Consider the following 56,793-nt stretch of genomic DNA (forward strand, 5'->3'; position numbering starts at 1 on the left):
CCTGGTTGGCCGAGCGTCTCGGCCCGATCGCGCGCCTGGCGCGCACCAAGATCCTGCCGGTCTCATTCGGCTTCCCGTTCGGCCTGTCACTGGTGGTGCCGCCCAACATCCCGCTGCCGTCGAAGATCGTCATGCAGGTGTTGCCGCCGATCGACATCGTCGCCGAGTTCGGCGAGGACCCCGACATCGACGAGGTCGACGCCCACGTCCGCCGGGTGATGCAGCGCGCCCTCGACGAGCTGGCCACCGAGCGCCGCCTCCCGATCCTCGGCTGAGACTTGTTTTGGACAGCCGTCTGGGGGATATGACGGACCTCGATGACTAGACGCCGTTTTCCGCTGCTGCGCGCGGCAGCCGAACTCGCCAATGCCGCCAACGGTGTGCAGCCGCTCGGGCGCGAGGGCTACATCACGCTGCCGGTGTTCGCATTCGGCTGGCCGACGACCGAGGCCGCGCCGCTGTACCTGACCGGTTCGGTGCTGGACGCCATACGGCGCGGCCTGCGTGGTGACTTCCGCGGTGCGCCCGGCCGTATCGCGTTGGCGCTCACCGCGATCGCATGGGCGTTGCTCGGCCTGATCATGTACCGCAACGTGACGTCGAAGCGCTATTTCGAGGAACCGCTGCGTGAGGCACTCGGCGACGACTACAAGCAGGTGGCCTCGTCGTCGCAGCCCGGCAGGCGGCGTCGGCTCGCAAACGTCGGCGTTCCCCCGAACGAACTGCTGCGCCGCCGCTACGTCGAGCGGGCCAACACCGTCCAGTACGGCCCGCACGGCCGGGTCAACCGCGCCGACATCTGGCGGCGTGCCGACCTGCCGCGCGACGGCAAGGCGCCGGTGCTGCTGCAGGTGCCGGGGGGTGCGTGGGCGATCGGCATGCGCAGGCCGCAGGCCTATCCCCTGCTCAGCTACATGGCCGAGCGGGGCTGGGTGTGCGTCTCGATCGACTACCGCGTCAGTCCGCGGCACACCTGGCCCGCGCACATCATCGACGTCAAACGGGCCCTGGCCTGGATCAAGGAGAACATCGCCGACTACGGCGGTGATCCCGACTTCGTCGCGATCACCGGCGGCTCGGCGGGAGGGCACCTGTCCTCGCTGACCGCGCTGACGCCGGATGATCCGCAGTGGCAGCCGGGCTTCGAGGACACCGACACGTCGGTGGCGGCCGCGGTCCCGATCTACGGACGCTACGACTGGGTGTCGGCACGAGGCTCCGGCCGTAAGGAGTTCATCGGTTTCCTGCAGAAGTTCGTCGTGAAAAAGCCCATCAGCGAGAACAAGCAGACCTATGTCGACGCCTCCCCGATCATGCGGGTGCGTCGCGACGCCCCACCGTTTTTCGTGCTTCACGGTCAGGACGACTCCATCATTCCGGTGCAGGAGGGACGCGATTTCGTCGAGGCGCTTCGCAAGGTGTCGACGTCCACCGTGGCCTACGCCGAAATCCCGCACGCCCAGCATGCATTCGACTTCTACGGGTCACCACGGGCGCACTACACGGCGCAGGCCGTCGAACGTTTCCTGTCCTGGGTGCACGCGCAGCGCCACGCGCCGAGCGGTCAACTGCCGCAGGCTGAATCCGCGGGTGCGTAGAAGTCTGAGCGGAAGCCGTCCTACTGCGCCATGGCGGACTCGACCACCGTCAGTTCACTCGAAAGCCCTGCGGCCCCGCGGATCTCGATGAATGCGGCGATCATCGCGTCGGTCAACTCGTGCGGGTCCTCGAGCGTCGCGCCGTCGGACAGCACCGAGATGTTGAGTTGGTCGACGTAGCTCCACACCGTGATGTTCAACCCGCTGCCGGTGGTCAGCGGTCCGACGGAGTAGATCTCGGTGACCAGCGCGCCGCCCACGCGACCGGGTTGCCGCGGACCGGGCACGTTGGAGATCGGCAGGTTCAACACTTTGTTCTGGCCGTCTTTTTCGGCCAGCCAGGAAAACAGCCGCTCGGCAGGGCGCGGCGGGAAGTACGCCGACCACCGGCTCACCAGCTCCGGGCCCATCAGGTGATGCGTTTCCTTGGCCTCCACCGCGGCGTCGTGCACCGCCTGGACCCGCTGCAGCGGATCCTCGAGCTGGATGGGGACCGTCATCATCACACCGGTGAAGTAGTTGCCAGAGATCCGATCCGGTGAGAAGTCGAAACTGACTGGGACGGAAGCCAACAGCGGATGGTCGGCCTGACCGTCGTACTTCAGGGAGAGTTCCCGCAACGCGCCCGCCGAGATCGCGAGCACCATGTCGTTGATGGTGACGCCCAGATGCTTGGCCGTCTCCTTGACGTCGGCGAGCGCCAGGGTGGCGGTGGCGAACTTGCGTTGCGCGTCGACGCGGTGATTCATGAACGACGGCGGCGGCGTGAACGGCCGGGTGAGTTCGGGTGAGAGTTTCTTCGCGCTCTTGCGCACGCGTTGCAGACCCTGCGCCGTATAGCGCATGACGCTCGGTAGCCGGCCGATTTGGCGCATGTGGTCGGCGAACGCGGTCCGCACCAACTCCGCCTTGCCCGGCGGCGGATCCGTTGCGTACGAGTCACGCTCGGCTTGCGGGCCTAGCTGCAGATCCATCCCGCGGGCCAAAAGATTCGCCGACGCGACCCCGTCGGCGAGGGCGTGGTGGATCTTGCCGAGCACCGCGATTCGTCCGTTGGCCAGACCCTCGATGAAATACATCTCCCACAGCGGCCTGCTGCGGTCCAGCGGCGTGCTGGCGATCTGGCCGATTGCTTCGTCGAGTTGCCTGCGACCGCCTGGGCTGTCCACCCGCCAGTGCCGCACGTGGTACTCGAGGTCGACTTCGCAGTTCTCCCGCCACATCGGGTGGTGGAACTTGAATGGGATGTCGACGAGCTCGTATCGGAACGGGTCGAGTTTGTAGAGCCGCCCGTGGATGACGCGGCGGAACTCCTCGATGCCGAAGGGACGGTCACCCAACTCGGAGAGGTCGATCACCGCCAGCTTGAGCGTGTGCATATGCACCGTCGGAGTTTCGCTGTACAGCAGGATCGCGTCCCAGCCGCTGAGCCTTCTCACGTCGCGACCCCTCCCTCCGGAGGAGCCTATATAACCTCTTTAGCCCCCACCAGCGTCCGGTTTCGGTGAATCTGGTTCAGGAACAATCCTATTGCCATCGCGGCCGAGCCGGTCCTGGCCCCGTCGGTCATGTCGAACGCGTGCCCGGCGCCGGGCAGTTCGACGTAACTGACCACCGACCGGGACACCGCGCGCAGCCGTTCGACGAACGAACGGGCCTGCGCCACCGGGATGACACTGTCGCCGGTGCCGTGGACGATCAGGAACGGCGGTGCCTCGGGATGCACCTGGGCGATCGGGGACGCCTTGCGGTAGACGTCCGGACGCTTGGTGAGTTTGTGTCCAACGACGACGCGCTCGAGGAAGTCCACGAAGCGCACCCGCTCGACGGTGGACTTGTCCTCCCAGTCGTAGCGACCGTAGATGCCCACCACCGCGTCCACCGACGTGTCGGAGCCTTCCGGCAGCTCGGCCTGCAGCTCCGGATCGTTGGCGGTGAGTCCTGCCAGCGCTGAGAGGTGACCGCCCGCCGACGTGCCCGCGACCGCCACGAAGTCACGGTCGCCGCCGAACTTGTCGACGTTGGCGCGGGCCCACGCAATGGCGGTCTTCACGTCGTGGATATGGGCCGGCCACCGGTGGTGCGGCGCCACCCGGTAGTCGATCGACAGGCACACCCAGCCCTTCTCGGCGAGGTGGGACATCAATGCGTACCCCTGCAGGATCCGGTTGCCGTGCACCCACGCCCCGCCCGGCACGAAGATCAGCACCGGCGCCGGCTCGGCGGGCAACTCCTTGGGCCGCCACACGTCGAGCAGTTGTGAAGACCGGGGCCCGTACTGCACCGAGGTGCGGTACACGCTGCGCCGATGCTCCCGCAGCTTCCACAACGGCGGCGCCGACTCCGGCGCAGGCCAGTCGACGGCGAGGTCCTTGGCGTTGACCACACCGCGCAGCGCGGCCTCGGTGACAGCGTTGGTGCTGTCGCGCTCGGACTGCCTTAACTCGGCATCGCCCGGGCTAAGCCACGATTTGACCGTCGAACCCAGGAAATCGGGCAGGTGACGGAAACCCCATACGCCGACCGCGGTCACAGTGCCCAACGGTTCCAGGTGCTTTCCGATGACGGGCAGCGAAGCCGCGGCCACGCTCGTCGCCAGCATGTAATCCGACGGGCCGGCGTTCAGCAACCATCGCGCACGTGTCCAGAACGTCGGACCTGGGTACCGGGCATCCGGTCGCACCGCCATTGCGCGACTGTACCGCGGGGCATGTTCGGCACATGTCATCTTTTCGAAGTGTCTACCGGAGACATTTCGGGATCTCGGTCGCCTATACCGTGACCTGCGCAGATGGTCTAGCGTGACTTGCCGACCGTCAACTTCGCAGAGGACTTTCACGTGAGTAAGTCAGCGCTCGCCATCACAGAAGAGCACGTCGACCTGGCCGATGCGGCAATCGGCCAGCTCAACCGTGTCAACAGCCGGGCGGCCGCCCGATCGACGCTTCAGGGCGGTTCGTCGCATCCCGCCGAGATCTGGTCGGCCTCGGCGGGCCTGGGATGGACCGGGCTGGCCATTGCCGAGGAACACGGCGGGTCCGGCTTCGGGCTCGCGGAGTTGGCGGTGGTGCTCGAAGCCCAGGGACGCGAACTGTGCCCTGGCCCGTTCCTGCCCACCGTGGCCGCGGCTGTGGTGATCGACCGGTGTGCCTCCGAAGCGGCTCGCGCACAACTGCTTCCGGGTCTCGCCGACGGCAGCACAGTCGGTGCACTCGCGGTCTCGGGCAATGTGACGGTCGGATCCGACCTGGTCGTGACCGGTGAGAGTCCCGCGGTGCTGGGTGCGCCGGACGCGAACCTGCTGGTCGTCGTCGCCGGTGAGGACGTCGTCGTCATCGATTCTGTCGCCGAGGGCGTCACGATCAGCCCGCTCGAATCGATGGACACCTCGCGCAGCCTCGGCTCGGTCGCGCTGAGCGGTGTGACGGTCACCGAGGAACGACTGCTTCGCGGTGCGGCACGCAAGGCGCACACGGTCTTTCGCATCCTCGCGTCGGCCGAGGCGGTCGGTGTCAGCTGGGCCAGCATGGAGATGGCCGTCGAATACGCCAAGGTCCGTGAGCAGTTCGGCCGAACGATCGGGACATTCCAGGCCGTCAAGCACCACGCGGCCAATATGCTCGTCGACGCTGAGGTGACGACCGCCGCGACGTGGGATGCCGCCCGCGCCGACGACCTGGACAGCGCGTCGTTCGCCGCCGCAGTCGCCGCATCGCACGCCATCCGAACACAGGTCTTCAACGCAGAGACCAACATTCAGCTACACGGCGGGATCGGCTTCACCTGGGAGCACGATGCCCACCTGTATCTGCGGCGCGCAAGGACGCTCGCGGCGTTGATGGCCGAGGCCGGCGATCCGCTGCTCGACGTCGTCGAAGCTCAGCGCAGTGGCCAGGCGCGCGGTGCGACGTTCACGCTGCCGCCGGAAGCCGAACAGTTCCGCGAGCAGGCGCGAGAGGCCGTCGCCACGCTGCATTCCCTGCCCGCCGACCAGCAGCGCGACTTCCTCGTCGACTCCGGCTACCTGGTGCCGCACTGGCCCAAACCGTGGGGACGCGCCGCCGACGTGCTCGAACAACTGGTCATCGAGGAGGAGTTCGCCGACGTCGAACGGCCCGACCTGGGCATCACCGGCTGGGTGACGCTGACCATCGCCCAGGCGGGCACCGACGACCAACGGGAACGCTGGGTCGAACCGGTGCTGCGCGGCGAGGTGATGTGGTGTCAGCTGTTCTCCGAACCCGGCGCGGGCTCGGATGCCGCGGCCGTGCGGACGTCGGCCAAGAAGGTCGACGGCGGCTGGCGGGTGACCGGCCAGAAGGTGTGGACCAGCCTGGCCCACCAGTGCCAGTGGGGCCTAGCCACTGTGCGCACCGACCCCGACGCCCCCAAGCACGCCGGCGTGACGATGATGGCCATCGACATGAAAGCGCCTGGGGTGACGGTCAATCCGCTTCGCGGGCTGACCGGCCACGCACATTTCAACGAGGTGTTCTTCGACGACGTCTTCGTCCCTGACGCCGACGTGGTCGGCGACGTGAACAAGGGTTGGCTGGTGGCCCGCGCGACGCTGGGCAACGAGCGCATCTCGATCGGCGGCGGTTCGGGCGGCACCACCGGGTTCACCGCCACCGATCTGGTGAAGCTGCTCGACAATGCGTCTCCCGAGAAGCGCACGACGTATCTGCGGCGGGCCGGCGAGGTGATCGCCGAGACGCACACGTTGCGGCTGTTGAACCTGCGGCGGGTGACCCGCGCGATCGCGGGTTCGGACCCCGGCCCGGAGGGCAACGTCACCAAACTCCTGGTGGCCGAATCGGGGCAGCGGATGACCGAATTGGCCATGGAGCTGGCCGGTTCCGCGGCCGTCGTCGGGCAGACCCCGACGCTGACGCTGGCTTACCTCGGCAACCGGGCCATGACGATCGCCGGAGGCACCTCGGAGATCACCCGCAATACGATCGCCGAGCGCATCCTCGGCCTACCGCGAGACCCGTTGCTGAAATAGTCAGGCCAGCAACGTGATTCCGCCGACAATCAGCGCGACAACCTTCACGGCCTCCAGGGCGACGTAGACGTAGTGGATGCGTGACCGCCCTGCCGGGGTCGTTCCCGCCGGCGCCGACAGGACGGCATCGGAGCGCCGGTTCAATGCGGGACGGACCGCGATCAACTGAACAGCCAACGCGACAATGGCTGCGCCGAGGGCGACGGTGGCACCGGTCGACGGTCGGTCCATCACGATGATGATCACCATGACCACAGCCAGCGCGGCCTCGATGCTGTTGAGCGCGCGGAACACCAACCGGCCGATGCCGAGTCCGATCTGTAGGGACACCCCCGGCGCCCGGAACTTCAGCGGGGCCTCGATGAACGAGATCGCGAGCACCATGCCGAGCCAGACGAACGCGAGCGCGGTTGCGATGGAGTGTGCAGCGGTCATGAGACTCTCCTTCTCGGTGTCAGATTCGCGATACAGAGACCGGGCTCGGCGAACGGGACCAGTGCTTCCACGGTGACCGGCGCATCCCAGGCCGCCAGCGCCCCTTGCATCAGACCGAGATGCACGGGACAGATGATGTCGCGGTGGGTGTCCGCCAGGTCGAGGAACGGGCAATTGTGCAATCCGATCTCATCAAGATCGTCGTTGCGCGAGCGCTTTTGCGGGGCGAATCCCATTTCGGCAAGGAGACTCGTGAGGCGCTCGAAGGCCTGATCCCGGTCCAGCGGCTGAACGGCGCCGTTGGTGGCAGCCTCTTTCTTCGCCCATGCTTGGCCGGCAGCGACCGCACGTCGTTGCGGGTCGTTCTGGCGCGCCAATGCATCGGCGAGCACCCCGGCCAGCACGCGGTAGTCGCGGGGGCCGTCCGGGTCCATACCCGTTGTCGCGCGGAACATCAGCGGGGGCCGGCCCGGTTTCGTGCGGCTGGGCTTGATCATCTCGACCCGGCCGCGCTCGAGCAAGGCCTCCAGATGGAAGCGCGCGGTGTTGGGATGGATCGACAACCGCGCGGCCACGTCGAGCACGCTCAAGGGCGTCCCCGCGGCCCGCAGCGCCGCCAGTACCTCATCGCGTCGTGTCATCGACCGGAAGGTCCTCAGTCGTGGCGGGTGATCGCCGCGCGCGGGCATTCGTCGACGGCCTTGGCCGCGTGCGCCTCGAACTCGGGCGGTACCGGGTCGGCGATCACCACCGCGTAATCGTCGTCGTCGAGTTCGAACACTTCGGGCGCATATTTCACGCAGAACGCATTGCCCTCACACCGATCGCGATCCACTACGACACGCATGACGCCTCCTTGACTTGATCAGCAGTTCAGTTCTCATCGGCCGGACCGGACATTGCGCCCACAACACTGGCGTGCCGGCAGACCCATCCCCCGGGAGCGCGGCCCGATTCGACGGACCGAGTCAACTCCGCGCGCATATGCGCGGTGAGATCAATGTCTATGTGCGGGTAGATAATTGGCTCTTCTTTAGAGTTGTGCTCGTGCAACTGATCCAGCAGTACGCCGCAGGCCGCCTCGATCCGGTCGGTGTCAGACGCTACGAGCAGGCCGTCCAATGTGTCCATGGTCCGCCACAATTGGCCGTGCTCACGCATCATCACGAAGATCGGCATCACCATCCCGGCCTCACGGATCGGCGGGAACACGATGACCTCTTCGAGGTAGATGTGGCGGCGCAGCTTGTCCAGCGCCCAGGTGAGCACTTCGGTTTCGAGGACGCCGGCCCGAAGCTTGCCCACGAAGTCCTCGATCGCGCGGTCGATCTCGCGGTGTTCATGCTCCAGTGCGACATAAGGGGCTGACTTGTGCGTCACGGCGTCTCCTACCACGAGCTGCCGTTAGTTTATACAAGTCTGTTTGTATAAACAATATGGGGCACCCCTCGGCTGCCGGTGACGTAATACTTGTCGGGTGCCGTTCACCGACTTCCATCCCGACCTGCGCCGCGCCGCCCGCCTCGCCCCCAAGCAGGTGATCACACCCGCGACGCTGCCGATCGTGCGCATGGTGACCCGGCGCATGTGGCGCAAAGTGCCCCGCGATGTCGAGGCGCTGACCCTGCCGTCGGGAGTCGACGTCTGGCTGTACCGGCCGCCTGGGGGCATGCGAAAGGGCCCCGCGCTGTTGTGGATTCACGGCGGGGGTTATCTCATCGGCCATCCGGGCCAGGACAACGAGCTGTGCCGCCGGTTCGCCCGGCGCCTGGGGGTCACGGTGGCCTCCGTCGACTATAGGTTGGCGCCCGAATACGCCTACCCGGCCGCGGTGGAGGACTGCTATTCGGCGCTGAAGTGGTTGGTGGCGCTGCCGTCGGTGGACTCAAGCCGTGTCGCGATCGGGGGTGCCAGCGCAGGCGGCGGTTTGGCGGCCCAGTTGGCGCTGCTGGCGCGCGACCGCGGAGAGGTCACCCCATCGGCCCAGCTGCTGGTGTATCCGATGCTCGACGACCGCACCGTGGACCGCCGCGAACTGGACAACCCCGGGATTCGACTGTGGAACAAGTCGAGCAACAAGTTCGGCTGGGCGGCCTACCTCGGTGACGCCGATCCCGCCGTGGCCGTGCCCGCGCGCAGAAACGACCTGGCCGGCTTGGCGCCCGCGTGGATCGGGGCCGGAACGCTGGACCTCTTCCACGACGAGGATCTCGAGTACGCCGAACGACTCAAGGCCGCCGGAGTGCCGTGCGACGTCGAGATCGTCGAGGGCGCGTTCCACGGATTCGACGGCATCGCGCCCAAAGCCTCTGTTTCACAACAGTTCTTCGACAGTCAGTGCGCGATGCTACAGCGGGCGTTGGCACCCGCGGCCGCCTGAGTCACCCGCGGTCGAACACCACCTCGCCCGCGATCACGGTGGCGGCGACCATGTCCGATGCCAATGTCTCGAGCACGTCGCGCGGCGACGGTTCCAGCACCACCAGATCGCCCGGTTGGCCGGGCGCGACGGTTCGGCGCTGCAGCGGGTCATGCCCGGTACCGAAGAACATGCCGAGCGCTTCCAGCGCGGTGATGCGTTCGTCCGCGCCGAGCACCGCGCCGCTGCCGGTCATCCGTCGCACCGCGGCACGCATCGTCGCCCACGGGTCGCCCTCGCCGAACGGCATGTCGGTCGACAGCACGAGCGGCACGCCCGCACGCAACAGCGAAGCGACGCGCCACAATTCATGGTGTTCGCCGACGGGCACGTCGTCGAGGTACTGATCGCCGCGCTCGGCGACGAAGTTCGGCTGCGTCACCACGGTCACGCCGCTCGCGGCGAGGGCGCCGATGCCGTCGTCGGGCACGACGGATGCGTGCTCGATGCGGTCCCCCGGAAGCGTTCCGGTCGCCTGGAGCGCGGAGAGCGTGACAACGAGTTGTGCGGCGGTCACACAGTGCACGGCGACCGGTGCGCCCTCGCCGTGCCGCTCGGAGATCCACGAGGTGAGACCGTCGAGGCTGAGGTCGGTATCGTGCAGAATCCGCTTGCCCGGTGCGAGGCACAGCACGCGCTGGCGCAGTTCCCCGTGGCGGTGGGCCTCCAAAAGCCGCACTATGTCGTCGATCTCGAGGTCGGGGGTGGCGTCGGTGACGCCCGTGACGCCAAGGCCGCTGAGCCGCTCGCTCACCTCACCCAGACCGCTCTCGTTGCGCTGCAGACTATCCGACCAGGAGCGGTCGGCACTGCGCAAGCGTCCGTCGGGGTGGTCGGCCATTCCCACACGGACCAGTCCCGCCGAATTCAGCGTCCACAGCACACCGCTGCGGTGCTGCACGCGGACCGGGACCGACGGCGCCACCTCGTCGAGAACGGTGCGGACCAGGTGACCCGCGACCGCCTCGTGATAGCCCACCGCCCTGACCCAGCCATCGGCACCGGGCTTCGCATCCGCCAACGCACGGGCCAGTTCCGCCCGGTTGCGCACCTCGGCAGGACCGACCCGCACCGAGCGTAAAGCCGCTGCGGCGGAACGCAGATGGACATGGTGATCGTGCAGCCCCGGTATGACGGTGCGACCGGCCGCGTCGTAGACCGGCTCGCCGCGAATAGGCTCCAGCTCCGGCTCGACGGCGACGATCTTTTCGGCCACCCGGATGTCGACGGAAGTGCCGTCGAGAAGCGTCGCACGCTGGATCAGCAAGACGCGGGCCGTCGCTGGTCGATCAGCTGCTCCACTTCCTCGTTGTCCGCCCCGAGCGGTTGCGCGGCTGCCGACAGTTGCGGCGCTGCGCCACAGGGTGATTGGTCGTCCCGCGGTAGCTGCGCATAGGTGGCGGCGACGGCGGCCATCGACATCTCGATCAGCTCCCCTCCCCCGCTGCGCAACGACTGCGCGACGGCCAGCGCCGCCTCGAGCCCGGTCAGCGGGTCGGCGATCGCATCGGCGCAGAACTCCGGCTCGTCGGGCTCACCACAGACCAGGCCGCCCGACACGGCGGCGTCGTCGCCGAACGCGACCCAGTTGTCACGGTCACCGTCGGTGCCGTGGCCGGTGACCCGTAGCCACACCCGGCCTTCACGCGGCGCCACGTCAGTCGGGGAGAGCCCGCGACGAGCCAACGCCGCGGGCCGCGACGACTCGATCACGACGTCGGCGGCGGCCAGCAGCGCCCGCAAACCGGACGGTTCGTCGAAATCGACACTGTAGGAGAGTTTTCCGGCGTTAATCCAGTCGAAGAACGCTTGCGGTCCGTGACGGGCGCCGTCGGGTCGGGCGGCGCTCTCCACCTTGACCACGGTCGCACCCGCCGACGAGAGCAACCGCCCACACAGCGGCCCGGCCCACATCGCGGACAGGTCCGCGACCAGGAGGTCAGCAGGGCCTCGCGTCGCGGTGGCCGCACCGAACGGGTACACCCGCGGGGCCTCGGGCGGGGTCTCGGCGAGGCCCGCCGCCGGCAGGCCGAGCAACCGGGCGCGCTCGGTCATGTCGGCGCAGTCGTTCTCGGCGACCCAGTCCTGGACCGCCTGCCATGGATCGTCGACCTCGTCGGCCGATATCAGCGCGGGAACCGCGGCGATGTCGTCGGGCCTCGCCAACGTGAGGGCACACCAACTGTCATGGCTGCGCATCAGGCGCGTCGCGCCGCCCGCCGACACCTGACCGGCAGGCGAAAGGCCCAGCAGCGCAGCACGCCCGCCGATCAGCTCGGCGGCGTCGACCTCGACGCCGGTGAAGGTTGCGAAGGCGTCGGCTACCCGTCCGGCCCGGTCGAGCACGGCGGTGGGGACAGCCAACATCGTCGACGTCACGCTCCCCATTGTCGCCAACTTCACAACCGGGTGCCGCCGGGGGTGGGCGCGGCTCAGAATTGCAGCGCGGTGAAGCGCCAATCGAGCACGTTGCGATCCTGGTCATCGACCGCATACACCACCGACCGCACCGTCAGCACGCCACCGCGACCGTCCGCAAGCGGCTCGGCCTTCTCGATGTGCACCTCGCTGTAGAGCGTGTCCCCTTCGTACACCGGCCCGGTGTGATCGCAGGACTGCCAGCCGAGGACGGTGACAAGGTTGGGCAACAGCCGCGTCACCTGAGCCAGCGCCAGCCCGATCGTGTGGCCTCCGTAGACCAGCCGACGGTTGTTGACCCGCCAGTCGTGGTGTGTCGCAGCGATGTTCAACGTCAGTCGAGCCAGCTCGGGTGCGCTGCTCACCACGTCGCCGGTGCTGTGCAACACCGCCCCCGCGAATCCGGGATCGAAGTGGGCCCCAGGTACCTTCGCGCGGTAGGCCTCGGCGTCCCAGTCCGAGGTCGGATCGGGTACGGGCGGGGTCTCAGCGCCGATCGTCGACAGGTCGTCGGCGTGCCCCGTCTCGCCGGCACCGTCGCGCAGCGGCAGCATCGCGCAGCGGTGAAAATCGAGCACCAAGCGGCCGAGCTCGTCGACGGTCGTCATCCGCAGCGCGGCCAATCCGGTCCGCGCCCGGCCCGGCTTGACGGAGTTCTCCTTGAGTCCGACCACTTCGGTGCGGGTGAACAGGGTGTCGCCGATGACGGGGAACCGGTGAAAGACCAAGCCGCGGTAGAACAAATTGGCCTTCACCCGCTGGGTGACGAGCGTGGTCTGGCCGATCGCGACGTCACAGACCAGCGCCGGATGCGCCAGCGGACCGGCCGCACCGGTGACCGCCGTCGCCAACTCGCCGTCGAGCGCCAGCCGCAGACGATCGCCGACGATCGACTGATGCACCGCGGCCGCACCCGACGTCAACGTCATCGGCGGCGCGGTGTCGAAAACCTGCCCCACGTGCAGGTCGTCGAAGTACGGGCCGCTCACGGGAGCCCACTCTGGCATTGGGCCGCACAAAGTGTCAATATGGCCGTACATGAATGAGGAAGAGACGATGCTGGTCGCCACCGTGCGGGCCTTCATCGACCGCGAGGTCAAACCGCGAGTGCGCGACATCGAACACGCCAACGAATATCCCGAGGCGTGGATCGAGCAGATGAAGCAGATCGGCATCTACGGTTTGGCCATCCCGGAGGAATACGGCGGTTCGCCGGTGTCGATGCCCTGCTACGTCGAGGTGACCCAGGAGCTGTCCCGCGGCTGGATGAGCCTGGCCGGGGCGATGGGCGGACACACCGTCGTCGCCAAGCTGTTGGTGTTGTTCGGCACCGAGGAGCAGAAGCGCCGCTATCTGCCCCCGATGGCGACCGGCGAGATCCGCGCCACGATGGCGCTGACCGAACCTGGCGGCGGGTCCGATCTGCAGAACATGGCCACCACGGCGCTGCCGTCCGAAGGCGACGGCCTGACCATCAACGGATCGAAGACCTGGATTTCGAACGCGCGCAGATCCGGGCTGATCGCGCTGTTGTGCAAGACCGATCCGACGGCCACTCCGCGCCACAAGGGAATCTCGGTGGTTCTCGTCGAACAGGGCATGACGGGGTTGTCGGTGTCTCGGGACCTGCCCAAGCTCGGGTACAAGGGCGTCGAATCGTGTGAGCTGATTTTCGAGGACTGCCGGGTTCCGGCGTCGGCGATCCTCGGCGGAGAGCCGGGTAAGGGCTTCGCCCAGATGATGAAAGGCCTTGAGACGGGCCGTATTCAGGTCGCGTCACGGGCGCTCGGCGTGGCGACGGCCGCGTTGGAGGATGCGCTGCGGTACGCCCAGGAGCGCGAGAGCTTCGGGCAACCCATCTGGAAGCACCAGTCCATCGGCAACTATCTGGCCGACATGGCCACCAAGCTCACCGCCGCCCGCCAGCTGACGCGGTATGCCGCCGAGCGCTACGACAGCGGCGAACGCTGCGATATGGAGGCGGGGATGGCCAAGCTGTTCGCCTCCGAGGTCGCGATGGAGATCGCGCTCAACGCGGTCCGCATTCACGGCGGTTACGGCTATTCCACGGAGTACGACGTCGAAAGGTACTTCCGCGACGCGCCGCTGATGATCGTCGGCGAGGGCACCAACGAGATCCAGCGCAACGTCATCGCCTCGCAGTTGGTGGCACGAGGCGGCCTGTAGGCGATGAGGCCCGCGCCGGCGTACCAGACCCTGCGCGACCAGTTGCGCGAGCAGATCGCGGCCGGCCGCTACCGCGACGGAGCGCGGTTGCCGACGGAGTCGGAACTCGTTGCTGCTCATGGTCTGTCGAGACAGACTGTGCGCCGCGCGTTTCAGGACCTGGTGGCCGATGGTGTCGTGTACCGGGTGCCGGGTCGCGGGACGTACGCAAGCGGTTCGGGACGGCGCTACCTGCGCCAGTTCGGCTCGATCGAGGACCTGATGAGCCTGTCCGACGACACCACAATGGAGGTGCTCGGCGGACTGCGGCGTCGCGTGGACGTCGAGGCCGCCAGCAGGCTGCGACTCGACGACGACATCGTGTACACGGTGGTGTTCCGGCGGCTGCACGGCACCGACCCCAGGGTGCCGTTCGTACTGACCACGGTGCATCTGGCGCCGACAGTGGCAGCGGCGGTGGCGGACTCGCCGGAGTTGGCCGACGGGGCAGCCGGGACGCAGACCGTCATCGGACTGCTCGAGCCGCATCTGAGTGCACCGATCGTCGAAGCCGCACAGTCGATCACGGTCGCACCCGCCGATGCCGAGGTGGCAGACGCCGTCCTCTGCGAACCGGGGCATCCGATGTTGCGCGTCGACCGGTTGTACTCAGACGCGCAAGGCCGACCGATCGAGTTGTCGGTCAGCCATTTCCTGCCCGAGCAGTACACCTACCGGGTGACGTTGCGCCGCTCGGGCTAGTCAGCGATCTCGTCGACGAGCCCCCACCGCAACGCCGTCGGCGGATCGATGGTTCGGCCCGACAACACCAGATACGCTGTGCGCCAACGGCCGATCCGGCGAGTGATACTCACCGTTCCGCCTGCGCCGGGGATCAGCCCGAGGCTGAGTTCCGGCAACCCGAAAACGGCGCTCGGGCTCGACTCGATGTGGCCACAGAACGCCGCCATCTCCAATCCGCTGCCGAGCACCTGACCGTGGACTCGCGCGCGGCAGCGGTTGCCGAGCCGGTCGGTCAGCTCGGCCAGCACCAGCGCGGGGCTGTAGCGGGTGCGGGCGAAGTGTGCGTTCGCGGGATCGAGGAAGCTCCCGAACTCGGCGAGATCCCCACCGCTGCAGAACGACGGTCCGTTGCCGGACAGGACCACCTCGGTGACCGACGGGTCGACGCGCGCCACCTCGAGTGCCTCCAGCAGCGCGCCACGGGCGTCGGTGGAGAACGCGTTGTGCCGCCGCACCCGGTTGAACCGCACATAGACGGTGTCGTCGATGCGTTCGGCCACAACGGGATCGGGGATCTCGGGGACCTGCGAGGGTCCGCGCTCGTCGAGCCAACGCGCGAACTCCGGCCCTGCCTGCAGCGTGGAGTATGCCAGCGACTCGGTGATGACGCCGCCGAACGCGGGGGCGGCCGGGTCGACGGCACGAAGGACGTCGTCGCAGATGCCCGCGGCGTGCGGCCACTGGGCGCACCGCTCTGTCACTTCGGCGAGGGTGTCGGCCACGGAGGCCACGGTGACGACCCGGCTGTCGTCGGAGTCGTATTCCGACAAGGTGAATGTGGCGTCGTCAGTTGGCGTTTCGATCGCCACGACGATGCCCGACGGCAACTCGACGTGTGTCACGAGTACTTCTTGACCAGCTCCTGCTTGAGCATCTTGCCGGTCTCCGTACGTGGCAGTTGGGCCTCGAACGAGATGGACCGCGGACATTTGTAGTGCGCCAGGCGTTCACGCAGCCACTCGAGCAGTTCCTCGGCGAACTCGTCGGTCGCGTCGGCGGGCTCGACGGTCTGCACCACACCCTTGACACGCTGGCCCATCTCTTCGTCGTCAACCCCGAAAACCGCCGCGTCCAACACCTTCGGATGGGTGATCAACAGGTTCTCGGCCTCCTGCGGGTAGATGTTCACCCCGCCGGAGATGATCATGTGGTGCTTGCGGTCGGTGAGGAACATGTAGCCGTCCTCGTCGAGATAGCCCACGTCACCGACCGTCACCCACCCGTGCTTCTCACGCGACTCGGCCGTCTTCACCGGATCGTTGTGATAGACGAAACTCATTGGGCCCATGTCGAAATAGATCTGACCGGGCTCTCCCGGCGGCAGTTCCTCGCCGTCCTCACCGAGCACATGCGCCTCACCCAGCAGCGGCTTGCCCACCGAGCCCGGGTGGTTGAGCCAGTCCTCGGCGGTGATGAAGGTGATACCCGCGCCCTCGGAGGAGGAATAGTACTCATCGATGACCGGACCCCACCAGTCGATCATCTGCTTCTTGATGTCGACCGGACAGGGCGCGGCGGCATGTACGACTCTGCGGATGGACGAGAGGTCATACGAATCACGGATTTCGGCCGGCAGTTTGAGCATGCGAACGAACATGGCGGGCACGAACTGCCCGCTGGTGACCCCGTACTTCTGGATGGCTATCAGCGCCTCCTCGGGCTCGAACTTCCGCATGATCACCGTGGTAGCGCCCATGGCCTGCGCGGACATCGTCCACATACACGGCGCGGTGTGATACAGCGGCGCCGGGCTGAGATACACCGAATCACTGTCCATCTGGATGGCCATCAACAGGGCGGACAGCATATTGCCGGCCTGCGAGGGGGAGACATGGGGCAGCTCGCGCCGAATCCCCTTGGGGCGTCCGGTGGTTCCCGACGAGTACTGCAGCAGGTCACCCTCGATCTCGTCGGGGATGGGGGTTTCCGGGTGATCGGCGACGCATTCCGGATAGCGCTGCCAGCCGTCGAGGTTGTCGTCGGCGATGAGCAGCAGCTCCGGTAGTCCGTTGGGCAGGTGCTCTTCCAGCTCCTCGCACACCTTGAGCATCGCCTGCGATCCGATGACTGCCTTGGCGCCACTGTTGTCGACGATGTAGGCCGCCTCGACTGCGGTCAGGTGCGTGTTGATCACCGCGTAGTACAGACCGCTGCGCCGGGCCGCCCACATGACGACGTGCAGATGTTCGTTGTTCTCCATCAGGACAGCGACGGTGTCCCCTTCCACCAGCCCCGACTGCCGGAAGTGGTGGGCCAACCGGTTGGCGCGCGCCTCGAGCTCACCGAACGTCACCGTGGTGCCACTGGGATGCATGATGACGGCGGGTTTGTCGGGCGTCGCCTCGGCATGTTCGCGGATCTGCATGGGCTGACTCTACGATGCGCCGAGTTGACAGGTGTCAAGTGGTCGATTCTGCCCTTTCCCGCCCTGACCGACTTAGCATGAATCCGCAGGCTATGGGGGTGCGGCGGTGACCGGATGAATGGCGGGCTCCAAGCGGCACCCTCCGGCGTTGTCACCTTCCTGTTCACCGACATCGAAGGGTCGACCCGACGTTGGGAAGCCGACGCCGATGCGATGCGGCGCGCCCTGGCCTCCCACGACGACACGATGCGTCATGCGGTGGAGGTGCACGACGGCTGGTTGTTCAAGCACACGGGCGACGGCATCTGTGCGGCGTTCTCCTCGCCACGTCAAGCGGTGGATGCGGCCGTCGATGCTCAACGGTCGCTGCACCTGCCGGTGCGGATGGGCATCGCAACGGGCGAAGCCGAATGTCGGGAGGGCGACTATTTTGGCGCGGTGTGCAACCGCACCGCGCGCCTGATGGCGGTCGGCCACGGCGGACAGCTCCTGATCGACCGGACGACGGCCGATCTCGTCTCCGGAGTCGACCTCGTCGCCCTCGGTCCACGGCGGCTACGCGACATCGCCAGGCCCGTCGACGTCTTCCAGGTCGTGGCAGAAGGACTGCGGTCGGAATTCCCGCCGCTGCGCACGCTCGACATCGCCTCGGGCAACCTGCGGCTTCCGACCACGAGCCTCATCGGACGGGAAGCCGAACTCGGCGAGCTGGAGGCGATCGTACGCAAGCACCGCATCATCACGCTGACCGGCGTTGGCGGAGTGGGCAAGACACGTCTTGCCTTGGAGGTTGCCTCACGGCTCGCGTCCGAGTTCGCCGACGGGGTCTTTGTCATCGAGCTCGCACCGGTGGGCGATCCCAACGCGATACCCGAAGCAGCGGCCGCCGCGTTGGGCGTCAGTCAGCAACCGGGTCTCACCGTGGCGCAAAGTCTCGCCACCGCGTTGGAAGGCCGGCGCCGCTTGCTCGTGTTCGACAACTGCGAACACGTTCTCGACACCGCTGCCGAAATAATCGAACTGATCTGCGCCACCTCGTCGACCGTGAAGATCCTCGCCACCAGTCGAGAAGGACTGCGCCTGGCGGATGAGCAACTCTGGCCTGTGCCGTCGCTCGACATCGACTCCAGTGCCGTCGCGCTCTTCACCGAACGAGCTCAAGCCGTCACGCCCGAAGTGGAGATTCCAGTGCCCGTCGTCGAAGAGATCGCGAAGCGACTCGACGGGATCCCGCTGGCCATCGAACTAGCGGCTTCCCGTATGCAGTCGATGACCGTGTACGAACTTAACGACCGTCTCGACGACAGATTCCGCCTGCTCGTGGGGTCCCGCCGAGGGCTGGAACGCCACCAGACGCTTCGCCACGCGGTGCAGTGGTCATACGACCTGTTGGCTGATATCGAAAAGCGGTTACTGATGCGGTGTTCCGTATTCGCCGGCACATTCGACCTCGCTGGCGCGAGCGCGGTGATGGGCGACGACGACGACCTTGCGACTCTCGACATACTCGATGCGTTGGTGCGCAAATCACTTGTGGTGGCCGACCGAACGACGAGCCGAACCCGCTTCTCGATGTTGGAGACAATCCGGCAGTTCAGCGAGGAGCAGTTGGTCGCTGCCGGCGACGCCGGTGAAGTGCGGGCGGCTCACGCCCGCTACTTCGCCAGGTGCGGAGAGGCCATGCTCACACTGTGGGATGGTCCGCGTCAGTCAGAGACGTACGACTGGTTCAATCGAGAACTGGCGAATCTGCGCACCGCGTTTCGGCGGGCGCTGGACGGTGACGCTCTGGATGATGCAACGGCGATCGCTTTCCACGCCGGGGTATTCGGGTTGTGGCTGCAAAATTTCGAACCGGTCGGATGGGTCGAGGAAGTGTTGCCCGCCGCACAAGCCGCTGAGCACCGACGCCTGGCCCAGCTGTATACGATTGCGGTGAACTGCTATTCGATCGGGCGGAGCAGCGATTCCCTACGGTATGTCGACGCCGCTCAGCACGCCATCGACAACGGCCGGTATGACGACGTCCCGTACGGATTGACGGCGTCGGTCGGCGGTGCCTACATCGCGACCGGACAACCGCAGCGGTGGGTCGAGTTCTGCCGGCGCGTCCTCTTCAAAGAACGCGATCCCCTACTCTACGTCCGAACGTGTCTGGCAATCGCCCTCACGGTCAGTGGAGAGGTCGACGAAGCTCGAGCGGTCGCCGAAAGCTTGCGCAACGTCGACGCCGAGACAGCGAATCCAGCTGTGGCAAGCTGGGCCTTGTTCGGCTACGGCTTCAGCCATCTCGACGCCGACGGCACCGACACATACCTAGCGCTCCGCCGCGGCGTTGATCTCGCGCGAGAAAGCGGCAACCGTCTGGTCGAGTCGCTGCTTGCGTCGAGCATGTCCAAAGTCGCTGCCGACCACGGGGATCCCGCCGAGGCCTTCGAGTTCTTCTCCCTGGCCATCCGCAACTTCTTCGATTCGGGTAGCTACCCGGTGATGCATACGCCGCTCGCCGTCCTGGCCACCTATTTCGACAAACTGGGTTTTTATACGCAGGCGGCGACGCTCATCGGTTTCGCTGACAATCCGTTCGCAAGGGCCTCCACTGTTGCCATGGAGGAAGCCATCGCTCACCTTCGTGCAGTATTGGGCGATAAGCGATTCGACGAGTTGGCCGAAGCCGGAGCCGCTATGACGAACGCCGCGATGGCGAGGTACGCCCTCGACCAGATCGAGGCAGCGCGCGCGAAACTGTCTGACGCTTAGGTCCCGGCGAGCAATTTCTCGCGAGTGCTACTCGGCTTCGGCCAACCGGTGCTTGAGCGCGTCGAACTCGTCCTTGATGCCGGTGGGCAGCTTCTCGCCGACGAACTCGAACCACTCCTCGATGAGTGGCAGCTCCTGGCGCCACTCGTCGACGTTCACCTCCAGCGCGGCGTCCACATCGGCGGCGTCGACATCCAGACCCGACAGGTCGAGATCCTCGGCCGTGGGCACGATGCCGATCGGCGTGGTGCGGCCGCCTGCCTTCTGCTCGATGCGGTCGATGATCCACTTCATCACGCGGCTGTTCTCGCCGAAGCCCGGCCATAGGAAACGGCCGTCGTCGCCGCGGCGGAACCAGTTGACGAAGAAGATCTTCGGCATCTTCGACTCGTCGGACTGCTTGCCGATGTCGATCCAGTGCGCGAAGTAGTCGCCGACGTTGTAGCCCAGGAACGGCAGCATGGCCATCGGGTCGCGGCGGACGGTGCCGACCTTGCCCTCGGCGGCGGCAGTCTGCTCGGAACCGAGCGTGGCACCGATGAACACGCCGTGCTGCCAGTCGCGGGCCTGCGTCACCAGCGGCACCGTGGTCTTGCGACGGCCGCCGAACAGGATCGCCGAGATCGGCACACCCTGCGGGTCATCCCATTCCGGCGCCAGCGTCGGGCACTGCGAGATCGGGGTGCAGTAGCGCGAGTTCGGATGCGCGGCTTTGTCCGGCGACCCCGGTTCCCAATCGCGACCCTTCCAGTCGATCAGGTGCTGCGGGTCGCCCTCGAGGCCTTCCCACCACACGTCGTTGTCGTCGGTCAGCGCGACGTTGGTGAACACGGTGTTGCCGGCCTCGATGGTCTTCATCGCGTTCGGGTTGGAGTCCCAGTTCGTGCCGGGCGCGACGCCGAAGAAGCCGAACTCGGGGTTGACCGCGTACAGGCGGCCGTCCTTGCCGAACCGCATCCAGGCGATGTCGTCACCGACGGTCTCGGCCCGCCAACCCGGCAGCGTGGGCTGCAGCATCGCGAGGTTGGTCTTACCGCACGCCGACGGGAAGGCCGCGGCGACGAAGTACGCCTTGTTCTCCGGTGAAATCAGCTTGAGGATCAGCATGTGCTCGGCGAGCCAGCCCTCGTCGTGGGCGATCGCCGAGGCGATCCGCAGCGCGTAGCACTTCTTGCCCAGCAGCGCGTTGCCGCCGTAACCCGAACCGTAGCTCCAGATCTCGCGGGTCTCCGGGAAGTGGGTGATGTACTTCGTGTCGTTGCACGGCCACGGCACGTCCTTCTGCCCCGGCTCCAGCGGCGCGCCGATCGAATGCAGCGCCTTGACGAAGAAGCCGTCGTCGCCGATCTTGTCCAGCGCGGCCTTACCCATCCGGGTCATCGTGCGCATCGACACCACGACGTACTCGGAGTCGGTGATCTCGACGCCCAGCTTGGGGTCTTCGGCACCGAGCGGACCCATGCAGAACGGGATGACGTACATGGTGCGGCCACGCATGCAGCCGCGGTACAGATCGGTCATGATGCCGCGCATCTCGGCGGGGTCTTTCCAGTTGTTGGTAGGACCGGCGTCGATTTCGCGCTCAGTGCAGATGAAGGTCCGCGATTCAACGCGGGCCACGTCGGACGGGTCGGACAGCGCGAGGTACGAGTTCGGCTTCTTCTTGTCGTCAAGCCTCTTGAAGGTGCCCGCCGCCACCAACTGATCGCACAGTCGGGCGTTCTCTTCGTCAGAGCCGTCGGTGAAAACCACGCGGTCGGGCTGCGTCAGCTCGGCGACCTCTTGAACCCAAGCGAGCAGACCCTTGTGCTTCGTCGGTGCGGTGTCCAAACCCGGGATGGTCGCTGCGGTCATGAAAATCTCCTGTGTCTGTTGCTGCCAGGCCCCAAGGCTCCGTATGCGCCACCCAGACAGGGACAGGCGGCGCTGCGGTCTCCCTATACCGAGGTTATCGCGGGTGGGAAGCCCGCGGTGAATCGGGAGTGTGTCCGATCACTCACAGGAACGATTCAGAAGCCTGTTTCACAGGCGTTTTGCGCCCCGGGCGCCGTGAGTTGACGTGTGTCAACCGTATAAATCGGTATCCCCGATCCGTAGGGGCCGTCCGCCGAGCTCCTCGCCGGATCCGCACGCCCGTACAAATCGGCGCGAACGGCGTCGAGTGCCCGCTGCAGCGACGGCAGCCTGCGGTCACGCTCGGCGGCGGCCCGTGCGGTCTCGAGCGCGTGCTGGCGCAGTTCGGCGTCGATCGCGGCGATCCGTTTCGCTGCGGTGGCGGCCTCGCGTTCGTCCCGGGTGGCCAGCTCCGATGCCAGCGCGCTCTCGGCGGCCAGCACCCGCGTCGCCACACGTTCGTCGAGCGCCGCCTTGATCGTGCCGGTGACGTCGGTGAGCCAGCGGTCCAGTACCGCCCGGTCCTGCAGCACCCCGCGGATGCCGACCACCCACACGGTCAGCACCAGCCCCACCAGACCACCGGCCACCAGACCGGCAACGGTCAGACCGGGGGCCAGGCCGGTGAACAGTCGGGTGACCGCCAGCGCCACCCCCAGACCGAAGCCGGCGCCGAGGATCATCGTCAGCTGCGTCTCCAGCCGCCGCGACGTCAACCGCGGCGGGGCGATCTCCGGGACCGCCGGCGCGTCGGACACCGCCGGAGCCGTCAATCCGACCTGGGCCGCCACGTCGGCCAGCTGCGCGGTGACGCCCTGCTCAACCTCTCCGACGACCACGCCGAGACGTTCCCGCACCCGCGATTCGAAGTCCGCGAGTGCCCTGCGGCCCAGCGCGGACGCGTCCTCGGCGAGTTCGGCCCGCACCGACGTGCAGCGGTTACGCGCCAGGTACCCCAACTGGACACGGGCCTGCTGGATCTGGGTGCGCAGGGCGATGCTGCGTTCGGATTTCGCGACGCGCCGATTGCGCACGATGTCGTCGCGACTCTGGTGCAGCGCCGCGACGCGGGCGCGTCGATGGGCGCCCTCGCCGTCGGTGCGGTATTGGCTTATCACCGACTCGAGCCGAGTCTCCCACGCCCGCAGGCGGTTCCGTCGCGCCAGCTCGGGGTCGGTCAGCCGCTGCCGGAGCAGGCCCAGGAGTTCGTCGACGCGCGGCTCCCCCAGATCGGGTGCGGCCGCCGCCCCCGCCCACGGCACGGGGGCGTAGCGCGGCGACCGGTCGGCCAGCATCGCGCGATCAGCAGCCAGCACCTCGCGCCAGTTGCGGTGCGTGTCGATCTTCGACACCACACCGACCACCAGATCGGTATGGCGTGAGACCAAATCGATGAGCTCACAGTCGGATTCGGTCAGCGGCGAGACCGCCGACACGACGAACACCACGGCGGCGGGCGCTTCGGACTGGGTGAGATCATCCGCCTCGACAAAGGTGTGCTCGGGCATCCGCTCCCGAAGCGCCGCGGCCACGCTGGTGCTGCCTGCCAGCCAGGGACCCGTCACCAGCACGACGTCGCGGGCGCGCACCGCAGGCGGGGCGAGTCTGGGTTCGATGTCGGCGACCACCGCATCGGCCGCCGCGAGTTGATCGGTGCTCGTAACGTCCGCCGTCATCGCGACCGCCCGAGCAGGCGAAGCGAACCGCGGCTGATGTCGGCGGCGCAGGTCCGGTGCAACGCGTTGACGGGACCGTTGCCGTACCGCCGCCACTGGGCGGCGCGGCGCAGATGAGCGTCCGCGTCGTCGCCCCGGTCGACTCGCGCGCCCGCGGCCTCGACGACGTCCACCGCCGCCGTCATCGCCGCGAGGACGGCGTCGTCGGCCGCCAACAGGTCACCTAACCGTGGATCGTCCGATTGCGTTGCCAGCGCGCGTAACTGGGCCACCGCGGTATGCAGCTTCCGGTACCGCAGCGGTGCACCCGCCGCATCGATGTGCTCGATGACCCGGTCGAGCTGGCTGAGCTTGCGCAGGTGGTTCGGCAGCGAATCGACGCTCGCGCCCCGGTCCAGCGCGAGCACCGCGTGGGCGATGCCGAACCGGTCCAGCGTGCCCAGCAGCCGCTCGCGTACCTCGTGCGGCAGCGGATGGGGCGCCTCCACGAACGCGTCGGTCGACGACACGTCGGCAGGCTCGGCGAGCAGAGTCCGCAGCGCATCGAGCAGTTCGCCGGTCAGATTCACGTCGGTGAGCAGCGCGACCATCGGCACCGTCGGCAGCCCGGTCAAGGCCCGACACCGCGCGGCCCGGTGATACGCCTGCGCCATCGGCCCCGCCCCGCCGAAGCCAGTGAGGTCGGCCTTGTTGAGGACGACGACGGCGGGCCTGCCGGACCCGTCGAGAAGCGCCCGGTCCTCGGGTTTGAGGGCTTCGGCGATCACAAGCACGTCGACGTCGGCGACACCGTCGGGTGAGACCCCGACCCCCGCGGCAGTCAACGCCGCCGCCACCGTCGCGCGGCCGACACCCTCGCGACCCCGCACCGCGACCCGCGTCGGCGCGCACAGGCGCCGGACGATCGCCGTCAGCCGCGGATCGCGGCGCTCTTCACAGATTTGCAGCAGCGCGTCGACGAAAATCTGGTGACCTTCCCCTTGTCGTGGGCGCGGCGACCTCACCCCGGGTCCGCCTCCGACGATCGTGACACCTCACACAGCGTCGTGGGAGCGGCCGTGCCTGCTCCTGGGGATAGCCGCCGATACCAGCCGAAGGCAACTGTTGGGTATCAATCTGTACCACGATGCGGGTACTCCACTGTCGATGAGCGACCATGGACGAATGCAGCTGCCCGGGCCCGACGTCGCCGAGGGGTCGACTTCGGGACCCGAGGCTTCCCGTCCACCGGCCGGCCAGCAGCACCGCTATCCCCGCGTCACCAGCTTCCGCACGCGGCGTACCACACTGTCTGCCGCGCAGCAGGCCACGTGGAATCGGCTGTGGCCCGAGATCGGCATGCAGGCGCGCGACGGCGATGTCCCCGCTCCGTTGGTGGACACCGACTCGTGGTTCGGGCGCTCGGCGCCTGTGGTGGTGGAGATCGGCTGCGGGGCCGGAACCTCGACGCTGGCGATGGCCAAGGCCGAGCCTGATCTCGACGTCGTCGCGGTCGAGGTGTACCGCCGGGGACTGGCCCAGCTGCTGTCCGGCATCGAACGCGAGGGAGTGCCCAACATCCGGCTCGTGCGCGGCGACGGCGTCGACGTGCTGCAGCACATGTTCGGACCCGGTTCACTGACCGGTGTGCGGGTCTTCTTCCCCGATCCGTGGCCCAAGGCGCGCCACCACAAGCGTCGGCTGCTGCAGCCGGCCACCGTCGCGTTGATCGCCGACCGGCTGCGCCCCGGCGGCGTCCTCCACGCGGCGACGGACCACGCCGGGTACGCCGAGCAGATCGCCGAGGTCGGCGACGCGGAGCCGCGGCTGCGCCGGGTGAGCCCGTCCGACGCGCTTCCGATCTCCGTCGAACGACCGGTCACCAAATACGAAGGCAAGGCGCAGCACGCCGGCAGCGCAGTCGCCGAACTGCTGTGGGAGAGAACGTGATGTGGGGGTACCGCCCGCTTGCGGGTAACGCCTACGGGGAGAGCAGACGATCATGAGCCTCACCGAGGACATCGGTCAGATCGAGGATGTGGCGCCACCCGAGACGCCGACCCCGGCCGAGGCGACGGCCCGCGTACTGCTGGTCTGGGACGCGCCGAACCTCGACATGGGGCTCGGCTCGATCCTGGGCGGCAGGCCGACGGCCGCGCACCGGCCGCGCTTCGACGCGCTGGGCCGCTGGCTGCTGACGCGCACCGCCGAGCTGTCCGCCGGGCGTCCCGAGGTTTCACTGGAGCCGGAGGCCACGGTCTTCACCAACATCGCACCCGGCAGCGCCGACGTCGTCCGGCCGTGGGTGGAGGCGCTGCGCAACGTGGGGTTCGCGGTCTTCGCCAAGCCGAAGATCGACGAGGACAGCGACGTCGACAGCGACATGCTGGACCACATCGCGCTGCGCCGCGGCGAGGGTCTGGCCGGTCTGCTGCTGGCTTCGGCCGACGGGCAGGCCTTCAAACAACCGCTGGAAGAAATCGCCCGTGACGGCATCCCCGTCCAGGTGCTCGGATTTCGCGAACATGCGAGCTGGGCGCTAGCGTCGGATACCTTGGAGTTCGTCGACCTGGAGGACATCCCTGGTGTTTTCCGGGAGCCGCTACCGCGAATCGGCCTCGATTCGCTGCCCGAGCAGGGGGCATGGTTGCAGCCGTTCCGGCCGCTGTCCTCGCTATTGACCTCGCGGGTCAACAACTGAACCGCTCAGGGGTCGCCATCGACTTCGAGAAAATCGAGTAAGGAGCTTACGTGTTCGCCTGGTGGGGTCGAACGGTGTACCGATATCGATACATCGTCATCGGCGTCATGGTCGCGCTCTGCCTCGGTGGCGGCATCTTCGGGATCAGTCTCGGCAATCACGTCACCCAGAGCGGCTTCTACGACGAAGGCAGCCAGTCGGTCCACGCATCGGTGGTGGCCGACGAGGCCTTCGGTCGCGACCGGACCAGCCACGTGGTGGCGATCCTCACCCCGCCCGACGGGGAAAAGGTCGACAACCCGCAGTGGCAGCGTGACGTCGTCGGCGAACTCGACACCTTCGTTAAGGACCATCCCGACCAGGTGGTGAGCTGGGTCGGCTGGCTGCGGGCGCCCGACGCCGCGAACGCGACCGTCCAGCAGATGAAGACCAGCGATCTGTCGAAGACATTCGTGAGCATCCCCCTGCAGGGCAACACCGACGACGAGATCCTGAAGAACTACCAGGCCGTCGAATCGGACCTGCAGCAGCTCAACGACGGCCGCATCGAGTTGGCCGGCCTGAACCCGCTGGCCAGTGAACTGACCGGCAGCATCGGCGAGGACCAGCGGCGCGCCGAGGTCGCGGCCATCCCGCTGGTCTGTGTGGTGCTGTTCTTCGTCTTCGGTGGCGTCGTCGCCGCCGCCCTTCCCGGCCTCATCGGCGGTCTGACGATCGCCGGCGCGCTGGGCATCATGCGCCTGCTCGCGGAGTTCATGCCGGTGCACTTCTTCGCCCAGCCAGTGGTGACGCTGATGGGCCTCGGTATCGCGGTGGACTACGGCCTCTTCATGGTGAGCCGGTTCCGTGAGGAGATCGCCGAGGGCTACGACACCGAGGCGGCGGTCCGCCGCACCGTGATGACGTCGGGCCGCACGATCATGTTCTCGGCGGTCATCCTGGTGGCGTCGTCGGTGCCGCTGCTGCTGTTCCCGCAGGGGTTCCTGAAGTCGATCACCTACGCGATCATCGCCTCGGTCATGCTGGCCGCGATCCTGTCGGTGACGGTGCTGGCCGCCGCGCTGGCCCTGCTCGGGCCCAACGTCGACGCGCTCGGGGTGCGCACGCTGCTGCGGTTCACCAAACCCTATCCGGCCCCGTCGCCCTCGGAGACCACCGACCGCACCAACCCGCTGGCGATCGCTTCGATCCCGCTCGGTGTGCTCGTACCGTTCGCCGCGATTCCCGTCGGGCACATCGCCAGAGCGCAGATCCGACGGACCTATGACAAGGGCGCCAACTACGCCCTGATCGGCCTGGTGCTGGGCTATGTCGGTTCGTTCGCCTGGATTTTCGTCGGCCTGTTCTCCGCGAAGGACACCCTCGGCACGGGAATCTTCTGGCTGTTGATGGCCATCGCCGTGTTCGTGGCGGGCACCATCCTGGTGCTGTCGGCGGCGAGCATGAGCCCGCTGGTCCGCAAGCCGACGGTGTGGTGGCTGAACTGGCTGGCGGAGAAGACCCAGAAGACCAAGACCCGCGCCGAGGTCGAGAAGGGTTTCTGGGGCAAGCTGGTCAACCGGGTGATGAAGCGGCCGATCGCGTTCGCCGCACCCATCGTCATCGTGATGATCCTGATGATCATCCCGCTGGGTCAGCTCTCGCTCGGCGGCATCAGCGAGAAGTATCTGCCGCCGGACAACGCCGTGCGCCAGGCGCAGGAGGCGTTCGACAGGTCGTTCCCCGGTTTCCGCACCGAACCCCTGACGCTGGTGATCGAGAACGACGACGGCGAACCGGTCACCGATCAGCAGGTCGCCGAGATCCGCAGCAAGGCGTTGACGATCCCGGGGTTCATCCAACCCGAGGACGACCCGACCAAGATGTGGCAGCCGCGTCCGTATCAGGACGGCGGCTCGCAGGACCCCTCGGTCCGGGTGATCCAGAACGGCCTGGTGAACCGTAACGACGCGGCGAAGAAGGTCGAGGAACTCCGCGCCATCGTGCCCCCGCGCGGGTTGTCGATCTCGGTCGGTGGCACCCCGGCGTTGGAACAGGACAGCATTCACAGCCTGTTCGACAAGCTCCCGCTGATGGTGACCATCCTCATCGTCACGACGACGATCCTGATGTTCCTGGCGTTCGGATCAGTGGTGTTGCCGATCAAGGCCGCGGTGATGAGCGCGCTCACGTTGGGTTCGACGATGGGCGTGTTGACGTGGATGTTCGTCGTGGGTCACGGCTCCGGGCTGATGAACTACACGCCGCAGCCGCTGATGGCGCCGATGATCGGGTTGATCATCGCGGTCATCTGGGGTCTGTCGACCGACTACGAGGTCTTCCTGGTGTCGCGCATGGTCGAGGCCCGGGAGCGCGGTCTGTCCACCGCCGAAGCCATCCGCGTCGGCACCGCGACCACCGGCCGGTTGATCACCGGTGCGGCGTTGGTGCTCGCTGTGGTCGCAGGGGCGTTCGTGTTCTCCGATCTGGTGATGATGAAGTACCTGGCGTTCGGGTTGCTGATCGCGCTGCTGCTCGACGCCACCATCGTCCGAATGTTCCTGGTGCCGGCCGTGATGAAGCTTCTCGGCGACGACTGCTGGTGGGCGCCGCGGTGGATGAAGCGCATCCAGGAGCGCCTCGGCCTCGGTGAGACCGAGCTGCCCGATGAACGCAAGCGTCCAGCGGTGCGCGAGACCGCCGAGGACCCCGATGCGCTGGTCGGTGCCGGCGCACCGGTGCCGCCTCGGCCGCGCCCGCCGCACGATCCGACGCACCCCGCCGTCTCGGGCCCGCGTCCCGGCGCGACCCGCGCGGTGCCGCAGCGGGTCCCGTCGGCCACCGGCACGACACGCATCCCCAGCACGACCACGCCACCCGCCGCACCGGCCGACGAACCGCAGACCACACGGTTGTCGATCGCGAAGAACGCCGTTCGCAACGCGGTGAGCAACGCCGCGGCGACGGCGCGACAGGCCGCCCGGCCACCGGCGCCGCCCGCCCCGCCCGCACCCGCTCCGGCGGCTCCGCGTCCGGGTGGGGGCCGCCCGCCGCGGGAGGAACGCGAAATCGAGTCGTGGCTGGGCGAACTGCGCGGCACCGGCACACCGCCCACCCCGCCGGCGCCCGCCCCGCAACGGCCGTCGGCCGAACCCACCAGGGCGATGCCGACCGCGCCGGAAGGCCGGGGACAGCGCCCGCGAGTGGCGCCTCCGACACCCGGCAACGAGCCGACCACGGCGATCCCGACACCGCGGTCACAACCGACCGACCCCGAGCCCACGCAGGACCCCGACGCGACGACCGCCATCCCCACCCCGGGCAAGCAGGGCGACGACGCCGAAGCGGCGACCGAGAAGCTCAACACCCGCGAGGATGACGAGCGTCAGCGCCGCGGCGGCGGCGTCAGCGCACAGGACCTGCTGCGGCGCGAAGGCCGGCTGTAGGACGCTTCGTCGCGAAAGTTCAGTCGACGTCGTCGCTTTCGGCCTTGACCAACGGACCCTCGTCGGCTTCGAGGGCTTCCGTCTCGGCGTCGGGATCCCGCGCCGTCAGCACCCGCACGGCGCTGTTGAGGAACGCCAACACCGGCACCGCCAGAAGCGCGCCCACGATTCCGGCCAGCACACCGCCGCCCGCGATCACCAACACGATCGCGAGCGGATGAATGGACACGGCGCGGCCCATCACCAACGGCTGCAGTACGTGGCCTTCCAGCTGCTGTACCGCGATGACCAAACCGAGCGTGATCAGCGCGTAGATGAAACCTTTGGCGATCAGCGCGACGACCACCGCGAGCGCACCGGCGATCACGGCGCCGACCAGCGGGATGAACGCGCCGAGGAACACCAGCGAGGCCAGCGGCAACGCCAGCGGCACACCCATGATCGCCAGGCCAGTGCCGATGCCGACGGCGTCGACGAGCGCGACCAGGAAGGTGGCACGCACGTATCCGATCAACGAATGGAAACCGGCCTTGCCCGCCTCACGCACCCGGTCACGGACGTGGACCGGGAAGATCTGGGTGACGAACGCGAAGATGTTGCGGCCGCCCTGCAGCAGGAAGATCAGCGTGAACAACACCAGCACGGCACCGGTCACGATCTCGGTGACCGTGCCCGCCGTTGACAGCGCGCCCGTCGTCACCCGTTCCTGGTTGTTCTGAAGGGCCTCGATCGCGGCGTTGCCCGCGTTGTCGATCTGATCCCGGCTCAGATGTAGCGGGCCGTCGATCAACCAGTTGCGCATACCGTCGATGCTGCGGCTGACCTGCTGGGTCAGCTCGGGAGCGCCCTCGATGAACTGGGTGACGACGAACGACATGATCCCGCCGACCACGGCGAACCCGCTGAGCAACATCAGCGCCACCGCCCCGGCCCGGGGCGCCCCACGCCGGTCGAGGAAGTCCACCGCCGGCATCAGCAGGGCCGCCAGGATCGTCGCCAGCGCGACCGGTACGACGATGATCTCCAGCCGCTTGAACACCCACAGCAGGGCGACGACGGCGGCGAGGATGACGAGCAGCCGCCACGACCAGGCTGCCCCTTTGCGAACGAGAGGTGAGACGGACTCGTCATCAACAGATGGGGCCCCAGGCATCCCGATAGCGTAACGGCCTGCCACTTGCAGCGACGGATCTCTCGAAACCGCAGCACCACGCCTTACCCTTACTCCGTGGCACACGACGCGCCTGCGAGTGCAGCCCACAGCCAAGGGCGCACCCTCCGCGGCAAGTACTGGTGGCTGCGGTGGGCCGTCCTCGCCGTGGCGGTCGTCGTGCTCAGCGTCGAACTCGGATTGGTGTGGGATCAGCTCGCCAAGGCGTGGCACAGCCTCTATACCGCACAGTGGTGGTGGGTGCTGGTGGCGGTGGGTACCGCGCTGGCGTCGATGCACTTCTTCGGCGACATCCAGCGCAAGCTGTTGCGATCCGCGGGAGTGCCTGTGCGCCAATGGCGTTCGCAGGCCGCGTTCTATGCGGGCAACTCCCTGAGCACGACGCTTCCCGGCGGACCGGTTTTGTCGGCGACGTTCATCTACCGCCAGCAGCGGCTCTGGGGCGCAACGCCGGTGATCGCCTCCTGGCAGCTGGTGATGTCGGGCGCGCTGCAGGTGATCAGCCTGGCGTTGCTGGGGTTGGGCAGCGCGTTCTTTCTCGGCGCCAAGCACAACCCGTTCTCGCTGATCTTCACGCTGGCCGGGTTCATCATGCTGATCGTGCTGGCGCAGGCGGTGGCCTCGCGACCCGATCTGCTCGACGGCATCGGGGTGCGGGTGCTGTCGTGGGTGAACTACGTGCGCGCCAAACCCGCCCACAACGGGCTGACCAAATGGCGTGAGACCCTGGCTCAGCTCGAGTCGGTCAAGCTGAGCAGGCGCCAGCTCGGCGTCGCGTCCACCTGGTCGATGTTCACCCTGATCACCGGCGTGGGCACGCTGCTGTTCGCCTGTTACGCGGCCGGCGGGCGCCCGTCGTTACTCGGGGTCATCGTGGCCTACGTCGCCGCCCGCGCGGTCGGCTCGATCCCCCTCATGCCCGGCGGGTTGCTGGTGGTCGAGGCGGTGCTGGTGCCTGGCCTGGTGTCGAGCGGAATGACACTGGCCTCAGCGATCTCGGCGATGCTGATCTACCGGCTCATCAGCTGGATCTTCATCGCCGCGATCGGATGGGTGGTGTTCTTCTTCATGTTCCGCACCGACACCGACGTCGACCCCGACGCATGCGACCGGCAGTAGCCGCTCTCGGCGTCGCGGCGCTGATCGCCGCTTGTTCGCAGGGCACCGACCCTCCCGCCGCGACGTCGCCCGCCGAATCGTCGCCCCAGACCACGACGGCATCGACGGCGCCGGGACCGCTGCGAGGTCCCGCCCCGTCGGTGGCCACCCCGATCGTCGGCGACGCCATCAGCCAGCCCGTGCCGGTACTCGCCACCGACGGCAGGAAACATCTGGTCTACGAGGTCAGCCTGACCAACACGCTGCCGCACCCGGTGACCCTGAAGTCGATCACCGTGCTGGACCGCGATGTCGCCCTGCTCGACCTCGAAGGCGACCAATTGGCGCAATGGACCCGGATCATCGGAACACCAAGCCCCACAACGGCAATCGGTCCCGCACAGACGGCGGTGGTCTGGTTCGACGTCGCGCTCGACGAGGACGTGCAGACGCCGAGTCGGTTGACACACGCCGTCGCGCTGTCGAATCCCGACCCGCAGGATCCACTGTTTCCCGCCGACCAGACCGTCGACATCGCCCCTGTCGAAGTTCAACCCCGCGAACCCGTCGTCCTCCGGCCCCCGTTGAGAGGAGCCGGTTGGGTCGACGCAGGCGGATGCTGCGGCACCAGCGCCCACCGCACGGCGCTCAACCCGATCAACGGCCGCCTATGGGCCGCAGAACGATTCGCGATCGACTACGTCCAGCTCGACCCCGACGGACGCCTGATCACCGGCGACCCGTCGAAGCCCGAGAGCTTCGCCTTCTTCGGCGCCGACATCCACGCAGTCCGTGACGGGCGGGTGGTCTCGGTGCTCGACGGCCTGCCCGAGCAGGTGCCCGGCCGCAACCCGACCGGACTACCGCTGAACCAGTACGCCGGCAACCACGTCGTACAAGACCTCGGCGACGGGAACTACGCGCTGTACGCGCATATCAAGACCGGGACCGTCGCGGTCAAACCCGGTGACCGACTGACTGCGGGACAGGTACTCGGAGAGGTCGGCAACACCGGCAATTCCACGGCGCCACACCTGCACTTCCACGTCATGAGCTCACCGGACCCGTTGGGCTCCAACGGATTGCCGTTCGTGTTCGACGACTTCCGGGTCGATGCGCGAATGGTCGACGATGACGACGTCAACGGACCCCTTTTTGAGGGTGAAGCCGCGAAGCTTCAGCCCGGCTTCACCGCTCGTGACGAAAAGAACGCCATGCCATTGGAACTGGACGTGATGACCTATGCCGATCGATAGCTCCGAACAGACCCGGACCGCCCTGACGGCGCTGGCCACCGACGTCGCCTGCCTGATCGTGTTCGCCGCGATCGGACGGCGCAGCCACGACGAGGGTCTGAATCTCGTCGGCATCGCCGAGACCGCGTGGCCGTTCGTCTCGGGCGCCCTCGCCGGCTGGGTGCTGTCGCTGGGGTGGCGACGGCCGTATTCGCTGATCCCGACGGGTCTTGCGGTATGGGTGGGCACCATCGTGGTGGGCATGCTGCTGCGTAAGCTGACGTCTGCCGGTGTGGCGCCGAGTTTCATTGTGGTGGCCTCGATCTCGACCGCCGTGCTGTTACTCGGCTGGCGCGCGGCCATTCACGTCATGATTCGCCGCTGACACCGCCCTGGTCGCGCGCAGACCCCGGGCCCCGGCCGCGGGAGAAACGGCCGAGGACGGCCCGGGGGTCAGGCGGACGCCGGCCTAGCTGTCGGCGAGACCGTCACCGTTGGTGTCGCCGCAGCGGTTCTTGATGTCGACCAGCGGCTGGCGGATCCCCGTCAGGTCGGCCTTGATCTGAGGATTGGCGTTCAAGTACTCCTGCACCTTGCCCCGGACCTCTTCGCGCGGCAGGCCCTCGAGGCTGGTGAAGAACCAGTTGACGTCCGGATGGGTGAACAGGTACGCCGACGTCGACGCCGAGACGCCGGAGGCCACACCGGCGAGATCGGCCGCGGTGCAGTTGGGCGGCTCCGCGGCAGCGAGCGGCGTCGCACCGAGGAACATCGCACCGGCGATCGCGCCGGTGCCGACCGCGCCAGCAACCGCACGACGCGCAGAACGGGCCGAGAGAAACATGGGTGAGCTCCTTCATCGGAAGTGGGGTGGCCGTAACCATGGTGGTTAGCGACGTCTACCAACTGGGACCAACGAAGAAAAGCTAAGCAGAATGTCCGCAGACTTTCTTGCCTTGCGGTCAACGAGTCGCCGAAAACTCGAAATCCGCAGCTGAAAGTGCCCGCGGCGGGTGGCTATGCGTCGTTTCGGGTCAGGGCAGGCCCGCGATGGCCGACGACGGTGCGTGCGAGTTGCCCTGCGAAACCGGTGACGCCCCATGCGGTTGGGCCGTGGCCCCCGGCGCGGTCAGCGGCGGCGTCTTCGCGGTCGGCGCCCCCGCCGGCAAACCCGCCGGAAGACCTGCGCCTTGCTGCTGCGCGGCCTGCATCAGCCCCATCACCTGGGGCAGCGTGAGCGGAAGTTTGCACTTACCCGACAGGCTGGCCAGCGGCTGCTGCAGCTGCTGCAAGTCCTCGGCGACCTCGGGGTTGGCGTCGAAGTACGCCTTCAGCGCGCCCAGCGACTGCGGCCCGGCCTGCTGTTTGGAGATCGTCGTCAACGCCTGGTTGGTCTGCGGATGCGCGTCGAGGTAGTCACCGGTCGAGGTGGCGACGTCGCCGATCGTCCTGGCGACCTCGCTGGCCGCGCACGGGTCCTTGGCGGCGGTCGCCGACGGAGCAGACGACAGGGCCGGCAAAACCAGCGCGGCCGACACGGCCCCGCCCGCGACGGAGGCAGCGACGATGCCAACGGCGCGGCGACGCATCAGCCCGGTGGTCGTTTTCATGACAACTCCTAACGATTCGCAGACGATCTCGACAGGTCCGCAAATGCTCTCGCGATGGACGGCAATCAGTCCCCGACGCCGAAAACGGCCGAGCCACATCCTGCCACCGGTCGCCTCACCCCCGCCAATCCAGCGGGGCCAACGGCCTCGATGCGCACGGGTGGCGTAACGCCGTTCGGCTTGGTCGCGAGAACGAATTGGGACATCGTGAGGCGTTGCTGCGGATCGCTCAGGCAGTATGGGAGCAGGCCGAAGCGACCGGCACCTTACCGCAGGTTGTTGTACGCTTCGGCTACGAAACGCCGGGGAGAAAGCGGGGGATCCAATCCAGCAATTCATGTTGCGCTTGAGTAGCAAACTGCGCAGATATCGCTGGGCGGTTTTCGCCGTATGGGTGCTCTTGCTCGTCCCGTCGATCTGGCTGGCGCTCAACCAGTCGAGCCACCTCACCGGTGGCGGCTTCGAGGTCGAAGGATCCCAGTCGCTGCGCGTGCAGCGCGAACTCGAAGAGCACTTCCCCGACCAGGGCGCCTCACCGCTGGCGCTGGTCGCCGCACCGCGCGCAGATGCCTCGTACGAGGACATGAACGCCGCCGTCGCACACCTGGAACGCCTGGCCGCCGAGGTGCCCAGCGTGAAGATCGCTCCGAACCCGCAACAGCCCCCGCCGCAGCCCGATCGGCCCTACGTCATCACGCTGCAGCTGGACTTCGACAACACCGGCGCGGTCGACGTCGCCAAACAATTGCGTCAGAAGGTCGGGATCGACGGCGAGGACCCCGGCGAGATCGAGAACGGCAGGGTCAAGCTGTACGTCATCGGCCAGGGCGCTCTGGGCGCGGCCGCGACACAGGCCACCAAACACGACATCGCCCAGGCGGAGCGGTGGAACCTGCCGATCGTCCTGATCGTCCTGCTCGCGGTGTTCGGGTCGCTGGCCGCCGCGGCCGTGCCGCTGGTGCTCGGCGTCTGCACCGTCGCGGTGACGATGGGGCTCGTCTACCTGCTGTCGATGTTCACCACGATGTCGGTGTTCGTGACGTCGACGGTGTCGATGTTCGGCATCGCGCTGGCGATCGACTACTCGCTGTTCATCCTCATGCGTTACCGGGAGGAGCTGCGCGCCGGGCGCGAGCCGGATCAGGCAGTCGACGCCGCGATGGCCACATCGGGGCTTGCGGTGACGCTCTCCGGGCTGACGGTCATCGCGTCGGTCACCGGCATCTACCTCATCCAGACGCCCGTGCTGGTCTCGATGGCCACCGGCGCCATCCTCGCGGTCGCGGTGGCCGTGCTCACCTCCACGACGCTGACGCCGGCAGTGCTCGCGACATTCGGCCGGTCTGCTGCGCGACGCTCGTCGTACCTGCATTGGTCGAGACGCCCCGAAGCCACCCAGTCACGGTTCTGGACGCGGTGGACCGGTTGGGTGATGCGCAGGCCGTGGCTGTCGGCGATGGCCGCCGCCGCGCTGCTGATCGCGCTGGCCGCGCCCGCGTTCTCGATGATGCTCGGCAATAGCATGCAGCGTCAGTTCGAGCCGACCCACGAGATCCGCGGCGGCGTCAACGCCGCGGCCGAGGCACTCGGCCCCGGAGCCCTGGGCCCGGTCCGGGTGCTGGTGGCCTTCCCCGACGGCAACGCCGCTTCGGCACCCGCCAAGGAACCGCTGCTCGACGCGATTCGCCAGCGCATGGCGCAGGGCCCGAACGTGGTGTCGGTGAGCCCGCCGTCGTTCGGCGAGGACTACCGGCACGCGCTGCTGTCGGCGGTGCTGTCGGTCGACCCCGAGGACATGGGCGCGCGCGAGACGATCGACTGGATGCGCGCGGAGTTGCCGTCGACGCCCGGCACCGAGAATGTGCGGATCGACGTCGGCGGTCCGACCGCGCTGATCAAGGATTTCGACGACCGGGTCTCCGTCACTCAGCCCCTCGTGTTCCTCTTCGTGGCGTTGATCGCATTCCTGATGCTGCTCATCGCGATCCGCTCGGTGGTCCTGGCGCTCAAGGGCGTCCTGATGACCGTGCTGTCGGTGGCCGCCGCCTACGGCAGCCTGGTGGCGGTGTTCCAGTGGGGCTGGCTCGAAGACCTGGGTTTCGACCGGATTTCGTCGCTGGACAGCACGATCCCGCCGCTGGTCCTGGCGATGACGTTCGGCCTGTCCATGGATTACGAGATCTTCCTGCTCACCCGCATCCGTGAGCGCTTCCTGCTGACCCGCAACACGCGCGACGCGGTGGCCTACGGCGTGAGCACCAGCGCTCGGACCATCACCAGCGCCGCGCTCATCATGATCGCGGTGTTCATCGGGTTCGCGTTCGCGGGCATGCCGCTGGTCGCTCAGCTGGGGGTGGCCTGCGCGGTGGCGATCGCGGTGGACGCGACGGTCGTTCGGCTGGTCCTGGTACCGGCTCTGATGGCCATGTTCGACGAGTGGAACTGGTGGCTGCCGCACTGGCTGGCCCGCATCCTGCCGTCGGTGGATTTCGAGAAGCCCCTGCCCAAGGTGGACACCCCCGATCTGATCATCATCCCCGACGACCTCTCGTCGCTGGGACCGAAGGGCTCCGAGCTACGCACCGTCGTCAAGTCGGCGGCGAAGTTGAAAACCCTTGTACCGCAAGCTGTCACGGTCGCCGATCCGCTGGCGTTCAGCGGCTGCAGCCCGGACGCGCCGACCACGAAGATGCGCAGCATCGGTCGGCTCAACGCCGGGCACCGCAGCGGCGGCGGAGGTACCGCGTTGGCCACCGCCCCGCCCCCGGTGCATCCGGTGACGATGTGGCGGGGCCGGTTGGCGGTGGCCCTGGACGCGCTGGAGACCGCATCGGAGTGCGAGCACGCCACGATGGAGCGGCGCAGCCCGATGGAAACCACCAACGTCCAACTGCCGACCGGCGACCGGCTGCAGATCCCGACGGGCGCGGAGACGCTGCGGCTGAAGGGTTACCTCATCATGTGCCGCAACACCACACGCGACTACGCGGAATTCGCCGATCTGGTCGAGTGCATGGACGCGCGCACGGCGGCGGAAGTGTTGAGCACAATGGACCGGTACTACTCTGGTTCACAGTCAAGAAAGCAGTGGGTGGCGACTCAGCTGGTGCGCCGACTGGCCGACCCTGCGCCTTCGGACGAGCACGACACCCGGATGTCCGGTCCGGAGGCGGAGGCCGAGTGGGCAAAAGTTCGAGAGCGCTGCCTTTCGGTGGCGGTCGCGATGCTGGAGGAGGCGAGGTGACGGTGACTCCCGACATCCGGGATACCCGCCGCCGAGAGGCTGTCTCCGCGGAGCAGAGCACGAGGCCGCCCGCGACGCAGTCCGTCGACGAGCGCCCGGTCGAATTCTGGCCGACCGCGGCCATCCGCGCGGCCCTGGAGACCGATGACCTCGCCGTCTGGCAACGCATCGTCGCGGCGATCAAGCGGGACCCGTTCGGCCGTACCGCGCGTCAGGTCGAGGAAGTCCTCGAGACCGCGCGGCCATACGGCGTGTCCAAGGCGTTGGCCGAGGTGCTCACCCGCACGCGCGAACATCTGGAGGCCAACGAGCGCGCGGAGGTGGCCCGTCACATCCAGGCACTGTTGGAGCACTCCGGGCTGGGACATCAGGAGTTCGCATCGCGGATCGGCGTGCCCCCCGATGAGTTCGCGTCCTTCCTCAGCGGCCAGACGAGCCCGTCGGCGGCGTTGATGGTGCGGATGAAGCGGCTGTCCGAGCGGTTCGCCCGGATGCGTTCGAGCCGACCCAACGGTTGACGGACCCGTTGGGTATACGCCGGGAATGGACCTCGAACAGATTCTGCGGGAGACCCGCACGGTGGCGATCGTCGGCGCGTCGCCGAACCCCGACCGAGCCAGCCACGAGATCTGGACCTACCTCAAGGCGACCACCGACTACGACCTGTTTCTGGTCAATCCGACCGTCAGCGACATCGAGGGCACCCCGGTCTACCCGTCGCTGGCCGATCTGCCGGTCGTGCCCGACCTCGTCGACGTGTTCCGCAGGCGTGAACACCTGCCAGAGGTGCTGCAGGACACCATCGCCGTCGGGGCCAAGGTGCTGTGGCTGCAACTCGGCCTGTGGGACGAGCAGGTGGCCCGTGACGGCGAGGCGGCCGGATTACAGGTCGTGATGGACCGCTGCATCAAGGTCGACCACGCCCGGCTGCTCCGCTAGCCCCTTCACCGCACGTGGATCGGCGACACGTTGTCGACCAACCACCGGCCGTCGGTCTTGGACAACGTGACCCGCAGCGCCAGCACCGCGGTGTCCGCCGGTTTCCCCGGCGAACTCTGCGTGGCGTGCAATATCACCGCGACGCTGGCGGCGTTCGGGCCGATCGCCTCGACGCCCGCCGAGACGGTACTGGCCTGGGCCGACACATTGCGGTTCGCCAAATCCTTTGCCACCGTGGCGAACTCATTCTTGAATGCATCAGCGCGTTCCGGAGACATCATGGCCGCCGCCCGGTCGATCGACGCCGTCGGACTCTGCGGGGTGAACGTCGCCGACGCTTCGGCCACACTGCTGGCGATGCCGACGACCTCGGTGCTGTCGTTGCGCAGCGCGCGATCGGGCACCGTCCACTTCAGATAGCCGACGAGCACCGCGGCCACCACCGCCGCCGTCGCGACAGCGACCACTGCCAGCCGCAGGCCAGGACCATCGTCGTCGGTGCCGACCGTCACCGCGTCGCGGCGCGCCAGCACCACGTTGACCACCACGCCTTGGACGATCAACAAGCACAGCACCGAGCAGACCGAAACCCACCACAGCGGCCACGCCAGCGCGATGCCGATGTACACCAGCGCCGCGATCGCGGCCAGCGGAGGCGCCACGTCGAACGCGGCGACCCGCAAGACGTTCCTCATCGGATCGGCTCCAAGCGCGAGACCATCAGCGTGCCGTCCACATCGGAGACGTCGAGCCGCAGATTCCAGCGCACCGTCCTGGGCTCTTCCCCGCCCACGTTCTCGCTGACCGATGTCGCCACCACCATGACGGTGTCGGTGCGCGACGCGAACTCCGAGATCTCGGGTTGGGGTCGGCGCGGCGGCGCCCCGTCCGGGCCGGGCGGCGGGTGATAGATCGACTCGACGGCAACCGAGTCGATCTGCCCGCTGGTGCGCGACTGCAGGGTCTGCACGAGCCTGCGGTACGGCTCGACGGCCGCGTCGAAGTCCGCGTTCAGTTGGCCGACGGTGCCTTCGTGCAGCCGGACCATGTCGGCCTGCACGGTGTCCTTGTTCATGTTGATCAGCACGTTGGTCCAGTCGACCGCGGTCTGCATGACGCGGGCGCGGTAACGCAACTCGTCAGTGTGGTCGTGGTGCTGGGTCCAGATCAGGGCGGCCAGCGCGACCGCCACCACCGCGACCAGTCCCAGTACCGCCGATGCGATGCCGTACTTGGTGAAGACGGAACCGTCCTCGACTGCGGTGGGCTCGTCCTCGGGCATGCGCGTGAGGGTACCGGTCTGTGGGCCGGACGCCGGTGAGCGGTCAATGTCACACCCGCCGGGTGCTGGAGATTCGAGAAGACGGGTATGCAGGCTTGCGACCGGTGAAGTGAAAGGGATGCGTGGCCCACTATCTGATTGCCGCCAGCCCGATCCCCGGGCATGTCATGCCACTGCTGCACGTCGGCGCCGACCTGCGAGAGCGCGGTCACCGCGTGACCGTGCTGACGGGCGCCGAATACGAAGGTGCGGTCCTCGAGCGGGGGCTGGGGGTGCTGGAGCTGCCCGATGCGGCTCGGCCGAAGCGAGATGACAGCGGCTTGTGTGGTCTACCCGGGTTGCTCGACCGCTGGTATCGAGGGCGCGCCGAGATGCGCTCGGTGTTCATCGAGCCACTGGCTGCGCAGTATTGGTCGTTGCGTAAGACGCTTCAGCGCGACGACTTCGACGCGGTGCTGTGCGATGTCGCCTTCACCGGCGCCCTGCCGCTGTTGACCGGCCACCGGCCGCGGCCGTGGATTCTCGTGTGCGGGGTCGGCCCGTTGACCCTGTCGAGCGCAGACGCTCCACCGTTCGGGACCGCGTGGGCGCCGCGTTCGAACACCAACTACGAACCGATGACCTGGGTGACGCACCGGGTGCTGTTCGGCGACGTCCGTGCCGACTTGAACGCCGCGCTCGCCGCCGTCGGCGCTCCGCCGTCTCCGGTGTTCCTGACGGACTGGCCTGTGCTCGCCGACCGGCTTCTGCAGTTCACGGTGCCGTCGCTGGAGTATCCCCGCAGCGATCTGCCCGCGAACGTCTCCTACACCGGCCCGGTGATACCGAAACCCGCCGCTCAGAAGCGGGGACTGCCGTGGGATCCGGCCGGCGAATCGCGCACGGTCGTCCATGTCAGCCAGGGCACGTGGGACAACGACGACCTCGACGCGCTCGTCGTGCCCACGGTCGAGGCGCTCGCCGACCGCGAAGATCTGCTGGTGGTGGCGACGACCGGGCGCGACGGGCGCACGACGCTTCCCTGCCCCGTGCCCGCCAACGCGCGGATCACCGACTTCCTGCCCTATGCCGAACTCCTGCCGCACGTCGACGTGATGATCACCAACGGGGGATACGGTGGCGTGCATCAGGCGCTCTCGCACGGCATCCCGCTGATCGTCGCGGGCGGTTCGGCCGACAAACCGGAGGTCGCCGCCCGCGTGGGCTACGCGCGGGCCGGCATCAACCTGGGCACCTCACGGCCCGGCCGCGCCGAGATCGTCGGCGCGCTCGACGCGGTCCTCGGCACCGGCGCCTACCGCGCCGCGGCGCGCCGGTTGAGCCGCGAGATCCGCGGGGAGAACGCCTTCGACCGCATCGCCGAAGCGCTGGCGGGTCTGGCGGTGCCGCAGCGGCCAGGGGAGCCGGCCGCGCGTTCTGGCACCCTGGTGGGGTGACGGTAGAAGCAATCAGATCCGGCATCGACCTCAGCTACGTCGACGCCGACGCCCGCCCCCAAGACGATCTGTTCGGCCACGTGAACGGCCGCTGGCTGACCGAGTACGAGATGCCCGGCGACCGAGCCACCGACGGTGCGTTCCGCTTGCTGTACGACCGCGCCGAGGAACACGTGCGTGATTTGATCACCGAGGCGGCGGCGTCGAACGCGGAGACGGGCACCGACCAGCAGCGCATCGGCGATCTGTACGCCAGCTTCATGGACGAGCAGGCCGTCGCCGCGCGGGGTGTGCAACCGCTGCTCGAGGAATTGGCGGCGATCGACGCTGCCGACTCCCCCGAGGCGCTGGCGCGCGTGCTCGGCGCGTTGCAGCGCACCGGAATCGGCGGCGGAACCGGCGTCTACGTCGATACCGACTCCAAGGACTCGACCCGCTACCTGCTGCACCTGACCCAGTCGGGCCTGGGCCTGCCCGACGAGTCGTACTACCGCGACGAACAGCACGCCGAAATCCTCGCCGCATATCCGCAGCACATCACGGTGATGTTCGAGTTGGTGTACGGCGCAGGCGATCACGCCGAAACCGCCGCACGGATCGTGGCGTTGGAGACCAAGCTGGCCGCCGCGCATTGGGACGTCGTCAAGCGGCGGGACGCCGACCTCACCTACAACCTGCGCGCCTTCGCCGACCTGCCGGCCGAAGCGCCGGGCTTTGACTGGTCCGGCTGGGTGTCCGGACTGGGCACCGACGTTTTCGGGGACCGCAGCTGGCCGGACGAAGTCGTTGTGCGACAGCCCGACTACCTCACCGCGTTCGCCGCCGAGTGGTCCGGCGGGGACCTGGAAAACTGGAAAAGCTGGCTGCGCTGGCGTGTCATCCATGCCCGCGCCTTCCTGCTGACCGACGACCTCGTCGCCGAGGACTTCGCGTTCTACGGCCGCAGGCTCTCGGGCACCGAGCAGATCCGCGACCGGTGGAAGCGCGCTGTGTCGGTGGTGGAAGGCCTGCTGGGCGACGCGGTCGGAAAGCTCTACGTCGAGCGGCATTTCCCGCCGCACGCCAAGGAGCGGATGGACGAGCTCGTGGACAACGTCCGCGAGGCCTACCGCGTGAGCATCAACTCGCTGGATTGGATGACGCCGCAGACGCGGGAGAAGGCGCTGGCCAAGCTCGACAAGTTCACGCCGAAGATCGGATATCCGAAGAAGTGGCGGGACTATTCGGGCCTGGTGATCGAGCGCGACGACCTCTACGGCAATTACCGTCGCGGCTACGCGTTCGAGTATGAGCGGGAGCTACGCAAGCTCGGCGGGCCCGTCGACCGCGACGAGTGGTTCATGACGCCACAGACCGTAAACGCCTACTACAACCCCGGCATGAACGAGATCGTCTTCCCCGCAGCGATTTTGCAGCCGCCCTTCTTCGACGCCGACGCCGACGACGCCGCCAACTACGGTGGCATCGGTGCGGTCATCGGCCACGAGATCGGGCACGGATTCGACGATCAGGGCGCCAAGTACGACGGTGACGGCAACCTGGTCGACTGGTGGACCGACGAGGACCGCACCGAGTTCGGCGCGCGCACAAAGAAGTTGATCGAGCAGTACGACGAGTACGTGCCCCGCCAGTTGAGCAACGGGCACCACGTGAACGGCGCGTTCACCGTCGGCGAGAACATCGGCGACCTCGGCGGGCTGTCGATCGCGCTGCTGGCCTACCGGCTGTCGCTGAAGGGTGAGCCCGCGCCGGTCCTCGACGGGTTGACCGGGGAGCAGCGGGTGTTCTTCGGCTGGGCTCAGGTCTGGCGGACGAAATCTCGTGACGCCGAAGCGATCCGGCGTCTCGCGATCGACCCGCACTCACCGCCGGAGTTCCGCTGCAACGGCGTCATCCGCAATATGGATGCGTTCTACGAGGCGTTCGACGTCACCGAGGACGACAAGCTCTACCTGGAACCCGAACAGCGAGTACACATCTGGAACTAGGGATTTCGGTGTAGTTGGTCGCGCTCACCGCGACCAACTACACCCAAACCGCCTTAGAACATCTGCCAGTCGGACGCGCCGTCGGGCTGGTTGTAGATACCGGTCGAGTTCTTGATCACCACGGCGTCACCGCTGCCGAAGTTGTCGAAGAACCACTTCGCGTTGGCCGGGCTCAGGTTGATACAGCCGTGGCTGACGTTGCTCTCGCCCTGTGAACCGACCGACCATGGGGCGCTGTGCACGAAGACACCGCTGTTGTCGATGCGCACCGCGTCCTTCACCTTGAGCTTGTAGCCCTCGGGTGAGTCCACGGGCACGCCGTACGTCGACGAGTCCATCACGATGTCGGCGAACTTCTCGAGCACGTAATAGGTGCCGTTCTTGGTGTCGTGGCCCTTCTTGCCCATCGACACCGGGAACGTCTTCTCCAGTTCCCCGTTGCGGTGGATCTGCATCTGCAGCGAGTCGTTGTCGATGGTCGCGACGAGCTGCTCGGGCACGGTGAAGCTGGACTTGGTGCCCGACGCGTCGATGTTGACCTTCGTGCCCGCGGGCCAGAAGTCCTGTGGACGCCACCGAACCTGGGTGTCACTGGTCCAGTAGAACCGGCCGGGAACGGGCGGCACCGACGAGATGTGAATCGCGTCCTCGGCCATCTTGCGGTTGGCGATCGGCCGCTGGAAGTTGATGTAGATCGGCTTGGCGGCGCCGACGATCGAACCGTTGGTCGGGTTGAAGGACGGCGGCGCGAACACCGGTGCGCCGACATACGGCGTCGGATTCTGTCCGGCCGGGGTGCCCTCCGGAATCGGCTGCTGCTGAGCCAGCGGATCGGGCGGGGCGAAGAACGGGTTCGACGGCGGCGGAGGCGGCGGAGCCTCGGCAGCCGGGGCCGGTGGCGCCGGTGGCGCTGGTGCGGCGAAGGGGTCCGCCGGTGGGGGCGGCGGCGGCGGAAATACCGGCGCGGGTGGCGGTGCCGCGGCGACAGCCGGATCGACCGGCGCCGGCGGTGGTGGCGGCGGAACACCCGGCTGAGCGAGCGCTGACGGGCTCGCGAGCATCCCCCCTACGACGCTCGCCGCCGCTATCGCAGTGAGCAGCCGACTGCGCTTTACCCTGCGCATACACAACCTCCCAATCGCAGAACTCCAACCAGTGTGGCATAACGCCCCGGGCGTCCCCGGCCATCGGCGGGCCCCTCCATCTTGGGCAAACGCTCAATCCACACTCGTGACCTGCATTGTTCATCGGTCATGGGCGCTCACTGTTAACACCAGCTACCGGATCGATCGGCCCGCGGACAACAGGCATGACTTGATCGGGCCTGCCGGTGGCAGGCTGGTCGCATGATTGTGGCTTTCAGCGTGAGCCCGACGGGTGGCGACGACAGCGTGGGCGACGCGGTCGCCGAAGCGGTCAAGGTGGTTCGCGAGTCGGGGCTTCCGAACGAGACCAACGCGATGTTCACGAACATCGAGGGCGAGTGGGACGAGGTGATGGACGTCGTGAAGCGGGCCGTCGACGCAGTGGCCGCGGCCGCACCCCGGGTGAGCCTGGTGCTCAAGGCCGACATCCGCCCCGGCCACACCGATCAGCTGACGGCCAAGGTCAGGCGGATCGACGAGGCCCTGGGCGGCTAGGAGCGCACCAGCCGCGCGATGGCCGCAGAGGCCTCGGCCAGCTTCGTGTCGGCCTGGTCACCGCCTTCGGCGACCGCCTGGGCCACGCAGTGCCCGAGATGCTCGTCGAGCAGGCCGAGCGCGACCGACTGCAGCGCGCTGTTGACGGCGCTGATCTGGGTGAGCACGTCGATGCAATACTTGTCGTCCTCGATCATCTTCGCGATGCCGCGAACCTGACCCTCGATCCGACGCAACCTTTTGGCGTAGTTTTCCTTCTGTTGCGAATATCCTTGCGCCGCAGTCATCTTCAGCCCCTCAACATCTGATTCATCTGGTCGATCTCGGCCTGCTGCGTATCGACGATGGTCTGAGCCAACCGCTTGGCGTCGACGTTCTCGCCGTTGGCGAGCTCCGCGCGGGCCATCTCGATCGCACCCTGGTGGTGGGCAATCATCGACTCCAGCCACAGGGTGTCGAACTCGGGGCCCGAGAGCGTCTGGAGCTTGGCCATGGTGGCGTCGTCGACCATGCCCGGCATCGCGCCGTGCCCCTCGTGGCCGCCCTGCCCGGTGTCGGCGTCGGGGTTCTCCTGCCACTGCACGAGCAGCACCTGCATGGTGCGGATCTCGGGCTCCTGAGCCTTCGAGATCTGGTCGGCCAACGCCTTCACCTCCGGATTCGTGGAGCGGTCCGGAACCAGCGCCGACAGTTCCACGGCCTGCTCGTGATGCGGGATCATGTTCGTCGCGAAGGCGACATCGTCGGCGTTATAGCCGGCCGGTTGACCGCTGATCACCGGTTCGTCGGAATGCTCGTGGTCGGTATGTCCGTCAGAGGCCGGGCTGCTGGTGCACGATGTGAGCAACATCGCGGTGGCGAGGGCGATCAGGATGGCGGTGAGGCGAGCGATCAGCGACGTCATGAAGTCGAGAGTACCGGATACCCCACCGGGGTATCGATAACGGTTTGGCCGGGGCAAAACACCGGAGGCATACTTGTTTGATGCCCTCAGAAACTCCCGGCACCGAAGCCCGCCATCAGGCGGAGCCCGATATAAAGCCCCGCAGTCGCGACGTCACCGACGGCCTGGAGAAGGCCGCCGCCCGCGGGATGCTGCGCGCGGTCGGCATGGGCGACGACGACTGGGCCAAACCCCAGATCGGCGTCGGATCCTCGTGGAACGAGATCACGCCGTGCAACATGTCGTTGCAGCGACTCGCGCAGTCGGTCAAGGGTGGCGTGCACGCCGCCGGCGGCTTCCCGCTGGAGTTCGGCACCATCTCGGTGTCTGACGGAATCTCGATGGGCCACGAGGGCATGCATTTCTCCCTGGTGTCGCGCGAGGTGATCGCCGACAGCGTCGAGACCGTCGTGCAGGCCGAGCGCCTCGACGGCACCGTGCTGCTGGCCGGTTGCGACAAGTCGATCCCCGGCATGCTGATGGCAGCGGCGAGGTTGGATCTGGCGTCGGTGTTCTTCTACAACGGCTCGATCATGCCGGGCACGGCCAAGCTGACCGACGGGACCGAGAAGGAAGTCACGATCATCGACGCCTTCGAAGCGGTCGGGGCATGCGCGCGCGGGCTGATGTCGCGTGAGGACGTCGACATCATCGAGCGCGCCATCTGCCCGGGTGAAGGCGCCTGCGGCGGCATGTACACCGCCAACACCATGGCCTCAGCCGCCGAGGCTCTCGGAATGTCGTTGCCGGGCAGCGCCTCTCCGGTGGCCATCGACAAGCGCCGCGACGACTTCGCCCGCCGCTCCGGTGAGGCCGTCGTCGAGATGCTGCGCCGCGGCATCACCGCCCGCGACATCCTGACCAAGGACGCGTTCGAAAACGCGATCGCGGTGGTGATGGCGTTCGGCGGTTCGACCAACGCGGTGCTGCACCTGCTGGCGATCGCCAGCGAGGCCAACGTCAAGCTGACGCTGGAGGATTTCACCCGGGTCGGCCAGAAGGTGCCGCACCTGGCCGATGTGAAGCCGTTCGGCCGGCACGTGATGAAGCACGTCGACGAGATCGGCGGTGTGCCCGTCGTGATGCGCGCGCTGCTCGATGCCGGTCTGCTGCACGGCGATTGCCTGACGGTGACCGGTCAGACGATGGCCGAGAACCTGGCGCACATCGCTCCCCCGGACCCGGACGGCAAGGTGCTGCGGGCGATGAACAACCCGATCCACCCGACCGGCGGCATCACGATCCTCCACGGTTCGCTCGCGCCGGAGGGGGCGGTGGTGAAGTCGGCGGGATTCGACTCCGACGTGTTCGAGGGCACGGCAAGGGTTTTCGAGCGCGAGCGGGCGGCATTAGACGCGTTGGAAGACGGAACGATCACGCACGGCGATGTCGTCGTGATCCGGTACGAAGGCCCTAAGGGCGGGCCGGGGATGCGCGAGATGCTGGCGATCACCGGCGCGATCAAGGGCGCGGGCCTGGGCAAGGACGTGCTGCTGATGACCGACGGACGGTTCTCCGGCGGCACGACGGGCCTGTGTGTGGGCCATATCGCGCCGGAAGCCGTCGACGGTGGGCCGATCGCGTTCGTCCGCGACGGTGACCGCATTCGGCTCGACGTCGCCAACGGGACGCTCGACATCCTCGTCGATCCCACCGAGTTCGATTCCCGCAAGGCCGGTTTCGAGCCGCTGCCACCGCGCTACACCACCGGCGTGCTGGCCAAGTACACCAAGCTGGTCGGATCGGCAGCCGTCGGCGCGGTCTGCGGATAGCGCTGGTTGCTCGAGCGCGCTATCGAACGGCTATCGAGGCGGCGGCGGATCGGTCGGCGTCAGCGCGATGGGCAGCCAGTACGTGCCGGGCCCCTGGCCCGGGCATCCCGGTGCGGGCACGGTGAATGTGCGCTCACCGGAGAAGCTGCCGTCGCCGTTGGGCTTGAGCCAGTCCGAACGCTGCGTCGTCACGGTGCCGCCGCTTCCGTCGGGATTGCAGTAGAAGGGGTAATCACCGGCGGACTCCCACCGGTCGCCGTTCCACCGGTATTCGAATTGCGCTGGCGCGTTGGGGTCCTGGGAGATTTCCGTCTCCCTCAACCAGCGGGAGAGGCAGCCGTCGACGTCGCAGTGCGTAGTGAACAGCCCGAGCTGGGTGGCCGGACCCGCCGAAGCCGGTGCACCGTTGAACGTCTGTCTCGCGTGATCGAGTAGAGCGTTGTAGTAGCCGTAGATCGGTACCGGCTCGGGGCGGTCGGCGATGGCTAGAGGTGCCAGTGCCACTGCGCTGCAGCCGAGGCCCACGGCGACGGACAATGCTTTCGACTTCACCGGAGCTCCTTCGGCCGGAGCCCTCGGCGGACTGAGAACTCTAGGGGCTCTGGATAACACAGAGCAGCGTCGGATGTCGCCTAATCAGCGGGTTCGGCGCGCGAACGCCAGCCCGGCTATGCGCGGCAGGGCGATCGCACACACAGGAAGGTACGCGGTCGCCCACCACGGCACCCCGAACACGATTCGGGATCCGCCGTTTTCGGCAATCACCTCATGGCGCGTTGCGCCGACGCCTGCGACCTTCCACGCCCAGCAGCGCCCGGGGCGGAATTCGGTGACGGTGAAAGGCAGCGCCACACCGACCGGCGTGAACACCCTGCCTTGTGAGCCGAGGTGCATGGCGCCGCCCTCGTCCAGTTCGGCGCCCGACACGGTCGGACCCCACTTCGGCCACGTCTCGAGGTCGGTGATGACGTCCCACACGGCTTCGGGAGCAGCGTCGCTGAGTAATTCCACCGTCGGCATCCCGCGTCGGAATCCGAAGTCCATCTCTGGCTGATGCCCCGGTCGGTCGCGCGCTAAACGACTAGGTGGGCGGCGGATCGATGGGAGTCAGGGAGAAAGGCAGCCAGTGGGTGCCCGGACCCTCTCCCGGGCACCCGGCCCCCTCGATGAGGAGTGTCCGCTCCCCGAAGAAGCTCCCGTCCGGGTTGGGCATCAGGTAGTCCGAGCGGGTGGCTTTCACGGCGCTGCTCGGGTCGTGGCGATCGCACATGTAGGGATACTCACCGCTTGTCGACCAACGGTCGCCGGTCCACCGGTATTCATAGAACTGCGGAGCGCCCGGGTTGCGGGCATGGTCGTCCTCGTTGTTCCAGCGCGCCACACACCCGTGGACGTCGCAACGAGTCGTCAACTCGACGGGCACGTTGATCGGATTCATCGGCGTCGGCCGACCGTTGAAGGTCTGCTTCGAGAAGTCGATGAAGACGTCGTAGAACCCGTACAGCGGCGGCGGTTCGGCGCGGTCCGCGTGTGCGACGGGCGCCACGACCATGGCTGCGGCGGCAAAGACGGCTGCCGGCAAGGTTTTCGACATAAGACTGGGTAACACGTCGAGAAGATCAGTGCCTGGAGAATCGATCGAAAAGTTCGGGCAGGAATCCGGCGAGGTGGTTCATCTCCTGCGCGCAGTGCACCATCAAGTCGCGTGGATCCGGAAGCTGTCGCGCCGCAACCGGACGAATTACCCTGTCAGTCAGTCGATTACCGCGGCGAACGCCGACATGCCTGCCTCCCATCCAGAACCGCGAACGCATCTCGGCGCCGTCCGGCATCGCGCGGACCTGGTGCACCAGCCAGCCGACATCGACAGGAATGTCGCCCGATCCGAGCCGCGCGCAGATCGCCACACCGTCGCTCAGGTCGCCCAGCCCCAGTTCGGACGGCTGCACGAACCGAATCGCAGGCCGGGTGAAGGACGAGCCGAGGTACTCCTCCACTAGAGATGTCCGACCGACATACCCGCCTTCGCCGCCGCCGTCGTCCCACCGGGCGGACACGTGCGCGCGGGGATGCCACAGTTTGTAGCGGCGTGAGTCGTGGCCGTGCCACCCGAACCACCAGTCCCACATGGCCGGTGTGACCCCGGGCATGTCGGTGCGAACCGACGCCTGAATGCCGCCGTCACGCAGAACGCCGTAGCCGTTCTCGGTCTGCTGGTACCCGTCGACGCGCATCGCGACGAGATCGTCGAACGCCGGAAGTGTCGGCTCGGCTTGAGGGCCGTGCTCCAGTGCCTCGACGACATGTCGTGGAAGAGGCGACATCTCGGGGTTGTAGAACGCCGCGAACTCGACGCCGAGGTCATCGTCGCGGTAACCGAGGTAGGACTTCATGTCACACCCTGCCCATCCAGCTGTGGAAGCGCCCGTCGGGGTCGTACTGCGCGCGCACGCGGTCGAGGCGGGCCATCGCGTCGTCGGTGGCGAATCGGGCCGGTCGCTGTCCGAGGTTCTCGTCAGCGAGTTGGATGCCGGTGGCCAGATGCGCCATGGCCGCCATGTTCGAGCAGGCCCAGTCCGCGTAGCGCTCGTCGTCGGCGGCGTCGCGCCAAACCGTATACATAGCGAGGTAGATGTCGTCTTCGAGGCTGTACGCCATGTCCTGGCGGGCCGGCGAAGGGCCCCAGTTCAACCACAGGAAGTGCGACGGGTGCGGGGGCAGAGTGTCGATGATGCGGCGGATCCCGGGCAGCAGGTCGTCCGCGGATGCCGACGTCCACATGTTGTCGGCGGCGTAGCGGTAGCCGGTCGGATAGTTGCTCATCACCCCCTCGTACCAAGTCGCGAGGTCGGCGGGCGCGTATGGGACCGCGACGACGGCCCGGTCGCGCACCGGGCAGGTATCGAGCAGCGCCAACGCTTGCAACGCTTCGTCCTCCGAATCCGCGAACACCGGTGACGCCATGACGATCCCGGGCTGCTCGATTCCGGCGCCGGGCACGCTTTTCGACGCGACGATCTGCAACTCCACCCGTCGGTCGACGTCGGCGCTGATCGCCCTGGCCCACGTGAAGATCTCGTCAACCAACTCGATCGGATACACGTAAAGGCTGCTGCCGCAGATGGCTGGGCGCGGATACACCTTGAGGTGGAACGCGGTCACCACACCGAAGAATCCCGGCCCTGAACCTCGTGCCGCCCAGTACATCTCGGGGTGGCTGTCCGGACTGCAGTGAATCCGCTCGCCGTCGGCGGTCACCACATCCAGTCCGATGACGCTTTCGCAAGCCGGTCCGAGAATGCGGCTGTTCCAGCCGTATCCGCCCTGCAGCAGGTATCCGCCGACGCACACGCCCTTGCAATGTCCGGCCGGGAAGAACAGGTTCTGTGCCTCCAGGTCCGCGGCCAGCAGGCTGCCGCCTTTTCCGGGCCCGACGACCGCGGTCATGCGCTCGGCGTCGATGGTGCAGTCGTCCAGGCGACTGACGTCGAGCAGCATGCCGCCGTCGCGCACGTGATTACCTGCCCAGCTGTGACCGCCCGAGCGGACGCCGACTTGGAGGTCGTGTGCGGCCGCATAGCGCAGCGCGGCGACGACGTCATCGACGTCTGCGGCTTGGACCACCACTTCGGGATAGCGGGCCGGGGTGCGCGCATTCCAGACGGTCGCGCACCGGGCAGTCTCGTATCCGTCGTCGGAGCGGGTGAAGGAGCGACCAGATGGGACTGGCATCGGGGACCTCCTTGGTCCATATACCGAATCTTTGTGAACCGGTATGCGAATCAATATAGTGAGGGCGTGACTCGTCCGGACCCAAATGAACGAACCGATGCGGGGCGGGAAGACGGCATTCAGGTGCTGCGCCGCGCAGCAGCCGCCCTGGACGAGATCGCGGCGGCGCCCGGCCGCCTGCGGCTGGTGGATCTAGGCGCTCAGCTGGGCCTGGCCAAGTCGACGGCGCGCCGACTGCTCGTCGGATTGGTGGAGGTCGGCTTCGCGGCGGTCGACGACCAGGGCCGGTTCTCGCTCGGGGATCGGCTGCTCGGCCTTGGAAGCGCCGACGTGGCGGGACTGGCAGCGTTGTTCCGCCCGACGCTCGAGCAGGTCGCGACGACCACCGAGGAGACAGTCGATCTGTCGGTGCTGCGGGGTAGCGAGATGTTGTTCATCGACCAGCTGGAGTCGGCGCATCGGCTGCGCGCGGTGTCGGCGGTCGGCATGCGCTTTCCGCTTCAGTCGACGGCCAACGGCAAGGCGGCGACGGCGCTGTTGAACGGGTCGACCGAGGTGGCGTTCGACCGTGACGAGCACACCGTCGGGATTTCGGCCGCCGGCGTGGCCGGGCGTACGGCCGGCGGACACGTCGTCGCCATCTCGGTGCCCGCGCCGACCGAACGGTTCGCGACCCACGAAAAGCGGATCGTCGCCGCGCTGACGGCGGCGGCCGCGACGGCGCCCTGGTCGAGATGACTATTCGACGATGCGGGCGACGGCGAAGCCGTCCCAGCCTTTGAGCCCGACGGTCTGTATCGCGGCGGTTTCCAGTTGCGGATGGTCGCCCATCATCTCGAGCATCTCGCGCACGGCGCGGGCCTGGGCGTCATCGGCTGCCGGCTCGAGTACGCGGCCGAAACGAGCGATGTTGTCCACCACGATGATTGAGCCTGGCTTGCCGAGTTTGATGGCCCACTCGACATAGGCGACGTTGTTCTCCTTGTCGGCGTCGATGAAGGCCAGATCGAAGACGTCGCCGCGGTCGGCCAGCATCGGCAGTGTGTCGAGGGCTGCGCCGACGATGATCTCGATGCGATCCTGTACGCCCGCGCGGGCGAAGTTTTCCTTGGCGATGTCGGCGTGCTTGGGGTCGTATTCCAAGGTGACGACGTGGCCGTCCGGCCCGACGCCGCGGGCGAGGTTGATGGTGCTGTAGCCAGCAAGGGTGCCGATCTCCAGGACGCGGGTGGCCGAGGACAGCGACGCCAATAGATAGAGAAGCTTGCCGTGTTGGCCGGACACCTCAATGGGAGGCATGCCCGCGGCGTTGCCGGACTCGCGCGCGGCGCGCAAGGCGTCGTCCTCGGTGTGCAGGATGCGGTTGAAAAGCTCGTCGAGCGTCTTCGAGTCGGGGTCGGACATCTGCGGAACGATAGCGGAAGCGCTTCTGGGTGGCGACGGGCGTAGTCGGGGTTTGCTGGCGGCGGTAGCAGTGCCCGGTTGTCCGGTGACGGTTCGGGCCAGACGCGGCGCCGGTCGGTAACTCGTCGCGCGTGGCAGGGAGCCTCGAGGAAGGTGTCGAGCGTGGGAATCTGCGGCAGAACGGATGCTCGCGAGTGGTGAGAATTGGCGCGGTGGGTGGTGTTGGGGGTCGGGTAGCATTTGCCGGGTGACGCCTGAGGGGGCATGCCAACCGATCGGCGCGACGCTGATCCGTGCGCGGAATGACGATGACTGAGACGCTGCGAATCGATACCGACCTGGTGCTCGAAGCCGGTGGGCGGTTGAGTGCGGTCGCGGATGCCATCCCCGAGCCGCCGGCTTCGTTCAAGCCGGCGGGTGAAGATGCTTTGTCGACGGCGATCGCTGCCAGGGTGGCTGAAGTGGTCGACCCGGCGATCGCGCAGCTGCCGGTCGTCAAGGCGGAGTTAGCGAAGTACGCGCAGAATGTGGTCAACGCCGCCAACACCTACGACGCGGTTGACCGGCAGATCGCCGAAGACATACGCAAGCGCGTCGAATCGATCAGTGATGCGACGGGGGCGGGCGGCGCGGTCGGCGGTGTGTCGGGTGCCGCGTTGGGGACGATGTCATCCTCGGACGCGACGCCTTCGGTCGGGGAGGAGCCGGGGCCCGCGCTGTGAGTTATCCTCCACCGCCCGGGGGTCCGCCACCAGGCAATCCCGTTCCGCCACAGGGCTATTCGGGGCCGTATGGTCCGACTCCGCAACAGCCGCCGTGGCAGCAGCAGTGGCCGGCGGGTCCGCCGCCGAAGAAGCGTGGCAACGCCTGGAAGTGGCTGCTCGGTGGTGTGGCGCTGTTAGCCGTCATCGGAGTCACTGTAGCAGTGACGATTTCGGCGACGTCGGACGGTGGAGGCAACAACGATCCGACACCGTCGGGCGAAACCTTCGGTCTAGCAAGCGCCGACGACACAGGCCCCGCAAATATCATCACCGAGGACCCAACATGTGCGGCGTGGACACCCATAAACCAGACATTTGGCGCTGCACTCAAGAAGGGTTGGGATAAGCGCGATGTGAGTATTCCGGCCACCGATTGGTCGCCCGAACTCAGAGCACAGTACGAAGGTGTGGCTGAGGGATTGAGAAATGCGACCGACGAGACGGTGCGCTTGGCAAAGCAGACACCACATCGGGTGATGCGAGAGTTGTACGAACAATTTATAGCCTACGGACGAGCATTCAGGGACGCGGTGCCAACCTATACCGAGAAGGATAACCACCTAGTAGCCGCAGCAATCACATCCACCAATGTGCTCGTGTACATCTGCTCGGCGATCCGATACGGATCGGCCGAAGCTCGCTTCCCGCTCGTCGACGAACCGACACAACCTTCAGAGGTTCCCCAGCTAGAAGACCCGAACCATCCGTCAAAATTGTTGACGGATGCTGATCGAACCTGCAGCGAGTGGGACCGTGTGCTCAACGCGTTCAACGCCGAAACAAAGGCGTGGCAAGCGCTCGATCCAAACTTGGCCGCTGCCGATTGGACCGAAGAGCAGCGAACTGTCGTTGCATCCGTAGTTCCGAAATTCGAGCAGTCTGCCGATGAGTTCGAGAGACTCGCCTCGCAGACAAGTAATTTGACGCTGCGAGACCTAGCCAACTTCGCTGCGCAATATCGCCGCGCATATGCAGAAGCGCTTCCAACCTATATCGTCGCTGATAGTTATCTCGATCTCACTGCCTACAGAGTCTCATCGCTCATCTATGAGGCGTGCAAAGCCGTCGGACAGTAGCGATGGGGCGCTCTCGACCACTCGATCCTTACCGCTTGACCGCGCCGCCCGCATGGCCGGAGGTTGACGAAGACGCCCTCAGTAGATGTAGTGATGCCTTCTCGAACGCATCAAAATCCGTCTCTGTCCAATTAGATTCGTTAAGACAGCAGCGGTTGAGGCTCTTCGCGGGCGCTGGAGGGTGGTCGGGAACGGCCGCTGCCGCAGCCGATGGCGCCCTTCGTCAACGCGAAGTTGATCTTGAGTCGACGAAGGAAATGCTGAATGCTGCGGACAAATTGTTCAGCGACAGCGCTGGCGCTGCCACCAGCGCGAAGAACGCGATAATCAGCACTGTCGAGCTAGCGAATAAGATCCTTGACTGGATCCGGACGAGTGATGACATACCCGAGGATGCAAAGGCGCTGGCGATCCGAGAAGGCATCGCAGCCATCCGCAAGGAAAATATCGCGACCATCGCAGTTGCAGCTGAACGCATAACAGCTATTTCAAACCAACTTCCGGAGGCTCCACCGTCTGAAGACAGGTTCCTTTCGAACCAAAGCGAGCCTGGTCGAGATCAAACTATCGTGCCGGTCAGCAATTTGCGCGGACTCGAACCCCCGACCGGAGTTGTCGACGGCCCCCGGCCGGAGGTCGGTTCACCGAACTTGCCCACAAGCTTGAGAAAAGGCGGTCCTCCAGACGGAGAGTCAGACAACACCGCGGAGGCTCCTCTTCCGGAAATACCCGCCCTAATGCCAGACGATGCAGCAACATCCCGCGACCCACAGGGATCTGACGTTCACGCGGATGCGCCACCCGCACAATCCTCGTTGGGTGGAGCCGCCATCCCCGGAGTCCCCGGAATACCCGCCGCCCCAAACAATCCCGCGGCACCCGCACCTCCGCGCATCAGCGCCCCAACCAGCCCGCTATCGAGCGCCGGTTCGTCGACACCGTCGGTCCCAGCCACACCGTCTGCGCCCACCTCGCCAAGCACGCCGAGCACAGTCAATCCCGCAGCCGCCTCACCGACTCAGACGCCAATGGCCGACTTCCAATCGACCATGGCCGAATCGGCCGCCAAAGCTGTTGCTCAGGCACCGATTCCGCCACCGCAATCCGCGCCGATTGCCGCATCGGCCATGCAGCCGTCCAATCTTCCCCCAGTTTCGGACACGCCGCCCACAACGCCATCCCAGACCACAGCCCCGCCCACCGCCGGCCCGACGACCGGCCAAGCGCCCGTCGCGCCGCTTCCCGCACCGGGCGGAGCGCCCACTCCACCCGTACCGCTAGGCCCGCCACCCACGCCGTCACCGGCCGCGCCCATCGCCCCAGCCGCCAACGTCGTCCCCGGCATCCCGCCGAGCACAGCCGCACCTGGCGCCGGCACGGTGGGCGCCCCTGCGCCCGTTCCGGTTTCGGCCGCGCGTGCTCAACGTGAGGCGATCGCGGCCGCCACCCTCCGCGGGCCATCCGGCAGCGATCCCGCTCAACTCGCCCAACGAATCGCGGCTGCCCTGAACGTCGGCATCACCGACATGGGGTTCTACTGGGTCACCGGCCTCACCAAAGACGGGACCATTGTCGTCGCCAATAACTATGGCCTCGGCTACATCCCCGAGGATGTCAAACTGCCCGACCGCGTCAAGATGGCCACTGCCGACGAAGGGATCCCCGCTCATGTTCGCGGATCATGGGCAACGTATCCGATCCTCGCACTTCATGGTTGGGCACAGCACCACAACACCGAACTCCGCGCCGTCATCGCCACCGAGGACCAGTTCAAGGGCTTCGACCCCGGCGCACCCCGAATCGTCCTGCGTC

The 56,793-nt window shown here is 67.2% G+C and carries 54 protein-coding genes (2 of these 54 running past the window's edge); 24 read left to right on the forward strand and 30 right to left on the reverse strand.

The features are described from left to right. On the forward strand, positions 1 to 275 hold the end of the coding sequence (locus tag A5790_RS19970; RefSeq protein ID WP_064399990.1) for a lysophospholipid acyltransferase family protein. Its footprint begins 535 nt before the window's first position; only the last 275 of its 810 coding nucleotides appear in the window; its start codon lies beyond the left edge, outside the window; its stop codon occupies positions 273 to 275. Between the two features lie 42 nt (positions 276 to 317). After that, positions 318 to 1,598 carry an alpha/beta hydrolase gene (locus tag A5790_RS19975; RefSeq protein ID WP_066848101.1) on the forward strand — a complete coding sequence of 427 codons (1,281 nt, stop codon included), beginning with the start codon at positions 318 to 320 and terminating at the stop codon, positions 1,596 to 1,598. A gap of 20 nt (positions 1,599 to 1,618) precedes the next feature. Here the strand turns inward: A5790_RS19975 and A5790_RS19980 are convergent, their stop codons facing one another. Further along, positions 1,619 to 3,037: a wax ester/triacylglycerol synthase family O-acyltransferase gene (locus tag A5790_RS19980; protein WP_066848103.1), complete on the reverse strand. Its 1,419-nt coding sequence runs from the start codon at positions 3,035 to 3,037 to the stop codon at positions 1,619 to 1,621. Positions 3,038 to 3,063: 26 nt separating this feature from the next. Further along, positions 3,064 to 4,287: an alpha/beta hydrolase gene (locus tag A5790_RS19985; RefSeq protein WP_066848106.1), complete on the reverse strand. Its 1,224-nt coding sequence runs from the start codon at positions 4,285 to 4,287 to the stop codon at positions 3,064 to 3,066. Positions 4,288 to 4,437: 150 nt separating this feature from the next. Here A5790_RS19985 and A5790_RS19990 point away from each other — a divergent pair, with 150 nt between their 5' ends. Further along, complete coding sequence (locus tag A5790_RS19990) at positions 4,438 to 6,606, forward strand: acyl-CoA dehydrogenase (protein WP_066848375.1); 2,169 nt, start codon at positions 4,438 to 4,440, stop codon at positions 6,604 to 6,606. Here the strand turns inward: A5790_RS19990 and A5790_RS19995 are convergent, their stop codons facing one another. From A5790_RS19995 to A5790_RS20010, 4 genes are read right to left on the reverse strand one after another with little or no spacing between them, the layout of a single operon-like run. Then, positions 6,607 to 7,041, reverse strand: a complete 435-nt coding sequence (locus tag A5790_RS19995) for a hypothetical protein (protein WP_066848109.1) — start codon at positions 7,039 to 7,041, stop codon at positions 6,607 to 6,609. Further along, positions 7,038 to 7,682, reverse strand: coding sequence for a metalloregulator ArsR/SmtB family transcription factor (locus A5790_RS20000; RefSeq protein ID WP_066848378.1), 645 nt, complete (start codon positions 7,680 to 7,682; stop codon positions 7,038 to 7,040). The genes A5790_RS19995 and A5790_RS20000 overlap by 4 nt, the downstream gene beginning before the upstream one ends. A 14-nt stretch (positions 7,683 to 7,696) precedes the next feature. Beyond that, positions 7,697 to 7,888 carry a ferredoxin gene (locus A5790_RS20005; protein ID WP_066848112.1) on the reverse strand — a complete coding sequence of 64 codons (192 nt, stop codon included), beginning with the start codon at positions 7,886 to 7,888 and terminating at the stop codon, positions 7,697 to 7,699. A 26-nt stretch (positions 7,889 to 7,914) separates the two neighbouring features. Beyond that, entirely contained in the window at positions 7,915 to 8,421 is a 507-nt protein-coding gene (locus A5790_RS20010; RefSeq protein ID WP_231987846.1) for a hemerythrin domain-containing protein, read from the reverse strand. A 97-nt stretch (positions 8,422 to 8,518) separates the two neighbouring features. Between A5790_RS20010 and A5790_RS20015 the strand changes: the two genes are divergently transcribed. Continuing rightward, positions 8,519 to 9,421: an alpha/beta hydrolase gene (locus tag A5790_RS20015; protein ID WP_066848115.1), complete on the forward strand. Its 903-nt coding sequence runs from the start codon at positions 8,519 to 8,521 to the stop codon at positions 9,419 to 9,421. 1 nt (position 9,422) lies between these two features. On the opposite strand, the gene A5790_RS20020 is transcribed toward A5790_RS20015, so the two are convergent. From A5790_RS20020 to A5790_RS20030, 3 genes are read right to left on the reverse strand one after another with little or no spacing between them, the layout of a single operon-like run. Then, entirely contained in the window at positions 9,423 to 10,727 is a 1,305-nt protein-coding gene (locus A5790_RS20020) for an amidohydrolase family protein (RefSeq protein WP_066848126.1), read from the reverse strand. Then, positions 10,721 to 11,848, reverse strand: coding sequence for a CoA transferase (locus A5790_RS20025; RefSeq protein ID WP_066848137.1), 1,128 nt, complete (start codon positions 11,846 to 11,848; stop codon positions 10,721 to 10,723). The genes A5790_RS20020 and A5790_RS20025 overlap by 7 nt, the downstream gene beginning before the upstream one ends. A 44-nt stretch (positions 11,849 to 11,892) precedes the next feature. Continuing rightward, complete coding sequence (locus A5790_RS20030; protein ID WP_197696841.1) at positions 11,893 to 12,885, reverse strand: MaoC family dehydratase; 993 nt, start codon at positions 12,883 to 12,885, stop codon at positions 11,893 to 11,895. Between the two features lie 31 nt (positions 12,886 to 12,916). On the opposite strand from A5790_RS20030, the gene A5790_RS20035 reads away from it, so the two are divergent. Both A5790_RS20035 and A5790_RS20040 read left to right on the forward strand, forming a co-directional pair. Beyond that, a complete protein-coding gene (locus tag A5790_RS20035) occupies positions 12,917 to 14,065 on the forward strand; it encodes an acyl-CoA dehydrogenase family protein (protein WP_066848142.1) in 1,149 nt (382 codons plus the stop codon). Positions 14,066 to 14,068: 3 nt separating this feature from the next. Beyond that, positions 14,069 to 14,806 carry a GntR family transcriptional regulator gene (locus A5790_RS20040; protein ID WP_066848145.1) on the forward strand — a complete coding sequence of 246 codons (738 nt, stop codon included), beginning with the start codon at positions 14,069 to 14,071 and terminating at the stop codon, positions 14,804 to 14,806. Here A5790_RS20040 and A5790_RS20045 read toward each other — a convergent pair. After that, positions 14,803 to 15,690 (reverse strand): enoyl-CoA hydratase/isomerase family protein, encoded by an 888-nt coding sequence (locus tag A5790_RS20045; protein WP_066848146.1) that lies wholly within the window; start codon positions 15,688 to 15,690, stop codon positions 14,803 to 14,805. The two genes, A5790_RS20040 and A5790_RS20045, sit on opposite strands and share 4 nt — an antisense overlap. Further along, a complete protein-coding gene (gene fadD4 / locus A5790_RS20050; RefSeq protein WP_066848148.1) occupies positions 15,687 to 17,213 on the reverse strand; it encodes a fatty-acid--CoA ligase FadD4 in 1,527 nt (508 codons plus the stop codon). The genes A5790_RS20045 and fadD4 overlap by 4 nt, the downstream gene beginning before the upstream one ends. A gap of 114 nt (positions 17,214 to 17,327) precedes the next feature. Here fadD4 and A5790_RS20055 point away from each other — a divergent pair, with 114 nt between their 5' ends. After that, positions 17,328 to 19,973 carry an adenylate/guanylate cyclase domain-containing protein gene (locus A5790_RS20055; RefSeq protein WP_066848150.1) on the forward strand — a complete coding sequence of 882 codons (2,646 nt, stop codon included), beginning with the start codon at positions 17,328 to 17,330 and terminating at the stop codon, positions 19,971 to 19,973. A gap of 27 nt (positions 19,974 to 20,000) precedes the next feature. On the opposite strand, the gene A5790_RS20060 is transcribed toward A5790_RS20055, so the two are convergent. The 3 genes from A5790_RS20060 to A5790_RS20070 all read right to left on the reverse strand — a co-directional run bounded on the left by A5790_RS20060 (position 20,001) and on the right by A5790_RS20070 (position 24,546). Beyond that, on the reverse strand, positions 20,001 to 21,827 hold the full coding sequence (locus A5790_RS20060; RefSeq protein WP_066848153.1) for a phosphoenolpyruvate carboxykinase (GTP): 1,827 nt from the start codon (positions 21,825 to 21,827) through the stop codon (positions 20,001 to 20,003). Positions 21,828 to 21,982: 155 nt separating this feature from the next. Continuing rightward, positions 21,983 to 23,542, reverse strand: a complete 1,560-nt coding sequence (locus tag A5790_RS20065) for a hypothetical protein (protein ID WP_066848160.1) — start codon at positions 23,540 to 23,542, stop codon at positions 21,983 to 21,985. Then, complete coding sequence (locus A5790_RS20070) at positions 23,539 to 24,546, reverse strand: hypothetical protein (protein WP_369829804.1); 1,008 nt, start codon at positions 24,544 to 24,546, stop codon at positions 23,539 to 23,541. The genes A5790_RS20065 and A5790_RS20070 overlap by 4 nt, the downstream gene beginning before the upstream one ends. A gap of 142 nt (positions 24,547 to 24,688) precedes the next feature. On the opposite strand from A5790_RS20070, the gene trmB reads away from it, so the two are divergent. The 3 genes from trmB to A5790_RS20085 are packed head-to-tail and all read left to right on the forward strand — an operon-like array spanning position 24,689 to position 29,647. After that, on the forward strand, positions 24,689 to 25,471 hold the full coding sequence (gene trmB, locus A5790_RS20075; protein ID WP_082961815.1) for a tRNA (guanosine(46)-N7)-methyltransferase TrmB: 783 nt from the start codon (positions 24,689 to 24,691) through the stop codon (positions 25,469 to 25,471). 52 nt (positions 25,472 to 25,523) lie between these two features. Continuing rightward, a complete protein-coding gene (locus A5790_RS20080; protein ID WP_066848165.1) occupies positions 25,524 to 26,222 on the forward strand; it encodes an NYN domain-containing protein in 699 nt (232 codons plus the stop codon). Between the two features lie 50 nt (positions 26,223 to 26,272). Continuing rightward, positions 26,273 to 29,647, forward strand: a complete 3,375-nt coding sequence (locus tag A5790_RS20085) for an MMPL family transporter (RefSeq protein WP_066848167.1) — start codon at positions 26,273 to 26,275, stop codon at positions 29,645 to 29,647. Positions 29,648 to 29,666: 19 nt separating this feature from the next. On the opposite strand, the gene A5790_RS20090 is transcribed toward A5790_RS20085, so the two are convergent. Beyond that, positions 29,667 to 30,800 carry an AI-2E family transporter gene (locus A5790_RS20090; RefSeq protein WP_066848169.1) on the reverse strand — a complete coding sequence of 378 codons (1,134 nt, stop codon included), beginning with the start codon at positions 30,798 to 30,800 and terminating at the stop codon, positions 29,667 to 29,669. Between the two features lie 75 nt (positions 30,801 to 30,875). Here A5790_RS20090 and A5790_RS20095 point away from each other — a divergent pair, with 75 nt between their 5' ends. From A5790_RS20095 to A5790_RS20105, 3 genes are read left to right on the forward strand one after another with little or no spacing between them, the layout of a single operon-like run. Beyond that, entirely contained in the window at positions 30,876 to 31,937 is a 1,062-nt protein-coding gene (locus tag A5790_RS20095) for a TIGR00374 family protein (protein ID WP_066848174.1), read from the forward strand. Then, on the forward strand, positions 31,922 to 33,172 hold the full coding sequence (locus tag A5790_RS20100) for a M23 family metallopeptidase (protein WP_082961804.1): 1,251 nt from the start codon (positions 31,922 to 31,924) through the stop codon (positions 33,170 to 33,172). The genes A5790_RS20095 and A5790_RS20100 overlap by 16 nt, the downstream gene beginning before the upstream one ends. Beyond that, on the forward strand, positions 33,159 to 33,536 hold the full coding sequence (locus tag A5790_RS20105; protein WP_066848176.1) for a DUF3054 domain-containing protein: 378 nt from the start codon (positions 33,159 to 33,161) through the stop codon (positions 33,534 to 33,536). Before A5790_RS20100 ends, A5790_RS20105 begins: the two co-directional genes overlap by 14 nt. Before the next feature lie 84 nt (positions 33,537 to 33,620). Here the strand turns inward: A5790_RS20105 and A5790_RS20110 are convergent, their stop codons facing one another. Continuing rightward, the gene (locus A5790_RS20110; protein WP_066848178.1) at positions 33,621 to 33,995 is read right to left on the reverse strand and encodes a heme-binding protein; all 375 of its coding nucleotides are present in this window, start codon (positions 33,993 to 33,995) and stop codon (positions 33,621 to 33,623) included. A 190-nt stretch (positions 33,996 to 34,185) separates the two neighbouring features. Further along, complete coding sequence (locus A5790_RS20115; RefSeq protein WP_082961805.1) at positions 34,186 to 34,761, reverse strand: hemophore; 576 nt, start codon at positions 34,759 to 34,761, stop codon at positions 34,186 to 34,188. Positions 34,762 to 35,098: 337 nt separating this feature from the next. Here A5790_RS20115 and A5790_RS20120 point away from each other — a divergent pair, with 337 nt between their 5' ends. Genes A5790_RS20120 through A5790_RS20130 form a run of 3 tightly spaced genes read left to right on the forward strand, consistent with a single transcriptional unit; the run spans position 35,099 to position 38,944 of the window. Continuing rightward, positions 35,099 to 38,005, forward strand: coding sequence for an MMPL family transporter (locus A5790_RS20120; RefSeq protein ID WP_066848179.1), 2,907 nt, complete (start codon positions 35,099 to 35,101; stop codon positions 38,003 to 38,005). After that, entirely contained in the window at positions 38,002 to 38,523 is a 522-nt protein-coding gene (locus tag A5790_RS20125; protein WP_066848182.1) for a hypothetical protein, read from the forward strand. Before A5790_RS20120 ends, A5790_RS20125 begins: the two co-directional genes overlap by 4 nt. Before the next feature lie 25 nt (positions 38,524 to 38,548). Next, positions 38,549 to 38,944 carry a CoA-binding protein gene (locus A5790_RS20130; RefSeq protein ID WP_066848191.1) on the forward strand — a complete coding sequence of 132 codons (396 nt, stop codon included), beginning with the start codon at positions 38,549 to 38,551 and terminating at the stop codon, positions 38,942 to 38,944. 5 nt (positions 38,945 to 38,949) lie between these two features. On the opposite strand, the gene A5790_RS20135 is transcribed toward A5790_RS20130, so the two are convergent. Next, on the reverse strand, positions 38,950 to 39,639 hold the full coding sequence (locus A5790_RS20135; RefSeq protein WP_066848193.1) for a hypothetical protein: 690 nt from the start codon (positions 39,637 to 39,639) through the stop codon (positions 38,950 to 38,952). Then, the gene (locus A5790_RS20140) at positions 39,636 to 40,226 is read right to left on the reverse strand and encodes a hypothetical protein (RefSeq protein ID WP_066848195.1); all 591 of its coding nucleotides are present in this window, start codon (positions 40,224 to 40,226) and stop codon (positions 39,636 to 39,638) included. The genes A5790_RS20135 and A5790_RS20140 overlap by 4 nt, the downstream gene beginning before the upstream one ends. A gap of 122 nt (positions 40,227 to 40,348) precedes the next feature. On the opposite strand from A5790_RS20140, the gene A5790_RS20145 reads away from it, so the two are divergent. Both A5790_RS20145 and A5790_RS20150 read left to right on the forward strand, forming a co-directional pair. Next, positions 40,349 to 41,662 (forward strand): glycosyltransferase, encoded by a 1,314-nt coding sequence (locus A5790_RS20145; protein WP_156656463.1) that lies wholly within the window; start codon positions 40,349 to 40,351, stop codon positions 41,660 to 41,662. After that, positions 41,659 to 43,650, forward strand: coding sequence for a M13 family metallopeptidase (locus A5790_RS20150; RefSeq protein WP_066848197.1), 1,992 nt, complete (start codon positions 41,659 to 41,661; stop codon positions 43,648 to 43,650). The genes A5790_RS20145 and A5790_RS20150 overlap by 4 nt, the downstream gene beginning before the upstream one ends. Before the next feature lie 53 nt (positions 43,651 to 43,703). On the opposite strand, the gene A5790_RS20155 is transcribed toward A5790_RS20150, so the two are convergent. Next, positions 43,704 to 44,774, reverse strand: a complete 1,071-nt coding sequence (locus tag A5790_RS20155) for a L,D-transpeptidase (protein ID WP_066848199.1) — start codon at positions 44,772 to 44,774, stop codon at positions 43,704 to 43,706. 222 nt (positions 44,775 to 44,996) lie between these two features. Here A5790_RS20155 and A5790_RS20160 point away from each other — a divergent pair, with 222 nt between their 5' ends. Then, positions 44,997 to 45,290 (forward strand): MTH1187 family thiamine-binding protein, encoded by a 294-nt coding sequence (locus A5790_RS20160; RefSeq protein ID WP_066848210.1) that lies wholly within the window; start codon positions 44,997 to 44,999, stop codon positions 45,288 to 45,290. Here A5790_RS20160 and A5790_RS20165 read toward each other — a convergent pair. Both A5790_RS20165 and A5790_RS20170 read right to left on the reverse strand, forming a co-directional pair. Continuing rightward, positions 45,287 to 45,577, reverse strand: coding sequence for a metal-sensitive transcriptional regulator (locus tag A5790_RS20165; RefSeq protein WP_066848212.1), 291 nt, complete (start codon positions 45,575 to 45,577; stop codon positions 45,287 to 45,289). The two genes, A5790_RS20160 and A5790_RS20165, sit on opposite strands and share 4 nt — an antisense overlap. 2 nt (positions 45,578 to 45,579) lie before the next feature. Then, positions 45,580 to 46,194 (reverse strand): DUF305 domain-containing protein, encoded by a 615-nt coding sequence (locus A5790_RS20170; RefSeq protein ID WP_066848214.1) that lies wholly within the window; start codon positions 46,192 to 46,194, stop codon positions 45,580 to 45,582. An 80-nt stretch (positions 46,195 to 46,274) separates the two neighbouring features. Between A5790_RS20170 and ilvD the strand changes: the two genes are divergently transcribed. After that, the gene (gene ilvD, locus A5790_RS20175) at positions 46,275 to 48,005 is read left to right on the forward strand and encodes a dihydroxy-acid dehydratase (RefSeq protein ID WP_066848216.1); all 1,731 of its coding nucleotides are present in this window, start codon (positions 46,275 to 46,277) and stop codon (positions 48,003 to 48,005) included. Between the two features lie 30 nt (positions 48,006 to 48,035). Here the strand turns inward: ilvD and A5790_RS20180 are convergent, their stop codons facing one another. The 5 genes from A5790_RS20180 to A5790_RS20200 all read right to left on the reverse strand — a co-directional run bounded on the left by A5790_RS20180 (position 48,036) and on the right by A5790_RS20200 (position 51,737). After that, entirely contained in the window at positions 48,036 to 48,509 is a 474-nt protein-coding gene (locus tag A5790_RS20180; protein ID WP_066848396.1) for a hypothetical protein, read from the reverse strand. A 132-nt stretch (positions 48,510 to 48,641) separates the two neighbouring features. Beyond that, complete coding sequence (locus A5790_RS20185; RefSeq protein ID WP_066848218.1) at positions 48,642 to 49,049, reverse strand: SRPBCC family protein; 408 nt, start codon at positions 49,047 to 49,049, stop codon at positions 48,642 to 48,644. A gap of 37 nt (positions 49,050 to 49,086) precedes the next feature. Further along, positions 49,087 to 49,599, reverse strand: a complete 513-nt coding sequence (locus tag A5790_RS20190) for a hypothetical protein (protein WP_066848220.1) — start codon at positions 49,597 to 49,599, stop codon at positions 49,087 to 49,089. A gap of 25 nt (positions 49,600 to 49,624) precedes the next feature. Continuing rightward, entirely contained in the window at positions 49,625 to 50,398 is a 774-nt protein-coding gene (locus A5790_RS20195; RefSeq protein ID WP_066848222.1) for a DAPG hydrolase family protein, read from the reverse strand. 1 nt (position 50,399) lies between these two features. Then, entirely contained in the window at positions 50,400 to 51,737 is a 1,338-nt protein-coding gene (locus A5790_RS20200) for an FAD-binding oxidoreductase (protein ID WP_066848224.1), read from the reverse strand. A gap of 66 nt (positions 51,738 to 51,803) precedes the next feature. On the opposite strand from A5790_RS20200, the gene A5790_RS20205 reads away from it, so the two are divergent. After that, the gene (locus tag A5790_RS20205; protein ID WP_066848233.1) at positions 51,804 to 52,475 is read left to right on the forward strand and encodes an IclR family transcriptional regulator; all 672 of its coding nucleotides are present in this window, start codon (positions 51,804 to 51,806) and stop codon (positions 52,473 to 52,475) included. Here A5790_RS20205 and A5790_RS20210 read toward each other — a convergent pair whose 3' ends face one another. Continuing rightward, positions 52,476 to 53,141 (reverse strand): O-methyltransferase, encoded by a 666-nt coding sequence (locus tag A5790_RS20210; RefSeq protein ID WP_066848237.1) that lies wholly within the window; start codon positions 53,139 to 53,141, stop codon positions 52,476 to 52,478. A gap of 308 nt (positions 53,142 to 53,449) precedes the next feature. Here A5790_RS20210 and A5790_RS20215 point away from each other — a divergent pair, with 308 nt between their 5' ends. Next, complete coding sequence (locus tag A5790_RS20215; protein ID WP_082961817.1) at positions 53,450 to 53,863, forward strand: type VII secretion target; 414 nt, start codon at positions 53,450 to 53,452, stop codon at positions 53,861 to 53,863. A gap of 55 nt (positions 53,864 to 53,918) precedes the next feature. Here A5790_RS20215 and A5790_RS26420 read toward each other — a convergent pair whose 3' ends face one another. Beyond that, positions 53,919 to 54,050, reverse strand: coding sequence for a hypothetical protein (locus tag A5790_RS26420; protein WP_255361662.1), 132 nt, complete (start codon positions 54,048 to 54,050; stop codon positions 53,919 to 53,921). Between the two features lie 16 nt (positions 54,051 to 54,066). Here A5790_RS26420 and A5790_RS20220 point away from each other — a divergent pair, with 16 nt between their 5' ends. Then, positions 54,067 to 54,981: a hypothetical protein gene (locus A5790_RS20220; RefSeq protein WP_231987847.1), complete on the forward strand. Its 915-nt coding sequence runs from the start codon at positions 54,067 to 54,069 to the stop codon at positions 54,979 to 54,981. Positions 54,982 to 55,765: 784 nt separating this feature from the next. On the opposite strand, the gene A5790_RS25860 is transcribed toward A5790_RS20220, so the two are convergent. Continuing rightward, positions 55,766 to 55,963 carry a hypothetical protein gene (locus A5790_RS25860; protein ID WP_156656464.1) on the reverse strand — a complete coding sequence of 66 codons (198 nt, stop codon included), beginning with the start codon at positions 55,961 to 55,963 and terminating at the stop codon, positions 55,766 to 55,768. A 46-nt stretch (positions 55,964 to 56,009) separates the two neighbouring features. On the opposite strand from A5790_RS25860, the gene A5790_RS20225 reads away from it, so the two are divergent. Further along, on the forward strand, positions 56,010 to 56,793 hold the 5' portion of the coding sequence (locus A5790_RS20225; protein ID WP_231987848.1) for a secretion protein EccK. The gene runs 392 nt beyond the window's last position; only the first 784 of its 1,176 coding nucleotides appear in the window; the start codon lies at positions 56,010 to 56,012; its stop codon lies beyond the right edge, outside the window.

This window comes from Mycobacterium sp. 852002-51152_SCH6134967, assembly GCF_001667105.1.
In the GTDB taxonomy this organism is placed as follows: Bacteria; Actinomycetota; Actinomycetes; order Mycobacteriales; family Mycobacteriaceae; genus Mycobacterium; species Mycobacterium neumannii_A.

Excerpts from the sequence above, each read along its gene's own strand:
- A5790_RS20065 (WP_066848160.1), bottom strand. The coding sequence starts at position 23,542 with ATGACGGCGGACGTTACGAGCACCGATCAACTCGCGGCGGCCGATGCG.
- A5790_RS20120 (WP_066848179.1), top strand. The coding sequence starts at position 35,099 with ATGTTGCGCTTGAGTAGCAAACTGCGCAGATATCGCTGGGCGGTTTTC.
- A5790_RS19985 (WP_066848106.1), bottom strand. The coding sequence starts at position 4,287 with ATGGCGGTGCGACCGGATGCCCGGTACCCAGGTCCGACGTTCTGGACA.
- A5790_RS20000 (WP_066848378.1), bottom strand. The coding sequence starts at position 7,682 with ATGACACGACGCGATGAGGTACTGGCGGCGCTGCGGGCCGCGGGGACG.
- A5790_RS20195 (WP_066848222.1), bottom strand. The coding sequence starts at position 50,398 with ATGAAGTCCTACCTCGGTTACCGCGACGATGACCTCGGCGTCGAGTTC.
- A5790_RS20210 (WP_066848237.1), bottom strand. The coding sequence starts at position 53,141 with ATGTCCGACCCCGACTCGAAGACGCTCGACGAGCTTTTCAACCGCATC.
- A5790_RS20025 (WP_066848137.1), bottom strand. The coding sequence starts at position 11,848 with ATGGGGAGCGTGACGTCGACGATGTTGGCTGTCCCCACCGCCGTGCTC.
- fadD4 (WP_066848148.1), bottom strand. The coding sequence starts at position 17,213 with ATGCAGATCCGCGAACATGCCGAGGCGACGCCCGACAAACCCGCCGTC.
- A5790_RS20090 (WP_066848169.1), bottom strand. The coding sequence starts at position 30,800 with ATGCCTGGGGCCCCATCTGTTGATGACGAGTCCGTCTCACCTCTCGTT.
- A5790_RS20130 (WP_066848191.1), top strand. The coding sequence starts at position 38,549 with ATGGACCTCGAACAGATTCTGCGGGAGACCCGCACGGTGGCGATCGTC.
- A5790_RS20200 (WP_066848224.1), bottom strand. The coding sequence starts at position 51,737 with ATGCCAGTCCCATCTGGTCGCTCCTTCACCCGCTCCGACGACGGATAC.
- A5790_RS20135 (WP_066848193.1), bottom strand. The coding sequence starts at position 39,639 with ATGAGGAACGTCTTGCGGGTCGCCGCGTTCGACGTGGCGCCTCCGCTG.
- A5790_RS19975 (WP_066848101.1), top strand. The coding sequence starts at position 318 with ATGACTAGACGCCGTTTTCCGCTGCTGCGCGCGGCAGCCGAACTCGCC.
- A5790_RS20005 (WP_066848112.1), bottom strand. The coding sequence starts at position 7,888 with ATGCGTGTCGTAGTGGATCGCGATCGGTGTGAGGGCAATGCGTTCTGC.
- A5790_RS20165 (WP_066848212.1), bottom strand. The coding sequence starts at position 45,577 with ATGACTGCGGCGCAAGGATATTCGCAACAGAAGGAAAACTACGCCAAA.
- A5790_RS20185 (WP_066848218.1), bottom strand. The coding sequence starts at position 49,049 with ATGGACTTCGGATTCCGACGCGGGATGCCGACGGTGGAATTACTCAGC.
- A5790_RS20055 (WP_066848150.1), top strand. The coding sequence starts at position 17,328 with ATGAATGGCGGGCTCCAAGCGGCACCCTCCGGCGTTGTCACCTTCCTG.
- A5790_RS20035 (WP_066848142.1), top strand. The coding sequence starts at position 12,917 with ATGAATGAGGAAGAGACGATGCTGGTCGCCACCGTGCGGGCCTTCATC.
- A5790_RS20215 (WP_082961817.1), top strand. The coding sequence starts at position 53,450 with ATGACTGAGACGCTGCGAATCGATACCGACCTGGTGCTCGAAGCCGGT.
- A5790_RS20140 (WP_066848195.1), bottom strand. The coding sequence starts at position 40,226 with ATGCCCGAGGACGAGCCCACCGCAGTCGAGGACGGTTCCGTCTTCACC.
- A5790_RS26420 (WP_255361662.1), bottom strand. The coding sequence starts at position 54,050 with ATGACGGCTAACAGCGCCACACCACCGAGCAGCCACTTCCAGGCGTTG.
- A5790_RS20160 (WP_066848210.1), top strand. The coding sequence starts at position 44,997 with ATGATTGTGGCTTTCAGCGTGAGCCCGACGGGTGGCGACGACAGCGTG.
- A5790_RS20170 (WP_066848214.1), bottom strand. The coding sequence starts at position 46,194 with ATGACGTCGCTGATCGCTCGCCTCACCGCCATCCTGATCGCCCTCGCC.
- A5790_RS20155 (WP_066848199.1), bottom strand. The coding sequence starts at position 44,774 with ATGCGCAGGGTAAAGCGCAGTCGGCTGCTCACTGCGATAGCGGCGGCG.
- ilvD (WP_066848216.1), top strand. The coding sequence starts at position 46,275 with ATGCCCTCAGAAACTCCCGGCACCGAAGCCCGCCATCAGGCGGAGCCC.
- A5790_RS20100 (WP_082961804.1), top strand. The coding sequence starts at position 31,922 with ATGCGACCGGCAGTAGCCGCTCTCGGCGTCGCGGCGCTGATCGCCGCT.
- A5790_RS20080 (WP_066848165.1), top strand. The coding sequence starts at position 25,524 with ATGAGCCTCACCGAGGACATCGGTCAGATCGAGGATGTGGCGCCACCC.
- A5790_RS20115 (WP_082961805.1), bottom strand. The coding sequence starts at position 34,761 with ATGAAAACGACCACCGGGCTGATGCGTCGCCGCGCCGTTGGCATCGTC.
- A5790_RS20030 (WP_197696841.1), bottom strand. The coding sequence starts at position 12,885 with ATGCCAGAGTGGGCTCCCGTGAGCGGCCCGTACTTCGACGACCTGCAC.
- A5790_RS20105 (WP_066848176.1), top strand. The coding sequence starts at position 33,159 with ATGCCGATCGATAGCTCCGAACAGACCCGGACCGCCCTGACGGCGCTG.
- trmB (WP_082961815.1), top strand. The coding sequence starts at position 24,689 with ATGAGCGACCATGGACGAATGCAGCTGCCCGGGCCCGACGTCGCCGAG.
- A5790_RS20190 (WP_066848220.1), bottom strand. The coding sequence starts at position 49,599 with ATGTCGAAAACCTTGCCGGCAGCCGTCTTTGCCGCCGCAGCCATGGTC.
- A5790_RS20060 (WP_066848153.1), bottom strand. The coding sequence starts at position 21,827 with ATGACCGCAGCGACCATCCCGGGTTTGGACACCGCACCGACGAAGCAC.
- A5790_RS20040 (WP_066848145.1), top strand. The coding sequence starts at position 14,069 with ATGAGGCCCGCGCCGGCGTACCAGACCCTGCGCGACCAGTTGCGCGAG.
- A5790_RS19995 (WP_066848109.1), bottom strand. The coding sequence starts at position 7,041 with ATGACCGCTGCACACTCCATCGCAACCGCGCTCGCGTTCGTCTGGCTC.
- A5790_RS20110 (WP_066848178.1), bottom strand. The coding sequence starts at position 33,995 with ATGTTTCTCTCGGCCCGTTCTGCGCGTCGTGCGGTTGCTGGCGCGGTC.